The organism is Chryseobacterium sp. SIMBA_029 (assembly GCF_046535275.1).
Classification (GTDB): domain Bacteria; phylum Bacteroidota; class Bacteroidia; order Flavobacteriales; family Weeksellaceae; genus Chryseobacterium.
This window is the reverse complement of sequence record NZ_JAWRXA010000001.1, coordinates 288,358-346,028: the sequence shown is the minus strand read 5'-3', so window position 1 is coordinate 346,028 and position 57,671 is coordinate 288,358. Positions and strand designations below refer to the sequence as shown.

Sequence of the window (57,671 nt, the reverse complement as noted above, 5' to 3'; positions counted from 1 at the left end):
TATTTACATTCACGGCGGGTGGTTCATTGCCGGTAGTTTTGAAACCCATGATGCGGTGGTTCGGAAATTAGCCAATCAAACAGAATCGGTCATCATTTTTGTAGACTATCGACTTGCCCCGGAACATCCTTTTCCTGCAGGTCTGAATGACTGTATCGACATCGTCAAATGGACTACCGATCATGCTGAAGCTTTGGGAATTGACAGGGATCAAATCGGAATTATAGGCGACAGTGCAGGAGGAGCCCTTGCAACGAGTGTTTCAGCACAGGTAGGGGAACTGCTTAAATTTCAGGTACTAATCTATCCGGCCGCTGATAACCAACTCAATACGAAATCATGGGAAATCTATGAAACGGGGCCTGTTTTAAACAAGGAAGGTGGTATCCAGGCCTGGGAATGGTATCATCCGGAAGGGAAAAACAATCCGGATCCATTGGCCGTTCCGATTTTAATAAAAGATTTTAAAAATACACCGCCTACATTAGTTCTTATAGCAGAACATGATGCTTTAAAAGATGAAGGGGAAGAACTGGCACAGCATATGAAAGAAGCAGGTATTTCTGTGCAAACCAGTTTTTATAAAGATATGGTGCATGGTTTTATGCACATGGGCGCTGTTCTGAATGAAACAAAAACCGCTATAGACGAAATTGCAGTCTTTACCCATAAAAATTTAGAACAGTAAAAATGAAGAAATTTGCTTACATAGGATGTTTAGGGTTTATTGCCGTCATCACCACCGAATTTGGAGTTATTGGAATCCTGCCACAGATTGCTGAACATTATCAAATTAGCATTGATAAAGCAGGATATCTGTTAAGTGCTTTTGCCTTAATTATTGCACTTACAGGACCTTTTATGACCTTACTGACCTCAGGTTTTGACCGTAAAAAACTTATCTTGGCTGCCATTGCTGTATTTCTTGTTACAGGAGCCGTTTCCTCATTCTCACCACCTTTCTGGCTGCTGATGCTGGTGAGGATTTTACCTGCATTTTTACAGCCGGTTTATATTGCGACGGCCTTATCAGTTGCGATTTCCAAAGCAGATAAAAAACATGAAAATCAGCTTATGGGGATTGTGTTCAGTGGAGTAGCGATCGCGATGGTAACAACAGTGCCTTTTGCAACGTGGGTAGCCAGTATGTATACTTTTGAATACTCGTTCATTATCCAAGCCATTGTAAGTATTATTGCATTGGCTGCAATTTACATATCGCTTCCTTCTATGCCGGTAAAAGAAAAAAAATCATACGGAAGTCAGCTGAAAATATTGACGCAGCCTGTTTTTATAACCAGTACAGCCATGAATTTTTTCATGATCACCGCATGGTTTTCTACCTACAGCTATTTTGCAGATTACCTGAACAAGGCAAAAGGAATGGATGGGACCATGGTCAGTTATATGCTTTTCCTGTTCGGAATTGTTGGTGTTTTTGCAAACTGGATTGCCGGAAAAATGTTGAGCAAAAGTATTCCTAAAACAACTGCTTTTTTTCTCTCCGGAACATTAATCATGCCTGTTTTACTGTATATATCAGGTGATCATTTAATCAGTAATATGATTTGTATAGTCATCTGGGGATTTATGTATTCTCCAAGCTTCCTGAATGCTTCCACTTACATGATATCTTCGGTACCGGGTTCCATGGAATTTGCCAATAGCCTGGCCACTTCCTTCGGAAATCTGGGAGTTACATTAGGAACTACTTTAGGCGGCTGGATGATTGTCTCTCAGGGAGTGGCCTATAATCCGTGGATCGGATTTGTTTTCGGCCTGCTGGCTTTCCTGATGATGATCGTGAGAACAGTTTTGGAAAGAAGAGAAAAAATAATGCTTCCCTGTCAGCAATAAATTGTAATAACTCTTGTTACAATGGATGATATGCCTTAATTTTGATAAGATTAAAAAATCGATCAAGAATTAAAATTAAAAGAAAAAATGAAAATAGAGATCTGGTCTGATGTAATGTGCCCTTTTTGCTATATCGGAAAACATAATTTTGAGAAAGCCCTTGAAAAACTACCCTTTAAAAATGAAGTAGAAGTAGAGTGGAAAAGCTTTCAGCTGGACCCAACCCTGAATCCTTCCGAAGTAAAAACTACCATAGAATATTTTAAGGAAAAAAAGGGGATTCCCGAAGCTCAGGCGAGCCAGATGGTAAGCCAGGTAGCACAGATGGGACAAATGGCAGGAATTGATTTTAACTTTGAAAAAGCATTAATTACCAATACATTTCCAGCGCACAGATTGATTCATTTGGCGAAAAAACATAACCTTTCTTCAGAAGTCGAAGAAGCATTATTTGAAGCCCATTTCATTGACGGTGAAAATGTGGGATCTATTGATCTTTTGGTTTCTATTGCAGAAAAGCTGGGAATTGATAAAGAAGAAGCACAAAAAGTCTTAAGTTCTGATACGTTGGATCAAGAGGTTAATCAGGATATTGCTGATGCCCAAAACAATGGGATTACAGGCGTACCTTTTTTTGTACTGAACGGCAAATATGCAGTCTCAGGAGCACAGCCTGTGGAAACTTTTGTAAACGCCCTGCAACAGACGTACAATGAAACGGCAAGTCCATTTAAAGATCTTTCTGACGGCGGTGCTTCATGTGATGCCGATGGATGTAGCATTTAATCTATTGTATTGATGATAAAGATTAACGACGAACTTCAATACTCTGTTTCAGATACTCTTTTTGTATTTGCATTAGATTCGGAAGCAGGAAAAGTTTTTGATGATAAAAATAAACTGGTTACCGGTATTGGCAAAGTAAATGCCGCTATCGAACTGACAAAAGAAATTCATCTCAGAAGACCTCAGTTAATTGTCAATCTGGGTTCAGCAGGCAGCCAAAGTTTTCAGAAAGGCGAGGTAGTATGCTGTACAAAATTTATCCAACGCGACATGGATGTCAGAGGACTTGGATTCAGTTTGTATGAAACACCACTGTCCGGAATTCCTCCCGTTTTGGAATATGGCTACCAGATGCAAGGTTTACACGAAGGAATTTGTGGAAGCGGAGACAGTTTTGAAATGAATCACTCCGAAACAGAGTATACGATTGTAGATATGGAAGCCTATCCGCTGGCTTTAGTCGCAATGAAGGAAAATATTCCGTTTCTGTGTTTAAAATACATTTCAGACGATGCAGGAAGCGATGCCGCAGATGATTGGGCAGTACAGGTGCATTTAGCCTCCGAGGCTTTTAAGAAAATATTATTCTCATAATTTATCAACAAATCCTGAAGAAAAACTTCAGGATTTTATTTTCTATTTGTATTTTTACGTTTCTTCGTCCACACTATGAAAATTACTTTTTACCAGCCGGTTCATCCTATTCTTAAAAAATATATGGAAGGATATTATTTCATGGAAAAAGACGAAGTTCATGAACCGGTCCGATACCTCACATTTCCGGATAATTATTTTATTCTGTCGGCTTGTCAGGATGTAGTTATTACTCAGGATAAAGGCTGGCTGGAAATCCATAGGTCTTCTTCGGAAAATGTGGTGATTGACTTTGTTTCCCGATGTACCGTGCCTACTGAAATTTGTTATGTGCAGTCCGTTAATGAAATTACCGTTTATTATAAACCGTTAGGGATGTATCATTTTTTTGAAGCTGACAGCGCTGAAGATCTACGGCAGAAGATCCACCTTTCAGATTTTAAAGAAATCATGAAAGATATTCTAAAGGAAACTGAAAGGAAAAAACAGATTGAAATGCTGGAAAACTACTGGATTTCAAAATTCCAACAGAAAACATTAAAATTGCCATATACAATCCTTGAAGATTTTGAGTCTGAACTCAGTATTGAAGAAATTGCTGCCAAAAACAACATTACCAGGCAGTACCTCAATAAAATCTCGAAACGCTATTTAGGAAAACCGGCCTCCGAATTCAGGAAAATCCAGAGATTCCGTAACGTGCTGATTTCAAATAAAAAGTCCAGGAACCTCACAGAGCTTTCCTATGAACATCTTTTTTATAACCAGTCGCATCTTATTAAAGATTTTAGAGAGCTGACCAAAATAAGTCCCGGAAAGTTCTTTGAACATGTGGATACAGAACAGAATACGATCTGGCTGTTTATTTAAGTTTCCATTTTTACAATGTTCGTGGTTTTCATTGAAATACTTTTGTCTAAACATTATAACCTAATTTCAAATGAAAAAATTGTTAGTTGGAGCTTTCCTTTTCCATTCCTTATTTTCTTATGCACAGAGAAATAATGATGCAGCTATGTTTTCTGATATTACACAGAAAGTGAAGAACTACTATGTGGATCCGGGCGCTTACAAAAAGGTGGATTCTTTATTTCAAAGCGAATCTAAAAAAGAGTCCTTTACTCAGTTAAACAAAAAAGATTTAGCAGCATTTCTCACGCAAAAATTAAGAACGGTAACTGATGATAAGCACTTTTTCATAAAATATCTTGAAAACTATACCCCTGAAAAACCTATCAATGTAAAAGAACGTGAGCAATCAGATAATTTCCACAACAGCCTCTAAAATTTCGGTTTTGAACAAGTTCAGCGTTTGAAAGGAAACATCGGATATATTAATTTTAAAGGGTTTGCAACCGTTGAATCCAGCAAAAAAATATTAGCAGCCACGATGGATTTTGTGGCCAATACCAATTCTCTGATCATTGATCTTAGGGAAAACGGGGGCGGAGATAATGAGATGCTTCTTTTATTTTGCAGCTATTTTTTTGATCAAAAAACAGAATTGTATACGACCTATTTCAGACATACCAATCAAACAGTACATAACTGGACACAATCTAAAGTTTCCGGGCAGAAATATCTTCATAAAAAAATCTACATTCTTACCAGCGGAAAAACTTTTTCTGCAGGAGAAGCACTTGCTTACTTTTTGCAGCAGTATAAATTAGCTGAAATCATTGGCGAAAAAACAGGCGGTGCAGCGAATCCGGTAACAGATTTCATCATACAAAATCAATATTTACTGCTTGTTCCGGCAGGAAAAATAACAGCTTCTATCAGCGATAAAAACTGGAATCATACAGGAGTAATTCCTGATCAGGAAGTAAAAGCTGAAAATGCTTTACAAACAGCGCATGCCAGGGCTTTGAAAAATATTTTACAGACAAACACAAAAACAGAATTAACCATACCCGAAATAAAAAATCTTATTAATACATTAGAGCAATAAATGGATCAAATGTCATCAATCATCATTCATACAGCAGGAATAAAAGATCTTGAAACCATCCAAAATATTGGCAGGCAGACTTTCTCTGAAACTTTTTCAGAAAATAATTCTGAGGAAGCTATGAAAAAATACCTTGAAGAAAGCTTCAGCACAGAAAAAGTGCAGTCAGAATTAAATAATCCTGATTCTCATTTCTTTATTGCCTGGGAAGAAGATAATCCGGTTGGCTATTTAAAAGTAAATTCAGGAAAAGCGCAGACAGAGATGCAGGATAAAACCAGTCTTGAAATTGAACGTATTTATGTTAAAAAAAGCCATCATGGCAAAAAAGTAGGTCAGCTTTTGTATGATCAGGCACTGGAAACAGCACGCAGCTTACAAAAATATTATCTGTGGCTCGGTGTTTGGGAACATAATGAAAGAGCTTTGAATTTTTATAGAAAAAATGGATTTACAGAGTTCGACAAACATATATTTGTACTGGGTGACGATGAACAGACCGATCTGATGATGAAAAAAGTAGTAGATTAAAATAAAATAGAGTGAAAGAATTTTTAGAACAGATTAATCAATACTATCCGCTGTCAGATAAAACGGTGGCCGCACTTGCTGATATCTGCTCCACAGAAAAATACGATAAAAACACATTACTTTTGGAATCCGGGGCAATGGCGAGGTCGTATTATTTCATTAAATCCGGACTGGTGGGCTATTACACAACAGATGAACAGGGAAATACTATCTATAAAATTTTCTTTGAGGAAAACAGTTTTGTAGCTTCAACTTCGGCTATTATTAAAGCAGAACCCAGCGATTTTAATATCATTGCTTTGGAAAACTGCACCGTGATACAATATCCGGCTAGAGCATATAGAGATTTACTCCATCAATACCATGATCTCGCATTATTTCACATGCATTATTTAGAGAAAAACTGGGTCGTCAAAAAAGAACCCCTTGAAATATCTTTAAAATATGAAACGGCAAAACAGCGTTATCTGTTGTTACTTGAAAATACATCATTGTACAACCGGCTGAAACAGCACCATATCGCTTCCTATTTAGGAATTACACCCACCCAGCTGAGCCGTATAAAAAAAGAAATATAGTCACAAAAGCTTCAACATATGTTGAAGCTTTTATATTTTATCTGAGGTAAGTTTGTAGCAGCGAATTCAATTAATTATTAAACAGTTATCATATGAAAAAGGTAATGACCGTCGTATGGGTGTCAATAAGCTTTGCCCAGACTTTTGCTCAGAAAATAATCCATCAGGAAGTTTTCAGTGCAAAAATGAACAAGAAGATCAAAATAGTAATTATTACTCCCGATCTTAAACCCAATGTCACCTATCCATCAGTATACATTCTTCACGGGTATAGCGGAAATCCGGACAGAATCATCAAGCAGGATATTCCTGATCTCGTAAAGAAAGCACAGGAATACAAAACCATATACATTCTTCCGGATGGAAACTTTAATTCCTGGTATGTAGACAGTCCTGTAGTGAAAGATTCCCAGTATCAGACTTTTATAGGAAAAGAGCTGGTAGATTTTATAGACAAAAATTATCCCACGAAAGCAGAGAAAAAATCCCGCGGAATCTTAGGATGGAGTATGGGAGGCTATGGAGCTACCAATATCGGTACCTCTTACAATAAAACATTTGGCATTGTAGGAAGCTCTTGTGGTGCTTTGGATCTGACTTCTTTCGGAAAAGCATATACAGGATATCAGGTGGATAAAGTCCTTGGACCTATACAATCATTGCCTGCAGGGTTTATTACAGATAACAAAGTAAAAATCATGGCGGAAGCCGATCAGCATTATATTTTTGACTGTGGAACGGAAGATACTCAGATGATTGAGCAAAACAGGAAATTCCATAATAAGCTTACAAGCCTTAAGATTGAACATTTATATATCGAATCATTAGGTGAACATAATCCGGCTTATTGGAGCCAGTCATTATCCAATCAGCTCACACTTTTTGAAAAATATTTCAGATAAAAATAACTTTATATAAATAATAGTAAAGTATATAATTACAGATTATTATGATTTACTATTTATATTTAAATAGATGCAATAAATCCTTTCTAAACATTACGTTTAAAAAGGATTTATTATTAAAAAAAATCAACTATTTCAGATCTACTGGAAATTTTTAAAGTTTTTTCCCAGATGTTCTTCGATCACAAAAAATGGATCTTCCGTAAGTGTATGAGCCCTCATGTCCATTAAACTTACCTTGCTCATCATCCTGAGCATGATCCTTTTTTCACAATTGAGTTCAACACCATTTACATTTTTCACGCCGGCCCGGAATGCAGACCTTCCGTGAGCACATAAATGGTTGTTAACGAGGATAACATCCCCGGCCTGAGGAGTAAAATCTGAATAAATCAAGTGCTTGGCTTCCTGCCAAAACTTATTCAGGGCATGATGGGCCAGATCAGTCTGTTGTATGCTGGGATTGAATAATTGCTCCGCAGCATCGAAACGCATAAAAGGCAGCTTCTGATTCCCATACAGCACCGCATCCAGTGTTTCCGTTTCTTCCTCTTCATTTTGTAGATTCGCATCCTTGGGAATTTTAAAAATAGGATCGAATAAGGGCCTGAAATCCTCCCGTATCGACTCATGAGAGCGGATCGAGTAGAGAGTAGAAGGTACCTGCTCTTCATTACGGACATACATAAAACTCAGGAAATCTGCCTGATGTTTCAAAAACGCATCTTCCGTATGCACATACAAATCAGTTGCAGATCCTGATCCCGTTTGGGTTTCACGCATCTTGTCATCCGGAATGATTGCATGGATCAGACCTCCACCTTTACGCTGTGAGTAATACTGCACAGGTTTGGAGGGAAGTCCACCATGCAGCAGGGCACATGCAAACCCATATGCATTGAATTTCGAATAGTCCGCTGACTGCCAGTTTGCAGGTGTATTTCCTATTTTCTCCTGATCGATATCAAAAAGACCTTTGAAAATAAGTGCTCCATACTGATCCTTTGAAAAATCGCTGGAAAAATCGGCTAATTTCTTAAGAAGGCGATCCGGCAAGAAGTAGGAGGCAAGCTGATGGACCTGCGTTACAAATTCCCGGTTTTCGAAACTTCCGTATTTCTTTTCAAGATAATCTGCCGCTTCTCTGATCATCCTACGTTCATCATCTGTAATATTTATGGCTACGGGAAGCAATCTTTCTTCTGTCAGACTGCTTTCTTCTAAAATTTTTAGAGAATTCATTAAAAAAAATTTTGTGTTAAGATTAAAATATTATATTTGTTTTTAATTATTCTAAATAACAATAGCGTTGTCAAATTTATGAATTATTCATTAATGAACAAATAAAAAAACATGTTTTTTAAATTTTAACACATTGACTTATAACTATATAAGCAAAATGTTTAAGTATGAACTATGCGACTGAAAATTAATAAATCATCATTACAAATAAGATATGAACAACCAAAATATACCTCTCGAAGAGGTGATAAATGAAAGCTTGACTCACTTTTCGGGGAAATTTGAGAATATTTTCCATCAGGATAATTATGATCATTATAGATCGGCACTGAATGATACGCTGGATCTAGTAGGGAAGTTTCTTTATAGAAATAATAAGCCTTTCAGTGGTATAGAAGCCGTAAAAATGAAAAAAATGGTTCAGCATATTGATCTGAACCAGAAATTATCTTCTTATGAAGAGCTATTGAGCGAAGTAGATGATATTTATGTAAAACATGCGACTGCTTTTCACCTTCCTCAATATGTTGCCCATCTTAATTGCCCGATTGTCATTCCTGCACTGGCAGGAGAAATCCTTGTAAGTGCCATTAATTCTTCACAGGATACCTATGATCAGAGTGCGGGCGGAACTTTCATGGAAAGAAAACTGATTGACTGGACCGCTGAAAAAATCGGTTACACTACTGAAAGTGATGGTGTTTTTACTGCAGGAGGATCTCAAAGTAACTTAATGGGATTGGTGATGATGCGGGACTGTTTCTCTCAGAAAAATTTAAACCATAACATTAAACAAGACGGACTTCCCTCTGAAGCAGGTCGTTTCCGGATCTTTATTTCCGATAAGGCACATTTCAGCAATTCAAAAAATGCGTCCATTATGGGCTTGGGTGAAAAATCCATCGTTAAAGTGCCTACAGATGACCGTTTCCGGATGGACATCACCCTGCTTACCAAGTATATGAAAAGAGAAATCCTGATGGGAAATATTCCTATCGGAATCATTGCTACCGCAGGAACTACGGACTTTGGAAATGTTGATCCTTTGGAGGATATCGCCAATATAGCAGCTCAGCATAACATCTGGATGCATGTGGACGCCGCGTACGGCTGTGCTCTGCTATTAAGCGGAAAATACCGTCATCTGTTGAATGGCATTGAAAAAGCAGATTCTGTAACCATTGATTATCATAAATCATTCTTTCAGCCGATCAGCAGCAGTTCTTTTATTGTTAAAAATAAGAAGGAACTGCGAATTCTGAAACACCATGCAGATTATCTGAATCCTGAAGAAATGGATGAAGAAGAAATTCCTGCCCAGATCAATAAATCCATCATACAGAGCACCCGAAGGTTTGATGCCTTAAAACTTTGGTTCACCCTGCGAATGATGGGGAATGATGAGCTTGCTGAATATACCGACACCGTGATTGATCTGACAAAAGACGTGGCAGAGATCATTACAGACGATTTTGAGTTTGAACTCCTGTCTGATTCAGACCTGAGCGTGCTGGTATTCCGCTATTTGAGATCCAATATAGAAGATTTGAATGCATTGAATCAATACATAAAAATGAAACTGTTCTACAGCGGTGAAATTCTGGTCGCCAGTACCAAAGTGGACGGTAATTTCTATCTGAAGTTTACGTTCCTCAATCCAATTACAACCACAGAAGATATTCGTCAAATTTTAACTAAAATCAAACTACATGGAGAAGACTTTATTGCAGGTAAGCACCTCTAAACAGACGGCAGAAGAAATTACATTCCGTATTCTGCTGAATGGGCTTCTAAGGGAATTAGGAAACGGTAAATTTTATGAAGGCGTTCCCATTTATGACCTTCTTACTGCGCGGGCTCTTCAAAAAAGCAAGTATCCGCTTCATATAAAATTTGAGTGTGAAAAAAGTGAATTGCAGGTATTTGCTCCTGTTTCTTACCGGTCAGAAAGTGCTTTCCACGAATATGGATTTCCCATCTGGGCGGTTGACCGCAATAATGAAAAGGTTTTTGAACTGGAAATGGATCAGCTGATTGCCCTGATTTATAAAGAGTTTTCAAACCGCTTTAATGAAGAAGGATTCGATCGTTTTATCGAAAGAATCCACAGCAGTACCAAAAATCTGGAATTGACGATGGCTGTCTATTCAGAGAACGATGACCCATTAACCTATTCGTTTATAGAATCGGAACAGGAGCTTCCGGTGGGACACAATCTGCATCCTTTCACGAAATCGAGAATGGGATTTTCCAAAGCGGAACAGATCAATTTTGGTCCGGAATTTAAAAAAGGAATGCAGCTGGAGTATTTCCTGGTCAGCAAAGATCATGTAGAAGCCTATGCTGTATTGCAAGAATCGGCAAAGAAGGTTCTGCAAGATATGGTTTCTCTGCCGGAAGATTTTGAAAATACCTGGCTGAAAGATGGTGAACAGCTTTCTGATTTCTATCTGATTCCATGTCATCCTTGGGAAGCTCAGCATTTTTTATCGACTAAAGTATGTTCGGAAATGACCAGATACCGCACGTTGATTTACGTTGGGGCGTTGGGTGAAAAATTCTATTCAACCTCTTCGATAAGAACGGTGTACAACGAAAATTCCAACTGGATGCTGAAATTTTCAATGCATGTTCTTTTGACGGGCTCGGTAAGAATCAACAGTGAAAAAGATCTGAAAAGAGGGTATGCATCATCCATCTGGTGGAACCATGTAAGAGTTCCGTTTGAAAAAGAATTTGAGCAGTTCAAATTATTGCTGGAGCCGGCAACGGTGAGTGTTTATTTTAATGGAGAAACTGTTGATAGTCTTAACCTGCTGATTCGTGAAAATCCATTTCAACCCAAAGATAAAGTCCTGCTGCTGGCAAGGTTATGTCAGGACGAACCCGGGGATGAAAGTTTCATTCAGCGTTTCTTTACAGATGTTTCCGAAAAACGAGGAACAGGGCTGGAAGAGACCGTTACCAATTGGTTTGAAAAATATATTTCTTTATTACTTTCTCCCTTAAACCATCTTTTCAGCCGTTATGGAATGGCTCCTGAAGTTCATCAGCAGAATTTACTCATTGCATTGGATGATCAGCTGATGCCTGAAACTATTTTTGTAAGGGATGGCCAGGGTTATCTGATCCGGGAAAGTGCTAAAGAACAGTATCAGATCCTTTTACAAAATTATCCGGAAATTGGAACACTATTTATCAGAGACGAACGTCTTTTAGATATTATTTCCCATCATCTTCTGGTCAGCAATCTTTCCGCACTTATTGCATCGTTGGGTAAAACAGGATGGATAACCGAAAGAAAACTGATCAATATCCTATACAAAGAATTTGAAAAAATCCATCAGGAACATCCGTCAGAGCTTACAAAATATGCTGTGGAAAACCGCTATTGGGGAACAAAATCAAACCTGAAATCTGCGGTTCTTGATATGGATGGCGGAGCCAATGCAGCGGCGTTATCCTACGCAAAAGTTCCGAATCTTCTTCATAAATACTACTATTCGGATCAGTTAATTCAGCCGAAAGGAAATGATGTTTTCTTTAGCCGGTATTTCGCCAAAGAAGATGTAACCATTACTATTCGCCCTGTGAATGTGGATACCGATCTGGAAATGCTTCATGAATGGTTTAACCGGGAACATGCCATTAAGATCTGGCAAATGAACTGGCCGATTGAGGTTATTGAAGACTATTACCGCACAATGCTGCCGGGAAATGAGGCTCACAGCTATATTATCCTCAGCAATGGTGAACCTTCATGCAATATAGAAGTCTACTGGGTTTCAAGAGATATCGTGGGAGATTATTATGAAGTGCTGCCTACCGATTACGGAACGCATCAGTTTATTGCGCCTATTGATCCTAAGAAAAAATATGTATCACCTTCTACACAGTCTATGGTAGATTATGTATTTGCGCAGCCTGAAGTGGGCAAAATGGTAGGAGAGGGCTCGGTAGATTCTTTAGCTTCCATGATGAATAAAGCGCATGTTGGTTTTAAGATCGAAAAGGTCATTGAAATGCCTCATAAGAAAGCGAATCTTAATTTCTGCTACCGCGAATGGTACTGGGAAAAATTTCCTCAAAATAAAAACATAGAAACTTCAATAAAAACTCCTTCCAATGAATAAGGAACAGGTATATAATGTAATAGGCATCGGGATAGGACCTTTTAATTTGGGTCTTGCCGCTCTTTGTCATCCCATTTCTGAACTGAAAACGCTTTTTCTTGACCAGAGAGACGGTTTTGACTGGCATCCGGGATTAATGATCGATCATGTAACGTTACAGACTCCATTTTTATGTGACTGTGTATCGATGGCTGATCCTACGAATCCTTTAAGCCTTCTTAATTATCTTAAAGAAACCGACAGGCTGTACAAATTCTTTATCCGGGAAAGCTTTTTCATTCCTCGTAAAGAATATAACCGATACTGCCAGTGGGTCGCTGCCCAGATGCCTCAGTGCCAGTTTTCAACACAGGTAATTGATATTGAGTATATAGAGGGGATGTATATCATCACGGCCCAGCACACCAAAACAAAAGAGATCCTGATTTATAAAGCTGAAAGGCTGGTGCTGGGAACCGGAACACAAGCTCATATTCCCTCATTTATTCCAAAAGAAGATCCACGGATCATCCATACCGGAAATTATCTCTACCGAAAAGAAGAGCTTTTATCCAAAGGCAAAAAAATCGCCGTCATAGGTTCCGGACAGAGTGCTGCAGAAGTTTTTTATGATCTTTTACAAAACCGCAGTGAAGATACGGAGCTGGGCTGGTATTCCCGCCCGGACCGGTTTTTCCCTATGGAATATTCGAAACTGACTTTAGAACTGACTTCACCGGATTATGTGGAATATTTCTTCAACAGAACAGAAACGGCAAGAAAAGATATTTTGAGTAAGCAGCAGAGCCAGTTTAAAGGCATCAATTATGATCTGATCAATGATATTTATGATTTCATCTATGATCTGAATATTGATAATGCCGATCCGAGGCTCAGAATTATTCCCAACAGCCAATTGAATAGAGTAGACAACAGCAATCCGGCATCCATGAATCTTGAATTTATCCAACTGGAGCAGCAGGTACCTTATGAGCAGGAAGCTGATTACGTCATTCTGGGAACTGGATACCGTTATAATGAACCTTCATTTCTGAAGAATATCCAATCCAGGATTAAAAGAAATTCTACGGGCTTATATGGCGTCAATCGGAATTACACAATCGACCAGAACGGCAGTGAGATCTATGTACTGCATGCCGAGGTTCATACACACAGCTACATTTCTACCGATTTGGGAATGGCTGCTTACCGGAATGCCTACATCATCAATGATATCCTTGGAAGAGAGCATTATAAAATTGAAAAGAAGATCGCTTTCCAGGATTTTGATGTGGAGAAATATGCTTCATTACCAACCACCACACATTTTTAATTTACTATTATGAATAACACGTTAAACCATACCCCAATCAGCCAGAAAAACTGGAAACAGGCTAACAGAGATCTGATGGCCAAAACCATTGCAGAATTAATGCATGAAGAACTACTGAAACCTGTCATCGATTTTGAAGATGAAGAAGGCTATACCGTTTTCAGGCTTGAAACAGGAAAAGAAGGTATCGCCTACAGTTTCAGAGGTCAGAAAAGACTGATGGATTACTGGCATATTGACACCGAAAGCATTCAAAAACAGGAAAACGGAACAGCAGATTTTTCACTCGATGTTCCCGAATTCTTTGTAGAAATGCAATCTGTATTTGATCTGGATGCCCATACACTGGCCAGATATACTGAAGAATTGCTTCATACGTTGTATTGTGATGCCCTGATCCTTGAAAAAGGCATTATGCCTTCAAGAGATTTGGCAGGAGCAGGATATCAGGCAACTGAACATCAGATGAAAGGTCATCCATGGGTAATTGTGAACAAAAGCCGATTAGGTTTTTCTCCTACCGACCTGCAGGCTTTTTCTCCCGAGGCAGATCAGACCGTACAGGTATTATGGCTGGCAGCGCATGAAACAAGATCCAGCTTTCAGGCCTTGAATCACATTCATAAAGAAGAATTTTACCGCTCTGAAATAGGAAATGAATTGTATGAGCAGTTTAAGCAGCAACTTGCAGAGAAAGGTAAGTTAATTAATGAATATAACCTGATTCCTGTACATCCGTGGCAGTGGGAAAACAAGCTGATCATTCATTATGCGGGAGATATTGCCAACGGTCTTTTGATCCCTTTAGGACAGGGAAATGATGCGTACAGTCCGCAACAAAGCATCCGGACCTTATTCAACGTTAATCATCCTGAAAAGCGATATTTAAAAACAGCGGTTTCCATATTAAGTACCGGAAACATCCGTGGACTTTCTCCTAAACAAATGACGATTGCTCCATCCATTACCGATTGGGTAAAAGGACTGATACAAGATGATGCTTATCTTGCTTCAAAAGGAACCATATTTTTGGGAGAAGAAGCGGCTACCACCTATTTTCATCCACAATACGCGGCTATTCAGAGTGTTCCGTATCAATATAATGAGTTTTTGGGTGCTTTGTGGCGTGAAAGTGCAGATTCTTACTTAAAAGAAGGTGAAGAAATGGTTACCATGGCCTCTTTGCTGTATGTAGACAATCAAGGAGTTTCTCTGGTACAGGCTTTTGCTGAACAGGCAGGAATAAGCGTTACAGAATGGGTGACCCGTTATCTGGATGCCTATCTTACGCCGCTGCTCCATATTTATTATACCCATTCTTTATGTGTGACGCCACATGGAGAAAATATTATGCTGGTCCTTAAAAATGGAGTTCCACAAAGGATTGTCATCAAAGATTTTGTAGATGATATCGTATTGACCACAGAAGCCAGAGAGAAACTGCCGTCCCATTTGGCAGACGGACTGATTCAGTCTTCAAATAAAGACAATGTTCCTTTATTTATCCTGTTAGGAGTTTTTGATGCCTTCTTCAGGTACTTATCGGATGTTCTGCACAGCACTTCAGATTGTCAGGAAGACCAATTCTGGAACCTGGTTCATGACTGTATAGAAAGTTATAAAAATGATAATCCGCATCTGCAGGAAAGGTATGCGAAATACGATCTGTATGTTCCGACTTTCAAAAGATTTTACATCAACAGTCTGCGTCTGAAAAATAATGGATACAGTGAAAATAAAGCCTTTGCTATTCCAAAGAAAGACGGAGCATTGCCTAATCCGCTGTATCATGTATCTACAAAAAATATAAACTCAGTTGCTGCGATATGAAAAAGTTCTTACGGCTTCTCAGAGAAGGACCGTTATTTATCTACGGAGCACTGGCCGGAAAAAAGGTTGAACTGACTTCCGGAAGCATCAACCGTTCTATATTCAGCTTAGCCATTCCTATGGTGATGGAGCTGGTGATGGAGTCTGTTTTTGTAAGCGTTAATCTGCTGATCATCGCCAGACTGGGAGATCAAGTACTGGCACTCGTTGGGATTACGGATAACTATGTCAATTTTGCCTACGCCATTGCTGTAGGATTAGGAATTGCCGCAGCAACATTAACCGCCCGGAGAGCTGGTGAAAAAGACAGGGAAGGTATGGGACAAACGGCTCAGTACGTCATTGTACTGGCTTTTGTCTTCGCCTTGTTGATAGGAGGTCTGTCGTGTTATTTTGCCGCTGAGATTGTAGATTTCCTTGGGATTAAATCAGATATTGTAAGCACAGGTCTTCCATTTTCACGACTGGTATTTTTAAGTATCGGGCTGGTGATCATCCGTCTTTCGATCAACGGGCTTTTCAGAGGGGCAGGAGATGCTGATCTCGCAATGAAATCTCTCTGGATCTGCCATATTTCGAATATCCTGATGGCGGTAGTTCTTGTCTTTGGGCTCGGTCCGGTTCCTGCCTTTGGGTTGATGGGACTGGCGTATGCTACGGTAGCCTCACGATTGCTGGCGGTGATATATCAATTTTTTATTCTTCTTTCCAACAGGACAAGCATCTGGATATGGATTCCATTTACAGCAGACATTCCGTTGCTGAAGAAAATATTAAAAATAGCCTTTGGTGGATTGGTTCAGTACATTATTCCAACTTCCAGCTGGCTGATTATGGTAAAAATCATTGCTACTTTCGGGACTACGGCACTGGCAGGATATATTATTGCACAGCGCGTGGCATCCATTGCTACAATGCCTGCCTGGGGAATTGGAAATGCCGCCGGAGTGCTGACAGGACAAAATCTGGGAGCCGGAAATGTAGACCGTGCAGAAAAAACAGTTTGGCGTGCGGGAGGTATTAATATGACGTATCTGGTAGCGGTTGCTCTATTCTGGCAGCTGGCCGCAGAACCTATTGTCAAAATATTCACCCAAGAACCTGCTGTGGCAGCCTATGCCGTACAGTATATCCATGTGGTTTCCATGGCCTATCTGCTCCTTGGTTTTACCATGGTGATCAGCAGGGCACTGAATGCCGCCGGGAATATTATGCAGGTTACGCTGCTTTACATCATCATGTTTTACATCATTCAACTGCCGCTGGCTTATCTGCTGGGCGTCAGGTTTCAATGGGAATTAAAAGGAATATTTACTGCGATTGTGTCTTCGGAAATTGTACTTGCCGTACTTTTCTTACTGATCTTCAAAAACGGTAAATGGAAAACAATAAAAATTTAGAAATGAACACTACAGAAAAACTTTATGAAATTATAGCAGCAGCCATTGCTGTACAACCGGAAATCATCAGAGAGGATCTCGCTTACCAGGAAATTCCTGAATGGGATTCTATGTCTCACCTCTTAATTGTAGAAGCGGTGGAAACCCATTACCAGATAAAATTCGAATTTGATGACATATTTGATATGGGAACGATTGGGAAAATTCGTGAAAAAATAAAAAAATACGAAGCACTTATAGAAATTTAGACGCATGAAATTGTTAGAAAACATCATTGCCAACAGAAGCCTCTCCTTTGTAGAGGCTTCCAGTGGTAAAAGTGTTCCCGTAGGAACATTGTACCGTTCATTAGGCCTGAATCCTGTAGAAAAAGGGTTGATCTTTTTATACAACGATAATCAGGTATCCAGTATCGAAGTCCTGCTTAATTTTTATGGTACGCAACACACAATTGCCATCCTCGGACAGAAGCTTCATCCGGAATTTAAAATCCGCATGGAAAAAGAATACCGTCCGAAATATATTTATGATCCTGGACGAAGTGAAATTGAAGGCTACGAGACAAAAGATTTCTCAGAAACCATAAGCATTTTTGTGAAAGAAGAGTATCAGGATGAAGTTACCATTCATCCTGAGATAAAAATCCTGTTGAGCACTTCCGGAACTACAGGTATTCCAAAACTGGTGAAACTTTCGGATGATAACCTGTATCAGAATGCATTGAGCATTCTCCAGTATATGCCTATCCGGGAGACTGATGTGGTTCCTTTAAATGTGCCCATTAATTTTGTGTACGGATTATCTATTTTCACGACCAATTGTATGCGCGCCGGGAAAATAGTCTGTACCGATAAAGATATTATGCAGAAAGCCTTTTGGGAGGAGATGGAAACTTTCGAATACAGTACGCTGGGCGGAGTTCCTTATCTGTATGAAAATCTTAACCGACTTGGATTCTTCACAAAAGATAACAAAAGTTTACGCTATTTAACCCATACCGGAGGCGTAATCAATGAAGCACTCAGAAAAACAATCTTCTCTTACTGCCATCAGTTTGAAAAAGAATTCTTTGCCCAGTACGGACAGACAGAAGCGGGTGGAAGAATGGCCTATTTAACAACAGCCGGACTTCTGGAAGAGGAAACTTCTATCGGAACCCCTGTGCATGGCGGAAGCTTTACCATTGATGAAGACTCCGGTGAACTGCTCTTTTCACATCCCGGAATATCTGGTGGCTATGCCAATACGCTGAAAGATTTGGAAACTTATCAGCAGCCTGCCGTTTTACCGACAGGAGATACCGCCATAAAAGGACAAAACGGGCTTTACTATATTACAGGACGTATCAAACGAATCATGAAACTTTTCGGGATTCGTCTTAATCTGGATGAGGTAGAGTTTATCCTTAAAAATGCACTTAACGGAAACACGGTGGTCTGCCTGAATTCCAACGATAAAAAAATCATCGTTCTCTATGACAACAAAGACATTGATCCTCAAATAATTACTGAGACTATAAAAAATAAACTGCGTATTAACCCCCAATATGTACGTGCCGAGTATATTGAATCTTTTCCTCTATCACAAAACGGAAAAATAAACTATCCACTGTTACAAGAATTACAACATGAAAACATTTAGAACCCTTATATTACTTTTACTTTTTGTCTGCTTTCCACTTATTATCTCTGCCCAGCAGAATGAACGTGTTCACGGTAAAATAATGCTGTCTGAGAAAGTGCCTGTAAAAAATGCGCTTTTAAGACTCGTAAATACGCCATATCAGGCAAAAACCAATAATTTAGGAGAATATTATTTTGACAATGTGCCACCTGGAGAATATAGTCTTCAGGTGGTTTTAAATGATATTGAACTCACACGAGAAACCATTCGTATTGAGAAAGATGTCTATGAAATCCCGACTTTTTACACCAATGCAGAAAACAATGTCATCGAAGGAATTACGGTGTACGCCTTCAGCAGAAATAAATTTCTGGATAAGGACAGTATTTCGATTGCTAAAATGCCATTGAAAAATTTAGAAAATCCCCAGATGTATACCAGTATCAATCAGCAGATCCTGAAAGAACAGCTTGTATATGATGTTTCTGATGCCTTAAAAAATGTTCCCGGTATTGTAAAAATGCAGGGAAGTCCCGGAAGAGCCGGAGATGGAAGCTTTTATTATAATCTGAGAGGATTTCCTACCAGAGTTTCTATGGTAGATGGCGTTCCTGCCACCACTAACTCAGAAATTGATCCTGCCGATATTGAACGGATAGATGTCATCAAAGGACCTTCCGGTACCCTGTATGGTGGAGCAGTTACTTCTTTTGGAGGATTGATCAATGTAGTGACTAAAAAACCGAAAGACTATTTTGGCGGTGAGGTTTCTTACCTGCTGGGAAGTTATAATCTGAACCGTGTTACGGCTGATGTTTACGGACCTATTACCGATTCCCGGAAAACATTATTCCGTTTGAATGCGGCGTATCAGTATCAGAATGGATTCAGAGATTCAGAATTTAGAAAATCAATGTTTGTAGCTCCTACATTGAGCTATCAGGTGAATGACAAATTAAAGTTCAATTTGGGCGCCCAGATTTACACCTATGAAGGGACTAATACTCCCATCATCTTTTTGCCCAGAAATAGAAAATTCATTGCAACCACTCCGGATGAGCTTGGATTTGACTGGAAAAAGTCTTATTCCAATAATGATATGACTTTAAAATCTCCTTCTATCAATGTAAAAGCTGAGGTTAATTACAAGATTTCAGATCAATGGAATTCTCAGACTTTACTCTCAAGAAACTACAGAAAAACGGAAGGGTTGTATCAGTATCAGTTCATGAGAGGAGTTACAAGCGATGAACTTTTAGAGCGTAATGTACAGTGGCAGAATTCCGAAGGGGCATCTACCAGCGTTCAACAGAACTTTAACGGAGAATTTAAAATAGGAACCGTTAAAAATAAAGTTCTTGTCGGGTTAGATTATTTAAATCAATCTTTGAATAATAACCATTCTCCCATTACCGTATTTGACAATGTTGATGCGAAAAGCTTAGCCGGTTATGGAACGATCTCCAAAGATCTGGCATTGAAAAGAATTCAGGATTTTACCGAAGCTGCTATCAAAGCAGGTAAATTACCTTTGGTAAGAAATACCGCATCCAGCAATATATATGGAGCTTATATTTCTGATGCGGTGTATATTACAGACCGTTTGATTACTTTGGTAAGTTTACGTTTTGACCATTATGAAAGCAAAGGACAGCTTGATCTGAATACGAATATCAATACGGGAACATTCAATCAGAATGCATGGTCTCCCAAAGTAGGCTTATCGTATCAGATCTTTAAAGAACGTTTATCAGCATACGCCAATTACATGAATGGTTTCAGTAATACGGCTCCGGTTTCTCAGCCGCTTGCAGATTATAGTGGAGATTTCAAACCTCAAAGGTCTAACCAGTGGGAAGTAGGGGTAAAAGGAAATCTTTGGAGGAATAAAGTGAATTTCACGGTAGGATATTATGACATTTTAGTTGATAATATGTTAAGAGTAGATGCAGTGGTTCGTGACGGGAAAAACTATACTATTACGATCCAGGATGGAGAACAGAGAAGTAAAGGTATTGAAATTGAAACCATCCTGAACCCAATCCAAGGTCTGAATGTTATGGCTGGATATTCTTACAACGACAGTAAATTTGTAAAAGCTGCATCTACAGTAGATGGCCGTCGCCCGTCATCTGCAGGGCCTGCCAATGTATTTAATTCATGGATCAGTTATGTATTACCAATTAAAGGATTTCAGGGGTTAGGTCTGGGCTTTGGAGTGAACCGTGTGGGTGAGCAGATTACTGTAGATAATGCGACTACCGGAAAGTTTACATTCCCGGCGTATACGTTAATCAATGCTTCCCTATCTCTTGAAAAAGAAAGATACAGACTAGGTTTTAAAATGAATAATTTGGGCAATGCACAGTATTTTGCAGGACAGGGTGTTGTCGTAGCACAGATGCCCCGCAATTTTGTGGCTGAGGTAAGCCTTAAATTTTAAAAATGAAACTTAAATTCAGAAAAATTGCCTATCAATTACATCTATGGCTCGGATTAACGTCCGGGCTCATAGTGGTAATTATAGCGGTTACAGGATGTATTCTTGCTTTTGAAAAAGAATTAAAACATACCTTTTATCATGAAAAATATTTCGTTACCTCCATAAAAAAACAAAAACTGCCCTTATCCAATCTTAAAATGAAAGCAGAACTGGCTCTGCCTGATGGATTAAAGGTGAACAGAGTAGAAATCGCTGCTGACTACTCCCGAAGCTATGTATTCCGGTCGTTGAAAATGGACAATGGAGCATTAACGTATTGGGGATCATATATTTATTATTACAGAGTATATGTAGACCCTTACACCGGAAAAGTTCTTGAACTGGAAAATACAAAACAGGATTTTTTTGAGATTGTCATGGATCTTCACAGAAGATTGCTGCTGGGAGAAAAAATAGGCAAAGCAATTACAGGATATGTGACGCTTATATTTGCCATTATCCTTTGTTCCGGGCTGGTCATCTGGTATCCCCGCAAAATGAATAAGAATATGCTGAAAGGAATGTTTTTCATCAAAACATCAGCCAACTGGAAAAGGATTAATTATGATGTGCACAATGTCTTAGGATTTTATGCAGCCATTCCGTTGCTTCTTATTTCATATTCTGCCGTGATCTGGAATTTTGAAGACATAGACCAATGGGTAAAGAAAACACTGAATGGCAATACACCTACCGAGCAGAAAGCTAAAAGCGTAATCCCTTCCGGGGAATTATCAGCTTCAAAACATATTTTGGATATGATTGGGAGAAAAGTTGAACAACGCCTGCAAAATAAAGAATCAGCGTTAATCAGTTTTCCACGAACGGAAGAAGGCACTTATTATGCAGAGGTAACCTACGGTGATAAACAATACCAAAATGAACAGTATAATTTTGATCAGTACTCAGGGAAAATTATAAAATACCAATTCTATAAAGACAAGAATATAGGATATGGCACTGCATTAAGAGAACGTAATTATGACCTGCACACCGGAAGTATCTTCGGAACTACCGGAAGATTCATTTATCTTTTTGCAGGCATTATTGCGGCATCACTTCCAATTACCGGATGTATTATTTGGTGGAATAAAAAGAAGAAAAGTAAAACGCCTAAGAAAAAGAAAAAATAACAATTATTGATAATGAACGGATTGTCTTGTATCAGCATTTAAAAGCAAATACAAGAAATAAAATCTACGAAAAGTGTAAGGTCATCTTTACACTTTTCTTTTTTATACGAATATGTAAAATCTGAATTATTTTTTCTTCAAACTTCAATCAAAACAAATCAACTATTATTATAATAATACATAACTACTATTTAAGTTATTTTTATAATACATTAATTCGGCGGAAATTTGTAGCATCAAAATCATATGATAAAAAATAGAAACGATGAACAATCAAAATGAAATACAGGTTTCCCGTTCAAAACTTGAAAATACAACAACAAAGTCTAAAAGACTTCCTGCTGCACTTTGGGCATTAACGATCAGTGCTTTTGGGATCGGTACCACAGAATTTGTCATTGTAGGTTTGCTTCCTACCGTTGCCAGTGATTTGGGAATATCAATTCCATCTGCAGGACTTTTGGTGAGTCTGTACGCCATAGGCGTTGCTATAGGAGCACCGGTTTTAACGGCTTTAACAGGGAAAATACCAAGAAAAACATTACTAATAGCAATTATGATGTTATTTGTGATCGGAAATGGTCTGGCAACCATTGCTCCCGGGTTTATTACTTTAATTCTTGCAAGGATCTTAACCGGTTTTGCACACGGTGTTTATTTTTCCATAGGATCTACGATCGCAGCATCTTTAGTTCCGGAAGAAAAAAGAGCAACTGCCATATCCATTATGTTCTCCGGATTAACGGTGGCCATCGTTACGGGAGTTCCGCTGGGAACTTTTATCGGTCAGCACTTCGGATGGAGAGCAACGTTTATCGGAGTGGCTATTTTAGGAATCATCGGATTAATTGCAAGTATGATTCTTGTTCCAAAGAATTTACAAAAAGGAAAAACCGCATCCTTAAAACAACAGGTGAAAGTATTAGCCAACAAACGTCTGATCTTTGCTTTCTTAATGACAGCCATGGGATATGGAGGAACATTTGTGTTTTTTACATATTTATCACCCATTTTACAGGAAATTACAGGATTTAAAGAATCTGTGGTTACAATTATTCTCTTAGTCTATGGAATTGCCATCGCCTTAGGAAATCTGATTGGGGGTAAAGCTGCCAATAAAAATCCTCTTAAAGTATTGCTTTGGATGTTTGCAGCCCAGGGTTTGATATTACTGGCTTTTTATTTCACGGTAAGCAGTCCGGTACTGAGTATCATCACGCTTTTCTTCCTGGGAGCACTGTCTTTTGCTACCGTTCCCGGATTACAGCTTTTAGTGGTACAGATTGCGGAAAAAGAACTGCCGGGTACGGAAGACGTAGCTTCAGGAATTAATATTGCCGCCTTTAATATTGGTATTGCGATTGGTTCTTATACCGGAGGACTGGCTGTAACTTCTGCATTAGGATTGGGAAGTACACCCTGGATTGGTGCGTTGTTTTTACTGATCACCGTATTCATTACGCTTTACAGTATCCGCTTAAATAAAAACAAGTAAATTATATTTCAAAAATATTCAGAGACTGTTCAACAATTTGGACAGTCTTTTTTATGATCACATTTGTACGCTTTTGGAAAGAATTTCTATACTGTTTTTCATTTCTTCAGCAGTAAGGCTTCCGTATCCCAATCTCATGGCCGTAAGGTTTTTGTTTTGGTACAATAGGGTTTTAGGAATAAAAAGATTTTTTTTAGAACAGTCACGGCTGAGCTGCATCAGGTTCACCGGAATTTTCCATTCTGCCCAGATGGCAAGACCTCCGGAAGGTTTTTCAAAGCTGATGAAATCTCCTAAATGCTCATCCAGCAGTGAAGCGAAATAATCTCTTCTTTCCTGATATATTTTTAAAGATTTTTTAAGATACCGGTGAATTTCCCCTTCAGCAATCATCTCACCCAACACGTGTTCCATTAATACATCTCCCTGCCGGTCAATAATTCCCAGGTATTTCCTCATTTCAATCATCAGATTTTCCGGTGCAACAATAAATCCCGTCCGGAAACCTGGCGCCAGAGATTTTCCAAAAGAGCCAATATAAATAACCATTCCCTCCGTATCAGCACTTGCTAACGGCAGTATGGGACTCTTGTCATAATGAAAATCGTAATCATAATCGTCTTCCAGAATGATAAAGCCATACTCATGGGCAAGATGTAATAATTCCATTCTCCGTTGAGCACTTAAGGTTACCGTAGTAGGATAGTGGTGATGCGGAGTAAGATAAAGCATCCGTATCTTTTGTTTTTTACAGATCTCCCGTACCGAATTCACATCAATACCTTCGCTGTCAATAGGAACAGACACAATGTTAACGCCCGCTTTCTGAAAAATCATATTAACGGAAAAATAACTCAAAGCACCCACAAGCACCGTGTCTCCTTCGGAAAGAAGCAGCTTTGAAACAATATAGATGCTCATTTCCGTACTTCGGGTAATCAGCAGATTATTTTTTGAAATGGCCAGACCACGGGAAAGATTCAGGTAATTGGAAAGATTTTTCTTGAAAAACTCACTTCCGTCATGATTGTAATGTCCCAGTATTTTATGATGAGCCCTTCGCTTCAGTATAGAGCTGTATATTTTGGAATGCTGATCAATCTGCGTCAGCCTGATATCCGGAACCCCGTCGTTGAATGCATATTCACAATTCGAATATTCAAAAGGATTGTCTAAAATGTTAGAAGCTTTAAAAGAAAAACCTGCCGATTCAGGATAACTTTTAAGATTATATGGCTTTACATCGGCAATTTTTGTGGGTTTTTCTTCATTTTTACCCAAAACAAATGTCCCTTTATTCGGCCGGCTATCTACCCAGCCTTGGGCAAACAGCTCATCATATACAGAAACTACTGTATTTCTGTGAACTCCCAGCATCTGGCTCATTGCCCTGGTTCCCGGAAGTTTTGTACCAAAAGGAAGGTATCCCCGCTGTATAGCATTAATCAATTGATGAGTCACCTGCATATACATTGCAGTTTCAGAATTTCGATCAATTTTTATAAAACTCTTATAAGGAACTTCAACCGGACTATCCATAATATAAAAACTGGCACCATAGAACCATCCGGCAATATACTACTTTTGACTCAAATTAAAAATATATGGAATTTTACAACCTATTAGAGCGTATCGTCCTCAAAGATGAGGTACATGCCAAATGGCTGAATACTTTATCTTATATGGAAAATGCAGGAGCCAGGAAAATATCCCTTTGTGAACATCCTGTGAAAGTAAATCTCATCCAGTTGAAACATGCCGCAGAAGAACACCGTCATGCGTATTACCTTAAAAAACAAATTGGAAAACTGAATATAGATGGTTGTAAAACCTATGCAAATAATGAACTGCTGGCACCGCTTGCGACAAAGCAGTATCTCCATTCTTTAGACATAAAAGCATGTAAATATTTACAGAAAGCTTTTACCCTGACCAAAGAAGAATTGAAATATGCAGCCTATCTTTTTGTGACCTACGCAATTGAAGTACGGGCCGATGAGCTTTATCCTGTATATCAGGACATTCTTACCAAAGAATCTTCTAAAATCATGGTTAAATCTATCATTCTGGAAGAAGAAGGCCATCTTGAAGAAATGATCAGTCAGCTTGACGAATTTTCAGACGACTGGAAAATCCATGCTGAAAATATCCTGACTATTGAAAAAGAACTCCATGAAAACTGGCTCAATGCCATCATTGCAGAAGTATCACAGCTGAGCTATGCCTGATCGTTTTCAACATTTTCAACTGGCTTTAGAGCAAAGAACAGAAGCAGGAACGTTGAGAACGTTAAAGCCCAGACCAACAGGAATTGATTTTTATTCCAACGATTATTTAGGCCTGGCACGAAATGAAGAACTGCAAAATATACTCCTGAAAAAAGTTATGAAGCAGCCTGGCTTATTGTCCGGAAGTACAGGGTCAAGGCTCATCAGCGGAAACAGTCCTGAAGCAGAGGAGACAGAAGAGTATATTGCAACCACCCATCATTATCCGTCTGCATTACTTTTTCCATCAGGATACAACGCGAATCTGGCTTTATTTTCGACGCTGCCGACACGTCATGACACTTTGATAGTGGATGAACAGATTCACCGTTCGGTACATGATGCCTGTAGAATGTCTCATGCCCGGAAATTAAAATTCAGGCATAATGATGTCGGGAATCTGGAAGAAATCCTGAAAAAGCAATCCGGTCTGTGCTATATCGCTATAGAAAGCCTCTATTCTATGGAAGGAGACCTGGCGCCGATTAAAGAAATTACAGCCATTGCAGATCGATACGGAGCGGCATTGATTGTAGATGAAGCCCATGCTTTAGGCGTTTTCGGACATGGATTGGTTACTGAATATCAGCTGCAACATCAAGTACTCGCTACAGTGATTACGTATGGAAAAGCTTTCGGAGCCCATGGAGCAGCCATTCTTTCAAGTGAACTGATCAAAAAGTATCTGATCAATTTTGCATCCCCGTTTATCTACACCACTTCTGCTCAGGATATGCAGTGGACCGTCATAAAAGCCAGTTATGACTTTATTAAAAATCACCCGGGATTATCTGTACAACTGCAGGAAAACATCAATGTTTTCAGGAAACAGGGATTGTTAAGTCCTTCTTCCGAAAACAGTCCCATCCAGCCAATTGTAATTCCGGATAACGAACGGCTCAGAAAGACCCATCAAATACTTTTAGAAAAAGGAATGGCAACATATCCCATATACAGCCCAACCGTAAAAGCAGGAACAGAAAGACTGCGGATTTGTCTGCACAGCTTTAATACAGAAGAAGAGATTGTAAAGCTTGCAGAAATCCTGAAACAATGAGAAAATGAATTGAATAATTAAGAAATGAATATGAAGAAGAAACTCTTTATAACAGGCATTGGAACTGAAATCGGAAAAACAGTTTGTTCGGCAATCCTAACGAAATATTATAAAGCTGATTACTGGAAACCCGTACAATCAGGAGACCTGCATTATACCGACAGTATGAAAATTACAGATTGGTTAGGGGATGAGGTATACTGCCACCCGGAAACTTATCGCTTACAACTTGCTGCATCTCCTCATCAATCAGCAGCAGAAGAGGGAAAACTGATCTGTGTTGAAGATTTTCAGCTTCCAGAAACAGAAAAAAAACTCATCATAGAAGGTGCAGGAGGATTAATGGTGCCCCTTTCTGACACAGAATTTATGATCGATTTAATCAAAAAACTAAACGTTCCTGTAGCCCTGGTAGTCAAAAATTATTTAGGATGTATCAACCATACATTGTTATCAATTATGGTCTTAAAACAACGAAATATTCCTCTTGAATATTTGATTTTAAACGGATCTTTTCCAACCGACACAGAGCGCATCATCGTTAATTATACAGAACAAAAAACAAAAATAATCAGGTTTCCTGATCTGTCTGCAATCACAAAAGAAACTATTAAAATGCAGGCAGATAATTTATAAAATTGATAGAAATGGATACAAAAACAACCCTTAGAAATGACTGGACCAAAGAAGAAATAGAAGAAATTTACCATCAGCCCTTACTCGAACTGGTGTATAAAGCTTCAACCGTTCACCGTGAATGGCATGATCCTTCAGTAATACAAATGTCTACCTTATTATCGATCAAAACAGGTGGATGTACAGAAGACTGTTCATATTGCGGACAAGCCGCCCGATATCACACCAATATCAAAGTTCAGGCATTATTACCTACGGAAACAGTTATTGCGCATGCTCAAAAGGCCAAAGATAACGGTTCTTCCCGGTTCTGCATGGCTGCAGCATGGCGTGAAGTCCGAAACAACAGGGATTTTGACCGGGTTATAGACATGGTAAAAGGAGTCAATGAGCTTGGCCTTGAAGTGTGCTGTACTTTAGGAATGCTTACAGAGGAACAGGCTATACGTCTTCAGGAAGCGGGTCTATATGCTTACAATCATAACCTGGATACTTCAGAGCAGTATTATGAAGAGATTATTTCGACAAGAACATTTGATAACAGGATCAATACCATCAATAATGTAAGAAAAGCCGGAATGACCGTATGTTCAGGCGGAATTATCGGACTTGGAGAAACCCACAGAGACAGAATATCAATGCTGTTAACATTAGCTACCATGCCCAGACATCCGGAATCTGTTCCTATCAATGCATTAGCAAGAGTAGCCGGAACTCCGCTTGAAAACAACGAAAAAGTAGATACCTGGGAAATGGTGCGAATGATTGCCACTGCAAGAATCGTTATGCCTTCTTCCATGGTGAGATTAAGTGCCGGGCGAATCGAAATGTCCGAATCTGAGCAGGCCTGGTGCTTTATGGCAGGAGCTAATTCCATTTTTACAGGAGAAAGAGAAACCCTCCTTGTTACCCCTAATCCAGGCGTTTCGGAAGACATGCAGATGCTACAGACCTTAGGACTGAAACCGATGAAAAAGACTGAATCCATTAATTGCTAATATTTGGTTGATAGTTGATAGTTGATAGTTGATAGTTGATAGTTGATAGTTGATAGTTGATAGTTGAAAATTACAAATACCAATGTCCCACCATCATCATTTATTATAACTTTTCACACCAAACACCAAACACCAAACACCAAACACTAAAAACCATCAACAGAAATCCAACAACCAAAATGAAAAATTTAAAAGAAAGAGATAAAGCCGTCAACTGGCATCCTTACACCCAAATGAAGGCCGCAGATGATATCATTCCTATCGTTAAGGGGAAAGGAGTTTATCTTTATGATGCCGAGGGGAAAAAATATATTGATGCGGTGTCTTCATGGTGGGTCACTTTACACGGTCACGCCCATCCTTACATTGCACAACGTGTTTCGGAGCAGTTACAGACGTTGGAACAGGTTATTTTTGCAGGATTTACCCATGAACCGGCTGTACAGCTTTCAGAAAATCTGCTGCAGCTGCTCCCTGACAACCAGAAGAAGGTTTTCTATTCAGATAATGGTTCTACCGCAGTGGAAGTGGCATTGAAAATGTGCATCCAGTCAGCTTATAATCAAGGGAAAGAAAAAACAAAAATTCTGGCTTTTAAAGATGCGTACCATGGAGATACTTTCGGAGCGATGTCTGTGAGCGGAAGGAGTGTGTGGACAAAACCTTTTGGGGAAATGCTGTTTGAAGTTATTTTTATAGAGACTCCCAACCCCGAAAATCTTGAAAATGTAAAAGCTCAGATTAAAAAACATGCCCATGAAATTGCCTGTTTTATTTATGAACCCCTGATACAAGGTGCTGCAGGAATGTTGATCTACAATGCTGAAGATTTAGATGAACTCATGAAATGCTGTAAAGAACACAATATCCTAATGATTCAGGACGAAGTTTTTACAGGATTTGGAAGAACGGGAAAACTGTTCGCAGCTGATTATATTTCGGAGAAACCGGATATCATGTGCTTTTCAAAAGGACTCACAGGTGGAACTATGCCAATGGGAATCACAACTTGTGCAGACCACATTTACGATGCTTTTTTATCTGATGATAAATACAAAACCCTGTTTCATGGGCACTCATTTACGGCCAATCCTTTAGCCTGTACAGCTGCTTTGGCCAGTATGGAGCTTTTATTACAGGAAGAAACTCAGCTCAATATTAAACGAATTACAGATCAGCATTCTCAATTTGCGGAAAGGCTTAAAGAACATCCTCATGCAGAAAATGTACGCCAGATCGGGACGATTATCGCATGGGATTTTAAAAATGATGCTGAAACCTCTTATTTTAATGAAATAGGAAAAAAAATCTATCATGAATTTTTACAGCGCGGCATTATTATGCGCCCTTTGGGGAATGTGATGTACCTCGTTCCGCCGTATTGTATAACTTCAGACGAATTGGATTTTATTTATGACCAAATTCTGGAAGTTTTAGATGTTTTTCTCGCAGATCTAGCAAATTAAGCAGATTTTAAAAGAATGTTAAATAGCATATTGCTTATTGAAGTTTACAATAAAGTTTTTTTAAAGTTAAATGGAAATCCTTTATTAATCGGGATCAGTTGGCTTATTTTTTGAACTCCTGCTAGAAAATAATGGTCTATGCTTCTATCAACATTTCTATTAACCCTTAACTGGAAAGAATTATTAATGGGTCATGAAGAATGGTCATTTATTATTGAGATCATCTTGCGTACAGCCATTATGTTTTTAACCATTATTATCGGATTGAGAATTCTGGGGAAAAGAGGCGTAAAACAACTTTCCATTTTCGAATTGGTGGTTATCATAGGGTTGGGTTCGGCGGCAGGAGATCCCATGTTTAATAAAGATGTGGGGATTATTTCATCGATCATTGTTTTTGGAGTTATCATTCTTCTGTATAGCATTATCACGCATTTTATAGGAAAACATAAACGATTTGAGCAGCTGTTGGAAGGAAAATCAATCTGTCTTATTGAGAACGGTGAATTTGCTATCGATAATTTTAAAAAAGAAAACCTTGGAAGCGATGAATTTTTTGCAGAATTAAGGATAAAAGGAATCTCCCAGTTAGGACAGGTTGAAACTGCAATTGAAGAGATTTCAGGAGAGATCAGTGTTTTTTATTATGACGAAAAAGAGGTAAAATACGGTCTTCCCATCATGCCAGGTTCTCTGGATAAAATTTTAACAGTAATCGATAAAGAAGGGCATTATGCCTGTACATTCTGCGGACATACGGAAATCAAAACAACAGGAAATGCCGGAAGCTGTCCAAAATGTAAAAAAGACCATTGGGTAGTTGCCAGCGGCAAAAAAAGAGTGACATAAACTCTAAACTTTAAAAAGTCATTCAAACTAATAAAATAAAAAAAGTCTCGAAAGAGACTTTTTTGTTATCTGTACATTAATCTTCCACCGTTTTATTTCTGGCGGCTTTCATTCCAAAATAGAACATCAGGATAACCGCAATACTTAAAAAATAAAATGAGCTTTTCCAGGAATCATCCCAGTCATGCAGTTTTCCAAATACCGGCGGACCGAATGCTGCAATAAGATACCCCACAGACTGCGCCATTCCGGAAATCTTAATGGCATTGGCACTGTTTTTTGTTCGGGTAGAAAAAAATAATATCGATAAACTGAATGACAAACCGTTAGAAATACCGATAATCACAGCATTAAAATACACCCATTGAGCTCCCAGCCAGGCAAACATCATGGTGCTCGTAAACATTAAAGTACAGATAAAAACAATCATAATCCGCTGGTCTTTCATTTTACTGGCAATAATAGGACAGCAGAATGCAATCGGAATCATGGTAATCTGGATGAAAAATAAAACCCATCCCGGACTGTCACCTTTCATATTGAAATCTGTAAGCAGTGAAGGCAGCCATGTTACCAGGCAATAATAAAATAAAGACTGCAGCCCCATAAAAATACTGATATTCCAGGCCTGAGCAGATTTGAACATATTAAAATCCGAAACACTTACAGCAGTTTTCTTCTCATCAGTATTCTTTTTATTGAATATAATTTCCAGCATCAGAACTAATAATCCTAAACCGGCAATCACAAGCCAAATTCCCAAAGATCCACGCCATCCGAAACCCGTCCATTCCCCAATCCGGACACTAAATCCCGAAGCCAATGCTGCTGTAAGATTCATTGAAACGGCAAAAATACCCGTCATCATACCGATTTGTTTAGGAAAATTACTTTTAACATACCCTGGAGTAATTACATTTCCGATACAGATACCCAATCCGATAAATAATGAACCTGCAAACAACGTCCAAAGTGATCCCGTAATCCGAAGCAATAAACCGAAACTCAAAATAATAAGCGAATACATCAAAAAACGGCTGATCGTAAATTTATGAGAAAACCGGCTTACCAAAACCGAGCAAGTAGCAAACATAAACAACGGAATAGAAGTCAGCATACTCACTTGAAAATTATCAAGCTGTAAGGCATCCCTCACATCACTCAATACTGGAGCAACCGAAATAATCGGCGACCGTAGATTACTTGACACCAATATCACCACTAATATATTGAGTATCAACAAAACATAGGAGGATTTCTTTCTGGCTTCATTATTTATGATCATAATAAAAATATTTTGATACAAAATTAATACGGTAGTTTTGTTTAATTTTGCCAAAGTTTTAACCTAAAACGACATGGATACTGCCGATGTAATTATTATAGATGAAATCAACAAACCTTATTTAGTCTGGTTTGAAGAAAATTGGGTACATGATGACATACTTCATCATCATAAAAAAGGCCAGCTGGTCTATGTTGAAAGCGGATTTCAGTATATCACGATTGAAGAAAAAAAATATCTGCTGCCTCAAAATCATGCCGTCTGGATTCCGGCAGATGCTGTTCACAAAACAAACTCACACTCAGAAAAGATCAAGCTTATGATTATGTTTGCTGATATAGAAAGCGAAGATTCTTTTTACCATGAAGTGAATGTGTTTTCAGTGCCTCCGGTTTTAAAAGAAATGATAAAATACGCTGAAAAATGGTCCAAGAACACAACAGAAAATAAAGATGAAACCTTATTTCTCGGAGCCCTTTTCAATGAACTTCCGCATTTTGTGGCCCATTCTTTAAAACTTCACATCAGCCTTCCCAAAGACAAACGTCTCACCAAGGCTATGGATTATCTTCATGATTATTACAGCAAAGAGATCAAAATAGAAGATCTGAGCGACATTGCCCTGCTTTCTTTGCGTACCCTGGAACGGATTTTTAAAAAGGAAACAGGTTTAACATTAAGTAAATACCAACAGATGCTTCGCATTATCAAGAGTCTGGAACTGCTGAGCTCTGATCACCTTACGATTTCAGAAACTGCTTACGAAGTAGGGTACAAGAGTGTTCAGGCGTATACCCGGAGTTTTCAGTCTGTCATGAAGTTCAGGCCTACCGATTTTGTAAAAAATATCAAATAAACCTATTGTTAAAAACAAAAAATCCCCAGGTTACCCTGGAGATTTCTACATCGTTTTTATGTATTCTTAGAATGTAAATACACAGCCGCAAACGCTCATTTTGCCTTCAACAACTGTTGTCCATTGTCCGTTCCATTTGCCTCCGTAAGAAGCGCAGATAGCAGGACAAACTTCTTTAGCATCTTCAATGCTCCAAAGCGGTCCGGCAAGAACGTCCATAGTATATTCAGTACTTCCAGCAGGAGCTGTATCGTACTCAACTTCAATAACGCTCATTTCTCCTTCAACAATGGTAGACCACTGTCCTGTAAATTTTCCTAAATGGGCAGCAGCGATACGGCCACCTAATTTTTGTGCTTCATCGTTGCTCCAAAGCGGACCTGCAACGATATTAATTTTGAATTTTGACATGGTGTAAAAGTTTTATGTTGTTTAACATGACAAAGTTGTCACTAAAATGAGAAATAACATAGCGTATAAAATACCAAATTAACGATTCCGTATTTTTACCTAAAATCTACATAATTGGTTATAAATTGATTAAAACAAAAAATGCCCCCAAGAATGGGAGCATTAAAAAAACACAAATGATGAAAAAAAATTATTTCGATCCGCAAATATAAACAAAAAATGCAGTATTCAAAACATCATAATAACTAATATTATTTAAAATAATAATTGTTTATATCAATAACGTTTTATTCAATTAATACATCATTATTTTTTGATTTCTATAATTTTTATGCATTACATATAAAGTTGTTAAAAACGATTTTTATATATCAAACTAATACTTTAATATTATGATATTATCCTGATTCGGATATTAAGTTAATAAAATATCTTACCCGTTTCAATTTTTACAATTTTTTCTTTTTCCATTTTCTTTACCGTTCGGATCACTGTCTCTACGCTTAACCCTGTAAAAGCAGCGAGCTGCTGCCTTGTAAATGGAAATTGATAGGAATATGGGCCGTTGAAATCATTATAGGTTTTAAAACAGTCTATCAGACGTATGATCTTCGTTCTGGGATCTGTCACCGACATATTATTGAGCATAATATATCGGTAATGCATCCTTTCTGCCGTAAAAGTGTATAAATTCATTAGCAGTTCCGGAGATGAATTAATCATGTTCAGGAATTTATTTTTTTCAAGTCTTATCATCTTACAATCCGTCATTGCAATCGCATTGATTGGATAATCTTTATTTGAAAATATAAAAGTTTCTGCAAAGCAATGCCCGTCAAAAGGTACACTATGGATAATTTCCCGACCGTCTTCATGATAATTATTAATCTTGACCGTCCCTGTAATAATCTGAAAATAATATCGGGGCGAATCGCCTTCGCTAAAAATAGTTTCATCGACATCATAATGCATCAGTTCTCCACCTGATGAAAATAACAGCTCTTCACTGATTACTATAGACATAGGATATTAGTTTATTGATAAATATAAAACAATATGAATTTAAAATTTTCATATAAAAATAAGTATAAATAATTAATCATAACATTAAATAATCTATCATTAATAAACTCGTAATCTAAAATACTGAAATATAGCTGCCTGCCCTCTAAATCATCACTATTTTCTCTTTTCAGCAATTACATATATCACAAAATCCGAATATTTGAAAATTCATATACAGCCTATCGTTCACCATTTCTGAAAGTTTTGGAAGTACTCATCAGCATGATGTTTGCATCTGATAGACTAACCCAAATTTTAAATATAAAGATATGAAAACAGACATTTTAAAAGAAGAACACAAATTAGGATTAGGAGGAGTAGCCATCGGAACAGCTTTTGAAAACATTACAGATGAAGAAGCATATGATATTTTGCAAAAAGCATGGGATCTGGGAATTCGGTATTATGACACTTCACCATGGTATGGCCTTACCAAAAGCGAAAGAAGATTTGGCTCATTCTTACAAAATAAAGACCACGACGATTTTATATTTTCAACAAAAGTGGGAAGACTTTTTAAAGAAGTACCGGAATCTGAAGTACCGCCAACCATGTGGAAAAAACCATTAAATTACGATTTCAAACACGATTATACCGCAGATGCCATCAAAAAATCCATTGAAGACAGTTTACAGCGAACAGGACTGGATCATATTGATATCGTATACATTCATGACCTTTCCGAAGATCAGGTAGGCGACCGTTATCCCTACTTTTTGGAACAGGCTAAAAAAGGGGCATTTAAAGTACTTTCAGACCTGCGTGACCAGGGAGTGATAAAAGCCTGGGGAATGGGAGTAAATAAGATAGAGCCGATTTTAGACTGTATTGAAGCTGCCGATCCCGATATCTGTCTTTCGGCTACACAATATTCCATTTTAGAACATGAAGATGCAGTGGACCGCTTGCTTCCTGCTGTAAAAAAAGCAGGGGTGAAGCTGGTTTCAGGAGCGGGATATAATTCTGGGTTTTTGGCAGGCAGAGACCGGTATAACTATAAAGATGTGATTCCGAAAGGAATGACGGAAAAGCGTGATAAAATAGCCGAAATTGCCAGAAAATACGGAACAGATATTATGCATGCCGGGATTCATTTTGTCTTAGCCGCAGATGAATTTACAGCGATCATTCCCGGTGCCAGCAAGCCGGATCAGGTTCAGGACAATATCAATGGCCTGTACGCAGCCATTCCGGAAGAATTCTGGAGTGAATTAAAGGACGAAGGTTTAATTTATGAAAAGGCACAGATTCCGCATCAATAATCTGTAAAATAGATACTGAAATTCCCGGAGATGTCCGGGAATTTTTTATTTGAATACAATTTCTTATTTACTTCGGATGGGAAAAAGCCATTTTGATGGCAAGACAGGTAAGAACACTTCCCATCAGCCATTTTTGAGCTTTTAGCCATAAAGGATTTTTGTTGAAAAAAGAGGCAATTCCAGCTGCTGAAATGACAATCATAAAGTTAACAGACGAACTGATCAAAACCTGTAATGCGCCAAGCTCTAAACTTTGCATCCACACTGAACCATATTCCGGTTTAATAAACTGAGGAAATAGCGACAGATAAAAAAATGCGACTTTAGGATTCAGAACATTCGTTAAAAACCCAACCATAAAAAGTTTTTTACGGGAATCGTGCGGAGCATAAGCATTGACTTTAAATACATCTTTTCCTTTTGGTCTGAAAGCCTGGTAGGCAAGGAATAGTAAATACGCTGTTCCTGCAAACTTTAAGACGAGATACGCATACGGCACCGCAAAAAGTAGGGCTGTAATCCCAAAAGAAACCAATAAAATATGGAAAAAGAAACCGCATATAACGCCGGCAAGAGAAATTAATCCTGAAACTTTCCCCTGAGAAAGTGTTCTGGAAATTACATAAATCATATTGGGTCCGGGGCTGATTACGAGTAAAAAAGCCGCCAGGGCGAAAAATAAAAGCTCATTAATTGGAATCATAGATCGATTAAAATTACTGAGAATCAAATATCTGAAAAAAAACTGAAATATTACTTTTTATTTCTACTGCAATGCAAATTTTTATTAAAATCTCAAAGCTCATGTGCTATAGGTGGAATAATGCTAACATTTTACGTCAGGTATCTATATAAACAGCTTGTACAGGCTGTTTATTACATAAAATTAATGCTGTACATTTTTTACAGGAAAAAATTAAGCCTTATATTTGCAGCGTATGCTGAAATGGTTTTCGATATTATGCTCTATGATCTACGTACTTGCTACCACCAATATGGCGGAAGTGCTCAAGGTACCAGTATTCATCGAACATCTTATGGAATATGAAGGTACTTTTGCAGAGTTTATGGTTGAACATTATGACAATCATAAAGAAGACTCGGATTGGGATACCGATCAGAAACTTCCATTCATCAACCCGCCTGTCGTACTGATGATTCATGCACAGCTTCCACAGACTATTTTCACCATAGAAAAACCCAGGGAAATCATCATTTCCCAAAACAACAGTATCTATCAGGAAAAAGGCTTTTCCAGTCTCTTTCTCTCGAGGATTTTCCAACCGCCCCGGTTTTCTTAATTGATTTACATTAAAAATTAATGCTTTAGGTTTTACGCTTAAGGCAGTCAATTCTTGTTATCTATCAATTAATCTATTTTTTCATGTTAAATAAAATTATTGAGTTTTCTGTAAAGAATAAACTCATTATCGCCCTTTTCACTTTAGGGCTCATACTCCTTGGAGTGTATGAAACTACAAAACTTCCCATTGATGCTCAACCCGATATCACCAACAACCAGGTTCAGGTCATTACGGTTGCTCCGTCTTATGGTGCTGCAGATATTGAACGTCTCGTTACCTTTCCTATTGAACAGGCCACCAGCAATATCAGTGGAATTACAGAACTCCGAAGCTTTTCCCGTTTCGGATTATCCCTGGTAACCGTCGTTTTTGATGATGATACCGATGTATACTGGGCGCGCCAGCAGGTTCAGGAACGTCTTCAATTGGTGCAGGAAAACATACCGGAAGGGATCGGAAAGCCTGAACTGGGACCTATTTCTTCAGGATTGGGTGAAATTTTCCAATACGTTGTAAGAGCTAAGAAAGGTTACGAAAATGTATATGATGAAACCGAGCTTAGAACCATTCAGGATTGGGTGATCCGCCGTCAGTTAATGGGAACAAAAGGAGTTGCTGATGTGAGCAGTTTTGGTGGAAAATTAAAGCAATATGAAATTGCCATCAATCCTAATAAGCTACAGGCTTTCAACATCAACATCAATGATGTTTTTGATGCGCTGGAAAAGAATAACCAAAATACAGGAGGAGCTTATATTGAAAAGAAAGAAACGGTACTTTTCATCAGAAGTGAAGGACTTTTAGGAAGCACTGAAGATATCGGAAATATTCAGGTTTCCAATACAAAAGAAGGCATTCCTGTTCATATCAAAGATGTAGCTGATGTCAAAATCGGTTTTGCAACCCGATACGGTGCGATGACCTTTAATGACACCGGAGAAGTTTCCGGAGCAATTGTACTTATGCTGAAGAGTGAAAATGCTAATGAAGTGATCGGAAATATTAAGCAAAGGCTCGAAAAAATTCAGGAATCGCTTCCCGAAGGCGTTGTTATTGAACCGTTTTTAGATAGGGCCAAAATGGTGAACAATACCATCAGCACGGTAAAAACCAATTTAATGGAAGGAGCATTAATTGTTGTTTTCATTCTTGTGGTATTCTTAGGGAATTTCCGGGCAGGATTACTGGTTGCTTCTGTAATTCCATTATCAATGCTTTTTGCCATCATTATGATGAATATTTTCGGCGTAGGAGGAAACCTGATGAGTCTGGGCGCCCTTGATTTCGGACTTATCGTAGATGGAGCAGTCATCATTGTAGAAGCCGTCCTACACCAGCTTGCCCACAAAAAGCATTTTGGTAAAAACAATATGCTGAGTACAAAGGAAATGGACGGTCAGGTTTCAGATTCTGCTTCCAAAATGGTGAACAGTGCGGTTTTTGGGCAGATCATTATTCTAATCGTTTATCTTCCGATTTTTACCCTGCAGGGGATTGAAGGTAAAATGTTCAAACCGATGGCTCAGACCGTTGCATTCGCCTTAGTGGGAGCTTTTCTGCTTTCTCTGACATATATCCCCATGATGAGTTCCCTGGTATTGAGCAGAAAGAAAAAAGAAAAAGACAATATCTCGGATAAGGTAATGGCAAAAGTAGAAGCAGGACACCAAAAACTGCTGATCAAAGCACTTAAATACAGGAAATCTATTATCCTTGCGGTATTGACTCTTTTCATCGGTGCTGTTTTCACACTTTCAAGAATGGGTGGCGAGTTTATTCCTTCGCTGGAAGAAGGCGATTTTGCTGTTGAGATGAGGATCCTTCAGGGAAGCAACATCAATGAAACTAAAAAAGTAACCACACAGGCAGCCAATATTTTATTAAAAAAGTTTCCGGAAGTTCAAAAGGTAGTCACGAAAATCGGAAGTGCCGAAATACCTACTGAACCCATGCCAATGGATGCCGGGGATATGATCATCGTTTTAAAACCTAAAAAAGAATGGACTTCTGCAACGTCATTCCCTGAACTTTCAGCAAAAATGAGCGAAGCTTTAAAAGTAATTCCGGGATTAACCACCGGATTCCAGTTTCCTGTTCAGATGCGTTTCAATGAGCTGATGACCGGGGCAAGACAGGACGTAGTCTGTAAAATTTACGGGGAAGATCTTGACAGCCTTGCATCATATGCTAAAAAATTAGGAGCCATTATTACAACCGTAAAAGGAGCGCAGGATCTATATCTCGAACCTGTTGTAGGAGCACCGCAGGTAGTCATTGATTACAACCGTCCGGCACTTTCACGGTACAATATTTCTGTAAAAGATATCAATAGGGTGATCAATATGGCTTTTGCGGGCCAAACAGCCGGAGCTTTATATGAAGGGGAAAGAAAATTTGATGTGGTGGTCCGTATGGATAATGAGCATAAAAAAGACCTCACCAGCATTCAGAATCTATTGGTTCCGACCTCTACCGGAGAGCAGATCCCATTACACCAGTTAGCTTCTATAGAACTGAAAAGCAGCCCGAACCAGATCCAGAGAGAAGATACCAAACGAAGAATTGTGGTAGGTTTTAATGTTCGGGGAAGAGATGTCCAGACGATTGTGGAAGAACTTCAGCAGAAAGCGGATAAAAACTTAAAATTATCATCAGGATATACCATTTCTTACGGCGGTGCTTTTGAAAATTTAAATGAAGCGAAAGCCAGATTAGGAATTGCTGTTCCTATTTCATTAGTGATGATTTTCCTCTTACTTTTCTTTGCGTTCGGTTCTGTAAAACATAGTCTTCTGATTTACACGGCTATTCCGTTATCCGCGATTGGCGGGGTGTATTTCCTTGCATTAAGGGGAATGCCTTTCAGCATCAGTGCAGGAGTAGGATTCATCGCCTTGTTTGGCGTTGCTGTACTGAACGGAATTGTATTAATCTCAGAATTTAACAGGCTTAAAAACAACGGAATAAAAAATACCAGCAGAATTGTAATGATGGGAACCAGAATACGTCTTCGTCCTGTCCTGATGACCGCTTTTGTGGCCTCATTAGGATTTTTACCGATGGCTTTGAGCAGCGGTGCAGGAGCGGAAGTGCAGAGACCTCTGGCAACAGTCGTGATCGGAGGGTTGATGCTCGCTACCTTCTTAACCCTCTTTGTCCTACCGATTCTTTATGTCTTATTTGAACGAATATCTAATAAAAAAATGAAATTTTCTAAAAAAAACCAGCATCAAAAACTGACCATACTCCTGTTTCTTATTTCTTTCGGAAGCTTTCAGGCTCAGGAAACGATTACCCTTGAACAGGCATTGGAAAAGGCCTACCAACAGAATGGAACCCTAAAAAACTCAAAGCTTGTTTCAGAATATCAGGAAAAATTAAAATCCAGCTACCTGGACATTCCGCAACTTGAAGTTACAGGCGGATTTGGACAGATTCAAGGGGAAGAAACTGATAATTCCATTTCGGTTTCCCAACGTTTCAATTTTCCAACTGTTTATTCTAAAAAGAAACAGATGCTTGATGCCGAATGGACGGCGGGTGTAATTAATCAAAAATTAACAAAAACCCAACTGACCAAAGAGGTTTCCGAGGTATTTTATCGGATCATTACCCTTCAGGAAAAGAAAAAAGTACTCGAATATATTGAAAGGCTTTATAATGGTTTTGCAGAAAAAGCAGGTTTACGATTAAAAAAGGGTGAGGCAAATATTTTAGAGGAATCTACCGCTGAGATTCAAAAAGAACAGGCCATAATCCAGCTGAATAGGCTTGAAAATAGTCTTGATATTGCAAAATTACAGTTCCAGTTATTACTTCAGTCCGAACAACCCTATCAGCCTGTGGCAGACCACCCCATAATGAAAGTGAATGTACAGGTTTCAGAAAATGATATCCAACAACATCCGGAACTGCAGTTCCTGAACCAGCAGATCAAAGTGAAGGAAGCCGAAGCAAAACTGGAGAAAAGCAAACTTCTTCCGGATCTTCTGATAGGTTATACCAATCAAAGTATGAAGCATATCAATAACAACCGTTTTAATTCAGTTCAGCTGGGAGTGGGAATTCCTTTGTTTACAAAAGGACAGAGGGCTTTGGCAGAAGCTGCAAAATCTAAAATCAGACTCTCTGAGAATGATTATCAAAGAAAAGAAATTGAGCTTAAAAACAGAATGAAGCAGCAGATAAATAATTATACAAACCAGCTTACAATTGTAGAAAATTACGAAAAGAAACAGCTTCCAAAATCAGAGACAATTCTTTTGGCTGCTCAGAAACAAATGGAAGCGGGAGAAATAGATTTTCTGAACTGGGTAATCCTCACCAATCAGGCTGTAAAAATAAAGGTTGATTATATCGAAACCCTGGAAAACCTGAATCAGATCGGAACAGAACTTAATTTCTTAATTTCAAAATAAAAGCAAAATGTATTTCAAAAAAATATCAATATACAGTCTTATCACCATAGCCGTTTTGTCTTCATGCTCAGGAAAAAAAGAAGAAGAAAAGACCGTTTATGAGAATACAAAATCCTCCAAGAATGATCAGAATACAGTTCACTTATCAGAACAGCAGCTCAATACGGCAGGACTTACCACTACAACTCTTCAGAATAAAAATATGCTAAAGCTGGTAAGGCTGAACGGTAAGGTGAATATTGCCCCTTCACACATCAGTCTGCTGTCCAGTATTATGGGTGGGCATATCAAATCCATTAATGTTATCAACGGAAGTCATTTCTCTAAAGGACAGGTATTGGCTGTCGTAGAAGATCCGCAGTTCATTCAGCTTCAGCAGGATTATCTGGTGACAAAAGCACAACTTGAATCTGCCCGTCTCAACCTTAACCGGCAAAAAGATCTGAATACCAGCAAGGCAAGTAGTGATAAAACATTGCAGACCGCACAGGCAGATTATTCTACTTTGAATGCCACCCTTAAAGGCCTGGAAGAGAAATTAAGAATTATCGGAATTAATGCAAAAGGCCTGAATTCAAGAAGTATTAGAAGCCGCATTAATATTTATGCCCCTTTTAGTGGTTTTGTGAGTAAAATTTCGGTGAGTAACGGGCAATACATCAATCCGTCCGATACGTTGTTTGAACTCATCAATCCTTCCGGATTATTACTGGAATTAAAAGTTTTTGAAAATGATGTCAACGATCTTAAAATAGGACAGGAGATTGCAGTGTACACCAATCAGAATCCCGATAAAAAATCCAATGCAAAAATCATCAGCATTGTTCCGAACATTGAAAACGGAGGTTCATCCATTGCTATTGCAAAACTTTCTGCACCCAATTCTGAATATATCATGGGAATGTATATGAACGCAGAAGTAAGCATCAACAGCAGATATACACTGGGGTTACCTAATGAAGCAGTAGTTTCTTTCGAAAATAAAAATTATGTTTTTGAAGATATGGGAAAGCACACTTATAAAATGATTCCTATAACTACTGGTATTTCTGATGATCAGTTTACGGAGATTACAAAAGCAGATTTCTTAAAGAATAAAAAAATCGTTGATAAAGGAGCTTATAGCCTTCTGATGATGCTTAAAAATAAAGCAGAATAATATTTCTGTTACTGACACTCAAAAAAGCCGCTCAAAATCTTTGAGCGGCTTTTTTATTTTAGAATTTCAGAGATAATTTTATAGTTCTTCAAAAACTGAACAAATACAGAAACCTCTTCCAATATATGATTATGGTCATAAAATAGGGGATTCATTTTTATCTATTTTTGATTCACGCCAAAATAGAAAGTACATGAAAAATATCATCTTATCAATTCTCAGTTTGGGATTCATCGTCCTGAGCTGTACGAAAAAAGAGAGGGTAATTGAAAAGACCAATACGAATACCATAATTACCGATTCTACGACGACCGATGTTCCTGCCAGCTCAGACACCATGAAAATTTCACATAGTGACAGTACGTCACACCACCTAGATTCAGTGAAAAGTAGCAGATAATCAATTTTATCTGTAGTTTATCAATCCGTTTTCAACACACAATGAAATCGGATTGATATTTATATGCAGCGCAGAATAAATGCTTTAACAACGAAATAAATAATCAATATTTTAAAACTCTTATGACTTCAGTCATAGGATATACAGTTATATATTTATAACTTCGATTAAAGTAATTTTAAAAAATATTTAACAAAACTCATAAAACAATTTACATTTAATAAAATATGTTAAATATTATTGCTTTTTTTAAAACAGTAGAAAAGAGATAATAAAAGCCTGTCAGTTCTACTAATAACATGATTATATAACTGTATTCAGCCTAAAATAAAATATTGATCCTCAAAGATCATTACAACCTGTTTCTAAATGAGATAGGTAATCTATATAAAAAATATAACACCCAAATATTAAGATACCACTATGAAAAATAGCAAACTACCACCCAATGAAAAAGTAAACCAGCTTCAGGATCATACTACCGATAATAATGATCAGAAACTGACGACCAATCAGGGACTAAAAATTAATAATAATCAGGATTCCTTAAAGGCAGAAGAAAGAGGACCAAGCTTATTGGAGGATTTTATCCTGAGAGAAAAAATCACGCATTTTGACCACGAGAGAATCCCTGAAAGAATTGTCCACGCCCGTGGTTCAGGAGCTCATGGCGTTTTTAAAATGACCAAAAGTCTTGAAAAATATACGAAAGCCAAATTCTTACAGGAAGTCGGAAAAGAAACTCCGGTCTTTGTACGGTTTTCTACTGTGGCAGGAAGTGCCGGAAGTACAGATCTGGCCCGTGATGTAAGAGGTTTCGCGATCAAATTTTATACTGAAGAAGGCAATTATGATTTGGTAGGCAACAATATTCCTGTATTCTTTATCCAGGATGCCATGAAATTCCCGGATCTTATTCATGCAGTAAAACCGGAACCCGATAACGCAATTCCACAGGCTGCTTCAGCCCATGATACATTTTGGGATTTTATTTCCTTGATGCCGGAAAGCATGCACATGATTATGTGGGCCATGAGCGACAGAGCGATTCCAAGAAGTTTGAGAATGATGGAAGGATTTGGGGTCCATACCTTTAAATTCATCAACTGTGAAGGAACGGTACATTTTGTTAAATTCCATTTCAAACCCAAATTAGGAGTCCATTCTGTAGCCTGGGATGAAGCGACTAAAATATCAGGAAAAGATTCAGACTTCCATCGAAGAGACCTTTGGGAAGCTATTGAAAACGGAGCTTTCCCGGAATGGGAATTCGGGGTACAGCTGATTCCGGAAGAAGATGAGCACAAATTTGATTTTGATCTGCTGGATCCTACCAAACTGATTCCTGAAGAAGAAGTTCCTGTAGAAATAGTGGGAACTTTAACTCTTAACAGAAATCCAGATAATTTCTTCGCAGAAACGGAACAGATTGCTTTCCATCCCGGACATCTCGTTCCCGGTATTGATTTTACCAATGATCCGCTATTACAGGGAAGATTATTTTCTTATACTGATACTCAACTTTCAAGGCTCGGATCTCCCAATTTCCATGAAATTCCAATCAACAGATCGATCAATACAGTTCACAACAACCAGCGTGATGGGCATATGCGTCAGCAAATTGTAAAAGGAAAGGTAAGCTATGAACCCAATTCTATCGGCGGAGGGTGTCCGTTTCAGGCCATGATGAAAGATGGAGGTTTCAGTACTCATAACGAAAGAGTAGACGGGCAGAAAATCCGTGCGAGAAGCCAGAGTTTTGTGGATCATTATTCACAGGCAAAACTGTTTTACAATAGCCAGTCCGGTCCTGAAAAACAGCATCTTCAGAATGCTCTTATTTTTGAACTTTCCAAAGTAACTATTCTGGCGATCCGTGAAAGAGTAGTGGGACAGCTTGCTTTTATCAATAAAGATCTTGCTGCTGCTGTTGCGAAAAAAGTAGGTGTAAAAGTAACTCACCTGGACCAGCCTAACGGAAGTATTCCGGCAGATGCAGATCCAAAAACGTTACAAAGCCCTGAAAAAGAACCAGCTACCAAAAGTTCTGAAGCATTAAGCATGGCCAATACCGTGAAAAATACCATCGAAAGCCGTGTAATTGGTTTTATCATGGAAAATGGGGTAAAAGCAGCTGATGTTAAAGCGCTTCAATCCAAACTGGAAGGAAAAGGTGCAACCGTGCAAATTATTGCGGGAAGTCTGGCCCCTGTAACCGCAGATGACGGAACTGTTTTTGAACCTAAACATTCTCTGACGAGTACAGCAAGTGTTTGTTTTGATGCGTTATATATCTGCAGCGGAAAAAAATCAACCGCACAGCTTATGAATGAAGATAACCTTCCGGGAACTTTATTATTCGTTAATGAAGCTTACAAACACTGTAAGGCTCTTTATTTTGGAGAAGAAACAGAGGCTATTTTTAATGCAAGTAATATTAAAAATAAAAAACATGATGATCCCGGAATCATTATTGCTGATCATAAGGATGCAGACGATGCATTTGTCAAAGCGATTGCAGGCCATAGAGTATGGGAATTAGAAAAAGAAAGAAATAATCCGGCGTAAATACGTTGAAAAATCTGGTTTAAAGATTAGAAATATAATGTGAAAAGGTGGTTTCGGTATTAGCAGATGCATCTGCAAAAAATGCTCAATGAGAATTTTTTAAATATCGAAACCTCCTTTATCTATAAAAAAGTAATGAAGAATTTTTCCCCCTTCATTATAGCTTATAAAATATATCAGAACTAAAAAATCCTATTTAATATGTGTTATCATGAAACTTCAACAGAATTTATTAGATTATATCAGCCATTCGTTATTAGCAACGAATGAAACGATTTCAGTAGCAGAAAGTGTAACTTCCGGACTTCTCCAGTTTTCATTTTCTCAGATGCAGAATGCTTCCTTATTTTATAAAGGGGGAATGACGACTTATACCGTTGATGAAAAAGTAAAAGTTTTGAATATCGACAGAAAAGAAGCCGAAGAATGTGATGGCGTTTCGCAAACCATTGCAGATAAAATGGCATTAAGTATTGCCAAACTGTTTTCTACAGACTGGTCTATAGCCGTTACCGGATTTGTAACCCCAATTCGAAGCTCTGGATATAACCTATTCTCCTTTTTCTCTATCGGATATAAAAATGAAGTGATTCTTTCCAAAAAAATTGAGCTGCATCATAAAACACAAGCAGAGAATGCTCAGTGGTATTATGCAGAATTTATACTGGGCTGCTTTAAAAGTGAACTCAATCAGGTATCAATTTTAAAATAAACAGCAACAACCTCATACTAACTCATTAAACAGTCAGTAATGGCAATTTCGAAAAATAGTTTTTTATATAAAAATGGACTGAGCATTGTGATTGTCAGTTTGTTTTTCATATTCCTTTTTTGCCAGCTGATCACCGGATGGCATGTGAAAAATGATGAACTGGCCGAGCACCAGCTTCCGCCATTAACTCTCTACCGCTATTTTCTGAGTCCTCATTTTATGCAGGCTACTTTTGAAAACTGGGAAAGTGAATTCCTGCAAATGGGAATGTATGTGCTGCTCACCGTTATTTTAAGGCAAAAAGGATCTGCCGAATCGAAAGCTATCGGTGAAAAAGAAGAGGTCGACAAAGAACCTGTTCCGCATGAAAAAGCACCGTGGCCGGTAAAAAAAGGCGGCTTTATTTTATCTGTCTATAAACATTCACTTTCTATTTCATTAGGAATTTTATTTGTATTGAGTTTTATTTTTCATTTTATAGGCAGTCTGAATAATTACAATGAGGAACAGATCGATAAAAAATTAGCGGTTATTACATGGAAAGAATATATCGTCGACTCTCAGTTTTGGTTTGAGTCTTTCCAGAACTGGCAAAGCGAATTTCTGGCTGTGGCCTCTTTAGTTATCCTTTCTATCTGGCTTCGTGAGAAAGGATCTCCGCAGTCTAAACCTGTAGATACTCCTCATGATGAAAATTAAATAGTAAGAGCATGAAACCTAAACACATTCCCGGAGTTCCGGAACAGGAAAAGGGCGGTTTCCATGATACGGAAAGCCGGAAAATTTGTAATGATACAGAAACAGCCATTCAAAAATTTGCTGTTTTAAAAAGACGTTTTCTTTCTGTACATCAATGGAAAAAATACTGCGGAAAAGGTTTTGCAGATTTCAGACTGTATGATGGATCAGGGAAAGCTGTTGAGCGAAATCCCCAACCGGGTGATTTTATAAGAATTGATATCCCGGGTCCCGGTAATGTGGAAGCAAAAGGATTTGACTGGGTAGAAATTACAGAAATTGATGATCAGACGCTGACGGGAACTAAGTCCGAAAGCTTAATGATTACCTGCCGCCCTTCGAAGATTCCAGGTATAAATGGAAACGGGCATATCGCTCATTTTTACACTCCTGAAGCAACTTCTACTTTCATCATTTCCAGAAATGGAAATGCTATTCAGGCAGGGATTTACGGCAGAAATGAATCTCCTAATTTTAATGCTTCTTTTTTCGATATAATTCGTAATTCATTCATTGCTGCCGGCGGAATGATCGGTTTTTCTAAAATCCAATGGAAAAAACTTACTGATGGATTCTTAGATTTTTAATCTATAAAAAAGCACCAAAACTTTCGGCTCGTTATGCGTGTAGTCATAATTTTCATATAATTAATTCACTAATTTAGAAGTAGTGAATTCGTCACTGTTTATGATCTCAGTAGTTTTCAAACTACACTATATAGCAATTAATTATTATGGAAAAGAAATTTTTTGACAAATTCGCAGACAAAGCGGTTTGTTTCACAGGAAGTGCGGGCGCATTTATAGCAGCAAGTGTTCTGGTACTGATTTGGGCGGTTACAGGTCCTGTTTTTAAGTTTTCTGAAACATGGCAGATGGTTATCAATACCGGAACTACCATCGTTACTTTTTTAATGGTATTTCTTATCCAGAAAGCCCAGAACAAGGATTCTAAAGCTATTCAGATAAAACTAAATGAATTAATCGCTGCCCATGAACAGGCGAGCAACACCATTGTAGACATCGAAGATCTTACTGAAGACGAACTTGATGAGCTTCATAAAGTGTATGAAAGATTAGGAAAGTTTCCCAGAAAGAAAAGAGAAAGAGAAGCAGAAACGAAAACTAATCAATCAACCTTGCTTCAAGAAGAAGAAGAACCTGTCGCTAATCTTCGATACAAATAGACTAAAAGCTAGTGGTACAATGAGTACGGAACGCTGAATTAAAATAGCCAAATGTTTTATAGCAATGAAGTTTTATCTTCTTCCGTATTCTTTTCTTTTTTAAACCATTGGAAAAAATACAGGTTCCAAAGTATCATTTCATATCCATATACGGTATCTTCAACAGGAATGGTGAGAATTCGTATTCCGAGAAATTTCCCCGGGGTATAATTGACTATCGGAGATTCAAGTCCTGTTCCGGTTAAAATTCCGTTTACAGCAAGAAATCCAGGCATCAAAAGAAAATAAATAAACAAAGCCTTACCAATCCACCGTACTTTTAAAATAAAATATAAGATAAACAGGCTTAATCCCGTCGTAAGGAAAGTCATGAAAGTATAAATTAAAGGAGAAAACCACAAGGCAAGAAAAAAAGAAGCGAGTATAGAAATCACGACAAATATCTTTTCAGGGAGCGGCTTCCAATCCAGTTTAAAAAACTGATCCAGGCAATAATAAGTAAAAACACAGGAAAAGGGAATGCAGATAAAAAATAAGATTTCTTCAATAGGTAATCCCAAAAGCCGTATTCCGATAAGATAATGGTCATTAAACCACCATACCCCAATTTTTGTAAACCACGAATCCCAGACAACAAAAAATACGGCAACGATCAGGGAAGCTCCTAAAAATGCCTTGAAATGTCTGTTAAATTTGATTTTCGGGTGAAATGAAAAGATAAAACAGATGATTACCGTAAAAAAGTTAATCAGGAGGTAGGTATATTGCTGCATCATCTAAGCCTTGTTTTTATTAAAATACATTCTGAAATATTTCATAGGAACCCACAGAAATCCAAAACATTCTCCTCTTTCTTTTCCCATATGCTTATGATGCTGCTTATGAGCACGTCTTATGGCCAGCAGATAAGGATTTTGGGTATCTCTAAGGAGTTTAAACCGCTGGTGGATGAAAATATCATGTACGAAAAAATAAGCCATTCCATACAACGTAATTCCAATAGAAATATAAAAGTAGATATTAAAATTATGAATGGTTCCGTAATACATCAGCGCAATAGTTGGAACCGCAAAAATGGCGAAAAAATAATCGTTTCGTTCCATATGTCCTTCATTGCTGTGGTCATGATGATCCCTGTGAAGCGTCCACAGAAAACCATGCATGATGTATTTATGAATGCACCAGGTCATTCCTTCCATCACGAAAAAAGTAACTAAAACCGTTAAAAAATTCATATGTTTTATTTTTTCTGATTAAATAATTTCTCCAATACTGCATTACGGTATTCGAAAATATGTTCAAGCTTTTTCTTTACAAATAACCCGTGAGCTATTTCTCCCAGGAATCCCATTGGAAGCTCATAATCAATGGTGTCTTTCATCAGAACGCCCTTTTCATTCGGGATAAATTCATGAAAATGATTCCATAATTTATACGGTCCTTTATTCTGGAAATCGGTAAAACTTTTTTGAAAAGAAACCTGTTTAATTTCCGTCTGCCATTTCATTTTTATTCCCAATAACGGCGAAACATAGTAATCGATGATCATTCCTTTATAGATTTCATCATCTTCCAGTTTTGTACGGACAATAAAATTCATATCCTTTGGCGTAATCTCTGAAAGATTGTTGGCAGAAGAAAAGAATTTCCATGCCGTTTCCAGATTACAATATAGTTGCTGCTCGCGTTTAAGCTGATGTACCATTTTAATTTTTTTTGAATTTTACTTACTGTAATCAGTTTACAGATAAGATATTTTGTACTGCAGATAGCTGCTCATCATCAATGAAAACTTTCTGCCGTTGGAAATCCGGATCCGTTGATTGATGATCTTTTTAGCCGGAGTTCTTTTAATTTTTCCAAACAAAGAAATATAGTATTTGTAGGCCAGATATACTCCAAATCTTGAAGAATTAGGCAGTTTTTTAATACCTTCAAGCGCTTCCTGAAATTCTTCATAGATCTCTTTTTCAATCTGTTCTTTAATCGTATTGTTAAAATAAGAAATGTCTACATTGGGAAAATAGGTACGTCCCAGGATTTGATAATCATCCTTCATATCCCGGAGAAAATTAACTTTCTGGAAAGCAGAACCCAATTTCATAGCAGAAGGCTTTAAACTTTGGTACTGTTCCTTATTTCCATCCACAAAGATCTGTAAACACATCAAACCGACCACTTCAGCAGATCCTAAAATATATTCTTTATAAAGATCAGAATCATAATCAATTTTCTGCAAATCCATTTGCATGCTGTTCAAAAACTGATTGACCAATTGTATATCAATCTCATATTTGTGAATGGTCTCCTGAAAAGCTTGTAAAATAGGATTTAAAGAGATTTTTTCATCCAATGCCTGAACCGTCTGTTCCCGAAATCTCATTAACAGGGTTTTTCTGTCATATCCATGAAAGCTGTCTACAATTTCGTCGGCGAGTCGTACATACCCATAGATGGCATAGATTGAATTTCTGATCTTTGGTGACAAAGCCAAAATCCCCAATGAAAAGCTGGTGCTGTACTGCTTTGTCGTCTGTTTACTTATCTTATAAGAAAGATCGTCAAATAGTTTTTTCATACAAATACATTTTATTTATTGGCTTCGTTGGCTGCAATTTTCCCCGAAATAATAGACGGTGGAACTCCTGGTCCAGGAACCGTTAATTGTCCGGTATAAAATAGGTTGCTGATTTTTTTATTCTTTAATGAAGGTTTTAAAACGGCTGTCTGGCTCAGCGTATTGGCTAATCCGTAGGCATTACCTTCATAGGCGTTGTAATCTTCCTTAAAATCTTTAATACAGTAACTTTTCTTATAATCAATCTTCGATATAAGATCAGAAGTACCGGTATGCTTTTCAAGCCTGCCGATCATTTCCTGGAAATAATGCTCCCTGATTTCCTCCTGATCCTCAATTCCGGTAGCTACAGGCATTAAAAGGAAAATATTTTCACAATTTTGCGGAGCCAGATCGGGATCTGTTTTTGAAGGACAGCAAACATAAAATAAAGGCTGTGTAGGCCATTTTTTATCTTCATAAATTTCATGAGTATGAAGATCCAGATTATTTTCAAAGAACAATGTATGATGCTTTAGATTAGGAACTTTTTCCTTAAACCCCAGATAATAAATAAGGCAGGAAGGTGCAAAAGTGCGCGTTTTCCAGTAATCTTCAGTATAATTTCTATATTCCTCCGAAAGCATATGTTTCTCCGTATGATGATAGTCTGAGGAAGCAATAACTGTATCAAATTCAATTTCAGTATCATTCACCACAATGGAGGTTGCTTTTTTATTTTTAATCACAATCTGGTCTACCGGAGCATTGCAATGGAATTGAGCACCCTGGTCTTTTGCCACTGCTGCCATCGCATCAATAACCTTCGAAAATCCACCCATCGGATACCAGGTTCCCAGCTTATAGCCGCCATAGTTCATCAGGCTGTATAAAGCAGGAATATCTTTAGGTGCAGCTCCCAGAAAAATTACCGGAAATTCCATCAGCATAATAAGCTTCGGATGTGAAAAATATTTCCGTACAAAACGATGAAAGTTCGATAACAGATCAAGTTTTAATGCAGATTTTGCAATGGTAGGAGATATAAATTCCATCCAGGAATGACAGGGCTTATTCACAAAATCTTTCATGCCGACTTCATATTTATATCGGGCATCTTCCATAAAATCATCCAGCCTTTTTCCTGCTCCGGTTTCTGTTGCTTCAAAGAGGTTTTTCATAGCCTCGTAATTTTGAGGAACAGCCATGATTCCATCTGAAAAAACCATTTCAAACTGTGGATCAAGAGAAACAAGCTCATAAAAATCGGATGTTCTTCTGCCAAAATCCTCAAAAAAAGATTCAATAATATCAGGCATCCAATACCAACTTGGGCCCATATCGAATACATAACCATTTTCCGTAGTAAATTTCCGAGCTCTTCCGCCTAAGCTGCTGTTTTTCTCAAACACATGCACTTCATGACCTTGCTGAGAAGAGTAGGCCGCCGCTGATAATCCCGAAAAACCGGATCCTATAATGGCTATTTTCTTTTTCATGAATTAGTTTTTCTGAAATGAATATTCTTTATATACGGTTTCTATAAGATCTTTGGTTTCAATATGTCTCGAAAAAATAGGCGAGTGGAAATGATCCAGCTTATTCAGGATACGGATGAGATCCATCTTTTCGGAATGGGTAAGGTTACCGGAAACAATATGGGTGGCCTGGCGAATCTTATTCATCTGAGCTTCCAATGCTGATTTTCCCGGTTCTGTAATTTCAATAACCTTGGTTCTTTTATCAACCGTTGAATCTGTCTGTTGCACCCAGCCCTGTTTGATCAGCCTGTTGATGATCAGAATTCCTACCGGTTTGTCATGTATATTTTTCTTGATCAACTCCATTTTAGTCATTCCCCCAAATGCTTTGAGATTGATCAGGTAAATAAAATCTTCCTGAGTGGTAAAATCAGAATCCGCAATAGCAGACTTGGAGTAGGTTTTTGCATACCGGTTAAGGCGTACCAAAGAGGTGGCAATCACGCTTTCCGGAGTTCTTCCGTTTTCTTTTCCTTCCCATTCTGCTTCTTCATTGATGTGCACAGAATCGGTTTCCTGATCAGCAATCCATGTTGTAAACCCTTTCAACGTAGAAGGATAAGCTTCATTCTTATTTTCAGAATCAAAATTTTCCAGAAGATTGATAACTTCTTTTAATAGAGTAAAGTTCATGACTGCTTTTTTAATTGTATACAAATATACTAATTATTAAATATAAAGTATATTAAAATACAAATATTATTCATTGCTACTTTTTAAAATATACTGTTTTGGTATATTTTAGTAGGTTATGGTATAAAATATTCTATTAAAACTGATTTTTAACATATTTTCGACATTAAATAAGGTATTTAATGCATAATTACTATTTAAAAGATAATTTTATTACAAGTAAAACTCCGTAAACAAGATTTTTAATTAATAAAAATGACAAATAAACCTTTACACAATTTCCACATTCCGGTAATGGGGCTGGCCTATACGATAGACAGCCCGATCCGTGTCGCCCAATATGGCATTTCCTCCGTTATTTCTATTATAGATGATGAGATTATAGAAAGGATGAAAGACTTTTATGCTAAAAAATTTAATTTAGATTATTTAGGAATCAGCACAAAAACTGAAGATTACAGGGCCAAAAGAATTACTGATTACCTGGATATGATGGATGATATCGTCAATGAGAAATTCGAAGCATTCAAACAGGAAATCACAAAGAATAAGGAAACCCTGAAAAACTTCATCGGAATACTTCCCAATACTTCTGATCTCAAAAACGGGCTCCAGAATATCCTTGCCCAGAAAGACAACTGGGGAACGGCGATAAAAAGCTTTATCGAAGATAATTTACAGCCCGGAAGTATCGATGTGAACATTATGACGAAAGTAGACAAAGACAATTTCAGAAAGAATGAACAGCTTCCTGTGATGTATAATGATGCTCATGCTTCATTGCGTGGTTTCGCCAACAGTAAATTGTCTTCTTCAATGGTTCTTTCTGCAGGAATGAACCCGCGTTTATACAGCTATATCGAAGAATTTGATGATTTTTTTCCTGACTCCAATGGGGTTTTAAAAAAGAAAATCATTCTTAAAGTGAGTGATTTCCGCTCCGCTATGATACAGGGAAATTTTCTGGCTAAAAAAGGACTTTGGATTTCTGAATATCGGATAGAATCCGGATTAAACTGCGGCGGACATGCCTTCGCGACAGAAGGAATGCTGCTGGGACCAATCATGGAGGAGTTCAAACAGAAAAAAAATGACCTCATACAGTCTGCGCATGTTTTAATGATCAATGCTTTAGAGCAAAAGGGGAGACCAGCTGTTGCTGAACCTCTGGAAATGAAAATTACCGTTCAGGGCGGAGTAGGAACCGCTGAGGAACATGATTTCTTGTTGGAAAACTACCATGTGGACAGTGTAGGCTGGGGTTCCCCTTTTCTATTGGTTCCCGAAGCCACTTCCGTAGATACCGAAACCCGAAAACTGCTTTTACAGTCGAAACAGGAGGACTTTTATCTGAGTAATATTTCGCCCCTGGGAGTTCCTTTTAATTCAGTACGGGGCACTTCCAACGAAATATTGAAACAGCAAAAGGCAGCCCATCAAAAATTCGGAAGTTCCTGCCCTAAAAAACTATTAGCATTAAGCAAAGAATTTTCTCCAAAAGGGACATGTACGGCCTCCAAAAAATACCAGGATATCAAATTAAAGGAGCTGAAGGAAGACAATACTATAACACCAGAACAATATGAAAAAAGAAAGGCAGCAATCACAGAGAAAGCATGTTTATGCATAGGTCTTGTGAATGCAGCTTATATGGAACAGGATTTACCGATTAAAGGAGAGAAACAAGGCGTAGTGATCTGTCCGGGACCTAATCTGGCATTTTTTGACAAGGAAGTCTCCCTGTCTGAAATGGTAAATCATATTTATGGAAATACCAATATTCTTGCTGATCATGAACGACCGAATATGTTCATCAACGAATTGAAAATGTATATTGATTATCTGAAAAAAGAAATCGCTGATTCATTCATTCCAATCACCCCATCACAAGCAAAAAAATGGAATGCATTCAAAAAAAACCTGTTGGAAGGCATAGAATATTACCATAATCTGTTTACCGCTTCTTCCTTTTTTAAAGTGGGTTTGAAAACGATCAGGATGCAGTTAGATCATTATCAACTAGAATTATCGGCTGTTGAAATTCCGCAGGCTGACAAATAGAATTTTTAATTGATGAATAACCTCTGTACCGGAGGTTATTTTTTTGCAATAATAACTGATGCTAAATTCTATATCCTTGATTTACATACATTGTTCAGGATTTTGCATACAGGAAATTCATGATTTCTGACCAATTTTGAAGTATTAAAAATCAACAATATAAAAATGAAAACAACTGCATTGGGAAATCAGGGCCTTATCGTTCCAAATCTGGGATTAGGCTGTATGGGAATGACAGGTTTTGAAGCCGGTGATATGTATGGGAAAGCAGACGAACAAGAAGCGATCGCTACCATTCACAGGTCTTTTGAGCTGGGCGGAATTTTTTTGGATACGGCAGACCTGTACGGACCATTAAAAAACGAACAGCTTATTGCAAAAGCAATGGGTAACAACCGTAGTCAATACATTGTAGCAACCAAATTCGGTTGGGAAATTGATGACAACAATGCGGTAACCTGGGCTATTAACGGCAGCAAAGAATATGTAAAAAAAGCGGTTGAACGGTCATTGAAAAATTTAAAAACAGATTATATTGACCTGTATTATATGCACCGCCTTGATAAAAATACGCCAATCGAAGAAACAGTAGGAGCCATGGCAGAACTGGTAAAGGAAGGGAAAATACGGTACATAGGATTATCAGAGGTTTCTTCTGAAACAGTAAAAAGAGCCAACGCTGTGCATCCCATTACTGCTGTACAAAGTGAATATTCATTATTTGAGCGCAGTGCAGAAGAACGGGGAGTGCTGCAAACACTCCGCGAACTGGAAATCGGTTTTGTGGCCTATTCTCCTTTGGGCCGTGGCTTTTTATCCGGGCAGATCCGTTCCCTGGACGATTTACCCGAGAATGATTTCCGAAGAGGAATTCCGAGATTTCAGGAAGCTTATTTTCATAAGAATATTGAATTGGTAGAGGCCATCGAAGCGATGGCAAAAGAAAAAGAAGTAACCTCTTCTCAATTGGCCCTGGCCTGGATCATCATTAAAGGGATTATTCCTATACCGGGTACGAAACGCAGAAAGTATCTTGAACAGAATATTGAGGCCGGAACTATTCAGCTCAGTGAAGCCGATCTTGTAAAGCTGGAAAATATTGTGCCTTTAGGAACAGATACTGGTGCTCCTTATGATGAATTCAGCATGGGGCTGTTAGATTAATCTTTAAATTTGTAATATGAATGCCATCACATCTGTTTCTGCTTTTCACCGCCTGCTCTCGCTGCCGGAACCCCGGCATCCGCTGGTAAGCGTTATCAACCTGTCGCAAACCATTTTTCTGGAAGATGATATCTGGAAGGGTTTTGTAAACAGATTTTACTGTGTCGCCCTAAAAAAGGATGCAAAGGGTAAGATACGATATGGCCAGCAGCATTACGATTATGATAAAGGAGTGCTTAGTTTTACCGCCCCCAATCAGGTGCAGTATCTGGATCTTCACAATATGGAATGTGGATCCGGATATCTTCTGATTTTCCATCCTGATTTTTTATTGAAACATCCACTGGCAAATACGATCTCAGGATACGGATTTTTCTCTTATGCCGTGAATGAAGCGCTGCATTTATCTGCGGAAGAAGAGGAAGATCTCATTGAAATTCTTCAGAAAATAGATAAGGAGTGCCAGCATATCGACCGGCATACGCAGGAAATTATTTTATCACATATTGATCTTTTACTTAACTACTCCAACCGTTTTTACGAGCGGCAGTTCATTACCCGTAAAAACAGCAATCATCAGCTTCTGACAAAATTTGAGCGTTTCCTGAATGATTATTTCGATAGTGAGCAGCCATCGGAAAAGGGACTTTTAACGGTTCAGCATATAGCTGCTGCTATGAACCTTTCACCCAATTATCTCAGCGATTTATTGCGCATTCATACGGGACAGAATACGCAGCAGCACATCCATGAAAAGTTGATCTCTAAAGCCAAGGAAAAATTGTCAGCCACCAGTTTATCCGTAAGTGAAATTGCCTACGAACTGGGTTTTGAACATTCACAGTCTTTCAGTACGCTTTTTAAAAAGAAAACCAATATGGCTCCGTTGGAATTCCGGGCTGTTTTTAGTGGATAAGAAAGCTTTCTATAACAATATAATAAATGCCATCATAGGTAAACTTCTGTTAAAAAAAGAAAAGCAATCTCACGATAGAGGTTGCTTTTTTTATTCACTTATACTATTAATATTATCTTAAATAAAGAGATCTTCAGTATCGGTGAACATATTTTTCCCTAAATTTACAATAGAGTACAAGAGGTATTCTTTCCTAATTTCATGATGATGCTTATCTAAGCATCCTAATCATACGATCAAAAAAGAACTTTTATTTATGGAAAAAAGAAGGATAAAAAACACCGATTTATCAATTGCGCCAATCAATTTT

Annotated in this window: 53 protein-coding genes (2 of these 53 only partly in view); 41 read left to right on the top strand and 12 right to left on the bottom strand. The window is 38.1% G+C overall.

Features of this window, described 5'->3' with window-relative positions; all coding sequences use genetic code 11:
* The 10 genes from SB679_RS01655 to SB679_RS01610 all read left to right on the top strand — a co-directional run.
* A protein-coding gene (locus SB679_RS01655; protein WP_410700503.1) for an alpha/beta hydrolase crosses the window boundary here: on the top strand, positions 1-688 show its 3' portion. Its footprint begins 239 nt before the window's first position; 688 of the gene's 927 nt are visible here — the last part of the coding sequence; the start codon falls outside the window, past its left edge; it ends in the stop codon at positions 686-688.
* A 2-nt stretch (positions 689-690) separates the two neighbouring features.
* Positions 691-1,857 carry an MFS transporter gene (locus SB679_RS01650; protein ID WP_410700502.1) on the top strand — a complete coding sequence of 389 codons (1,167 nt, stop codon included), beginning with the start codon at positions 691-693 and terminating at the stop codon, positions 1,855-1,857.
* An 87-nt stretch (positions 1,858-1,944) separates the two neighbouring features.
* Positions 1,945-2,643 (top strand): DsbA family oxidoreductase, encoded by a 699-nt coding sequence (locus SB679_RS01645; RefSeq protein WP_410700501.1) that lies wholly within the window; start codon positions 1,945-1,947, stop codon positions 2,641-2,643.
* A 12-nt stretch (positions 2,644-2,655) separates the two neighbouring features.
* Positions 2,656-3,237 carry a nucleosidase gene (locus SB679_RS01640; RefSeq protein WP_410700500.1) on the top strand — a complete coding sequence of 194 codons (582 nt, stop codon included), beginning with the start codon at positions 2,656-2,658 and terminating at the stop codon, positions 3,235-3,237.
* A gap of 75 nt (positions 3,238-3,312) precedes the next feature.
* Positions 3,313-4,107, top strand: a complete 795-nt coding sequence (locus SB679_RS01635; RefSeq protein ID WP_410700499.1) for a helix-turn-helix domain-containing protein — start codon at positions 3,313-3,315, stop codon at positions 4,105-4,107.
* 70 nt (positions 4,108-4,177) lie between these two features.
* Positions 4,178-4,522 (top strand): hypothetical protein, encoded by a 345-nt coding sequence (locus SB679_RS01630; protein WP_410700498.1) that lies wholly within the window; start codon positions 4,178-4,180, stop codon positions 4,520-4,522.
* 27 nt (positions 4,523-4,549) lie between these two features.
* Positions 4,550-5,188 carry a S41 family peptidase gene (locus SB679_RS01625; protein WP_410700497.1) on the top strand — a complete coding sequence of 213 codons (639 nt, stop codon included), beginning with the start codon at positions 4,550-4,552 and terminating at the stop codon, positions 5,186-5,188.
* A gap of 9 nt (positions 5,189-5,197) precedes the next feature.
* The gene (locus SB679_RS01620; protein WP_410700496.1) at positions 5,198-5,719 is read left to right on the top strand and encodes a GNAT family N-acetyltransferase; all 522 of its coding nucleotides are present in this window, start codon (positions 5,198-5,200) and stop codon (positions 5,717-5,719) included.
* Positions 5,720-5,730: 11 nt separating this feature from the next.
* Positions 5,731-6,297, top strand: a complete 567-nt coding sequence (locus SB679_RS01615) for a Crp/Fnr family transcriptional regulator (RefSeq protein WP_410700495.1) — start codon at positions 5,731-5,733, stop codon at positions 6,295-6,297.
* A 92-nt stretch (positions 6,298-6,389) separates the two neighbouring features.
* The gene (locus SB679_RS01610) at positions 6,390-7,199 is read left to right on the top strand and encodes an alpha/beta hydrolase (RefSeq protein ID WP_410700494.1); all 810 of its coding nucleotides are present in this window, start codon (positions 6,390-6,392) and stop codon (positions 7,197-7,199) included.
* 144 nt (positions 7,200-7,343) lie between these two features.
* Here SB679_RS01610 and SB679_RS01605 read toward each other — a convergent pair whose 3' ends face one another.
* Positions 7,344-8,444, bottom strand: coding sequence for a TauD/TfdA family dioxygenase (locus SB679_RS01605; RefSeq protein WP_410700493.1), 1,101 nt, complete (start codon positions 8,442-8,444; stop codon positions 7,344-7,346).
* A gap of 214 nt (positions 8,445-8,658) precedes the next feature.
* Here SB679_RS01605 and SB679_RS01600 point away from each other — a divergent pair, with 214 nt between their 5' ends.
* The 10 genes from SB679_RS01600 (at position 8,659) to SB679_RS01555 (ending at position 23,852) form a co-directional block, all read left to right on the top strand.
* Positions 8,659-10,188 (top strand): pyridoxal phosphate-dependent decarboxylase family protein, encoded by a 1,530-nt coding sequence (locus SB679_RS01600; RefSeq protein WP_410700492.1) that lies wholly within the window; start codon positions 8,659-8,661, stop codon positions 10,186-10,188.
* Positions 10,154-12,577: a GNAT family N-acetyltransferase gene (locus tag SB679_RS01595; protein ID WP_410700491.1), complete on the top strand. Its 2,424-nt coding sequence runs from the start codon at positions 10,154-10,156 to the stop codon at positions 12,575-12,577. The genes SB679_RS01600 and SB679_RS01595 overlap by 35 nt, the downstream gene beginning before the upstream one ends.
* Entirely contained in the window at positions 12,570-13,889 is a 1,320-nt protein-coding gene (locus SB679_RS01590; protein WP_410700490.1) for a lysine N(6)-hydroxylase/L-ornithine N(5)-oxygenase family protein, read from the top strand. The genes SB679_RS01595 and SB679_RS01590 overlap by 8 nt, the downstream gene beginning before the upstream one ends.
* Before the next feature lie 9 nt (positions 13,890-13,898).
* Complete coding sequence (locus tag SB679_RS01585) at positions 13,899-15,719, top strand: IucA/IucC family protein (RefSeq protein WP_410700489.1); 1,821 nt, start codon at positions 13,899-13,901, stop codon at positions 15,717-15,719.
* Positions 15,716-17,119, top strand: a complete 1,404-nt coding sequence (locus tag SB679_RS01580) for an MATE family efflux transporter (RefSeq protein WP_410700488.1) — start codon at positions 15,716-15,718, stop codon at positions 17,117-17,119. Before SB679_RS01585 ends, SB679_RS01580 begins: the two co-directional genes overlap by 4 nt.
* The gene (locus SB679_RS01575; RefSeq protein ID WP_410700487.1) at positions 17,098-17,367 is read left to right on the top strand and encodes an acyl carrier protein; all 270 of its coding nucleotides are present in this window, start codon (positions 17,098-17,100) and stop codon (positions 17,365-17,367) included. Before SB679_RS01580 ends, SB679_RS01575 begins: the two co-directional genes overlap by 22 nt.
* A 4-nt stretch (positions 17,368-17,371) precedes the next feature.
* Positions 17,372-18,760, top strand: coding sequence for an AMP-binding protein (locus SB679_RS01570; protein WP_410700486.1), 1,389 nt, complete (start codon positions 17,372-17,374; stop codon positions 18,758-18,760).
* Positions 18,747-21,185, top strand: coding sequence for a TonB-dependent siderophore receptor (locus SB679_RS01565; protein ID WP_410700485.1), 2,439 nt, complete (start codon positions 18,747-18,749; stop codon positions 21,183-21,185). The genes SB679_RS01570 and SB679_RS01565 overlap by 14 nt, the downstream gene beginning before the upstream one ends.
* Positions 21,186-21,187: 2 nt before the next feature.
* Positions 21,188-22,357, top strand: a complete 1,170-nt coding sequence (locus SB679_RS01560; protein WP_410700484.1) for a PepSY-associated TM helix domain-containing protein — start codon at positions 21,188-21,190, stop codon at positions 22,355-22,357.
* 265 nt (positions 22,358-22,622) lie between these two features.
* Entirely contained in the window at positions 22,623-23,852 is a 1,230-nt protein-coding gene (locus SB679_RS01555; RefSeq protein ID WP_410700483.1) for an MFS transporter, read from the top strand.
* Between the two features lie 57 nt (positions 23,853-23,909).
* Here the strand turns inward: SB679_RS01555 and SB679_RS01550 are convergent, their stop codons facing one another.
* A complete protein-coding gene (locus SB679_RS01550) occupies positions 23,910-25,391 on the bottom strand; it encodes a PLP-dependent aminotransferase family protein (RefSeq protein ID WP_410700482.1) in 1,482 nt (493 codons plus the stop codon).
* A 65-nt stretch (positions 25,392-25,456) separates the two neighbouring features.
* Here SB679_RS01550 and SB679_RS01545 point away from each other — a divergent pair, with 65 nt between their 5' ends.
* The 6 genes from SB679_RS01545 to SB679_RS01520 all read left to right on the top strand — a co-directional run bounded on the left by SB679_RS01545 (position 25,457) and on the right by SB679_RS01520 (position 31,125).
* On the top strand, positions 25,457-26,080 hold the full coding sequence (locus SB679_RS01545; RefSeq protein WP_410700481.1) for a hypothetical protein: 624 nt from the start codon (positions 25,457-25,459) through the stop codon (positions 26,078-26,080).
* Positions 26,073-27,176, top strand: a complete 1,104-nt coding sequence (locus tag SB679_RS01540; protein WP_410700480.1) for an aminotransferase class I/II-fold pyridoxal phosphate-dependent enzyme — start codon at positions 26,073-26,075, stop codon at positions 27,174-27,176. The genes SB679_RS01545 and SB679_RS01540 overlap by 8 nt, the downstream gene beginning before the upstream one ends.
* A gap of 30 nt (positions 27,177-27,206) precedes the next feature.
* Positions 27,207-27,812, top strand: a complete 606-nt coding sequence (gene bioD, locus SB679_RS01535) for a dethiobiotin synthase (protein WP_410700479.1) — start codon at positions 27,207-27,209, stop codon at positions 27,810-27,812.
* 11 nt (positions 27,813-27,823) lie between these two features.
* Positions 27,824-28,810: a biotin synthase BioB gene (gene bioB, locus SB679_RS01530; protein WP_410700478.1), complete on the top strand. Its 987-nt coding sequence runs from the start codon at positions 27,824-27,826 to the stop codon at positions 28,808-28,810.
* A 179-nt stretch (positions 28,811-28,989) separates the two neighbouring features.
* Positions 28,990-30,276: an adenosylmethionine--8-amino-7-oxononanoate transaminase gene (gene bioA / locus SB679_RS01525; protein WP_410700477.1), complete on the top strand. Its 1,287-nt coding sequence runs from the start codon at positions 28,990-28,992 to the stop codon at positions 30,274-30,276.
* Between the two features lie 138 nt (positions 30,277-30,414).
* Positions 30,415-31,125 (top strand): YetF domain-containing protein, encoded by a 711-nt coding sequence (locus tag SB679_RS01520; protein WP_410700476.1) that lies wholly within the window; start codon positions 30,415-30,417, stop codon positions 31,123-31,125.
* A 76-nt stretch (positions 31,126-31,201) separates the two neighbouring features.
* Here SB679_RS01520 and SB679_RS01515 read toward each other — a convergent pair whose 3' ends face one another.
* Entirely contained in the window at positions 31,202-32,410 is a 1,209-nt protein-coding gene (locus SB679_RS01515) for a CynX/NimT family MFS transporter (RefSeq protein WP_410700475.1), read from the bottom strand.
* A 73-nt stretch (positions 32,411-32,483) separates the two neighbouring features.
* Here SB679_RS01515 and SB679_RS01510 point away from each other — a divergent pair, with 73 nt between their 5' ends.
* Positions 32,484-33,266, top strand: coding sequence for an AraC family transcriptional regulator (locus SB679_RS01510; RefSeq protein ID WP_410700474.1), 783 nt, complete (start codon positions 32,484-32,486; stop codon positions 33,264-33,266).
* 66 nt (positions 33,267-33,332) lie between these two features.
* On the opposite strand, the gene SB679_RS01505 is transcribed toward SB679_RS01510, so the two are convergent.
* Together SB679_RS01505 and SB679_RS01500 are read right to left on the bottom strand one after the other, a co-directional pair.
* Positions 33,333-33,677 (bottom strand): mannan-binding protein, encoded by a 345-nt coding sequence (locus SB679_RS01505; RefSeq protein WP_410700473.1) that lies wholly within the window; start codon positions 33,675-33,677, stop codon positions 33,333-33,335.
* 420 nt (positions 33,678-34,097) lie between these two features.
* Entirely contained in the window at positions 34,098-34,700 is a 603-nt protein-coding gene (locus SB679_RS01500) for a Crp/Fnr family transcriptional regulator (protein WP_410700472.1), read from the bottom strand.
* Between the two features lie 311 nt (positions 34,701-35,011).
* On the opposite strand from SB679_RS01500, the gene SB679_RS01495 reads away from it, so the two are divergent.
* Positions 35,012-36,004 carry an aldo/keto reductase gene (locus SB679_RS01495; RefSeq protein WP_410700471.1) on the top strand — a complete coding sequence of 331 codons (993 nt, stop codon included), beginning with the start codon at positions 35,012-35,014 and terminating at the stop codon, positions 36,002-36,004.
* A 67-nt stretch (positions 36,005-36,071) separates the two neighbouring features.
* On the opposite strand, the gene SB679_RS01490 is transcribed toward SB679_RS01495, so the two are convergent.
* Positions 36,072-36,707 (bottom strand): LysE family translocator, encoded by a 636-nt coding sequence (locus SB679_RS01490; RefSeq protein WP_410700470.1) that lies wholly within the window; start codon positions 36,705-36,707, stop codon positions 36,072-36,074.
* Positions 36,708-36,972: 265 nt separating this feature from the next.
* On the opposite strand from SB679_RS01490, the gene SB679_RS01485 reads away from it, so the two are divergent.
* The 9 genes from SB679_RS01485 to SB679_RS01445 all read left to right on the top strand — a co-directional run bounded on the left by SB679_RS01485 (position 36,973) and on the right by SB679_RS01445 (position 48,489).
* Complete coding sequence (locus tag SB679_RS01485) at positions 36,973-37,305, top strand: hypothetical protein (RefSeq protein WP_410700469.1); 333 nt, start codon at positions 36,973-36,975, stop codon at positions 37,303-37,305.
* Positions 37,306-37,388: 83 nt separating this feature from the next.
* Positions 37,389-41,726: a CusA/CzcA family heavy metal efflux RND transporter gene (locus SB679_RS01480; RefSeq protein ID WP_410700468.1), complete on the top strand. Its 4,338-nt coding sequence runs from the start codon at positions 37,389-37,391 to the stop codon at positions 41,724-41,726.
* Between the two features lie 7 nt (positions 41,727-41,733).
* A complete protein-coding gene (locus SB679_RS01475; protein WP_410700467.1) occupies positions 41,734-42,885 on the top strand; it encodes an efflux RND transporter periplasmic adaptor subunit in 1,152 nt (383 codons plus the stop codon).
* Between the two features lie 193 nt (positions 42,886-43,078).
* On the top strand, positions 43,079-43,285 hold the full coding sequence (locus SB679_RS01470) for a hypothetical protein (RefSeq protein WP_410700466.1): 207 nt from the start codon (positions 43,079-43,081) through the stop codon (positions 43,283-43,285).
* Positions 43,286-43,708: 423 nt separating this feature from the next.
* Positions 43,709-45,853 carry a catalase gene (locus tag SB679_RS01465; RefSeq protein ID WP_410700465.1) on the top strand — a complete coding sequence of 715 codons (2,145 nt, stop codon included), beginning with the start codon at positions 43,709-43,711 and terminating at the stop codon, positions 45,851-45,853.
* A 211-nt stretch (positions 45,854-46,064) separates the two neighbouring features.
* Positions 46,065-46,565, top strand: coding sequence for a CinA family protein (locus SB679_RS01460; RefSeq protein ID WP_410700464.1), 501 nt, complete (start codon positions 46,065-46,067; stop codon positions 46,563-46,565).
* A 39-nt stretch (positions 46,566-46,604) separates the two neighbouring features.
* Positions 46,605-47,264: a DUF6766 family protein gene (locus tag SB679_RS01455; RefSeq protein ID WP_410700463.1), complete on the top strand. Its 660-nt coding sequence runs from the start codon at positions 46,605-46,607 to the stop codon at positions 47,262-47,264.
* 11 nt (positions 47,265-47,275) lie between these two features.
* The gene (locus tag SB679_RS01450) at positions 47,276-47,890 is read left to right on the top strand and encodes a hypothetical protein (protein ID WP_410700462.1); all 615 of its coding nucleotides are present in this window, start codon (positions 47,276-47,278) and stop codon (positions 47,888-47,890) included.
* 146 nt (positions 47,891-48,036) lie between these two features.
* Positions 48,037-48,489: a low affinity iron permease family protein gene (locus SB679_RS01445; RefSeq protein ID WP_410700461.1), complete on the top strand. Its 453-nt coding sequence runs from the start codon at positions 48,037-48,039 to the stop codon at positions 48,487-48,489.
* A gap of 56 nt (positions 48,490-48,545) precedes the next feature.
* Here SB679_RS01445 and SB679_RS01440 read toward each other — a convergent pair whose 3' ends face one another.
* The 6 genes from SB679_RS01440 to SB679_RS01415 are packed head-to-tail and all read right to left on the bottom strand — an operon-like array spanning position 48,546 to position 53,220.
* Positions 48,546-49,265 (bottom strand): lycopene cyclase domain-containing protein, encoded by a 720-nt coding sequence (locus tag SB679_RS01440; RefSeq protein WP_410700460.1) that lies wholly within the window; start codon positions 49,263-49,265, stop codon positions 48,546-48,548.
* Entirely contained in the window at positions 49,266-49,724 is a 459-nt protein-coding gene (locus SB679_RS01435) for a beta-carotene hydroxylase (RefSeq protein ID WP_410700459.1), read from the bottom strand. It lies immediately after the preceding gene.
* Between the two features lie 5 nt (positions 49,725-49,729).
* On the bottom strand, positions 49,730-50,194 hold the full coding sequence (locus SB679_RS01430; protein ID WP_410700458.1) for an SRPBCC family protein: 465 nt from the start codon (positions 50,192-50,194) through the stop codon (positions 49,730-49,732).
* A gap of 36 nt (positions 50,195-50,230) precedes the next feature.
* A complete protein-coding gene (locus SB679_RS01425) occupies positions 50,231-51,067 on the bottom strand; it encodes a phytoene/squalene synthase family protein (protein ID WP_410700457.1) in 837 nt (278 codons plus the stop codon).
* Positions 51,068-51,078: 11 nt separating this feature from the next.
* Entirely contained in the window at positions 51,079-52,545 is a 1,467-nt protein-coding gene (locus SB679_RS01420) for a phytoene desaturase family protein (protein ID WP_410700456.1), read from the bottom strand.
* 3 nt (positions 52,546-52,548) lie between these two features.
* A complete protein-coding gene (locus SB679_RS01415) occupies positions 52,549-53,220 on the bottom strand; it encodes a MarR family winged helix-turn-helix transcriptional regulator (RefSeq protein ID WP_410700455.1) in 672 nt (223 codons plus the stop codon).
* Positions 53,221-53,475: 255 nt separating this feature from the next.
* On the opposite strand from SB679_RS01415, the gene SB679_RS01410 reads away from it, so the two are divergent.
* The 4 genes from SB679_RS01410 to SB679_RS01395 form a co-directional block, all read left to right on the top strand.
* Positions 53,476-55,281, top strand: coding sequence for a hypothetical protein (locus tag SB679_RS01410; RefSeq protein ID WP_410700454.1), 1,806 nt, complete (start codon positions 53,476-53,478; stop codon positions 55,279-55,281).
* A gap of 165 nt (positions 55,282-55,446) precedes the next feature.
* The gene (locus SB679_RS01405; RefSeq protein WP_410700453.1) at positions 55,447-56,445 is read left to right on the top strand and encodes an aldo/keto reductase; all 999 of its coding nucleotides are present in this window, start codon (positions 55,447-55,449) and stop codon (positions 56,443-56,445) included.
* A gap of 16 nt (positions 56,446-56,461) precedes the next feature.
* Entirely contained in the window at positions 56,462-57,361 is a 900-nt protein-coding gene (locus tag SB679_RS01400; protein ID WP_410700452.1) for a helix-turn-helix domain-containing protein, read from the top strand.
* Between the two features lie 256 nt (positions 57,362-57,617).
* Positions 57,618-57,671, top strand: partial view of an aldo/keto reductase gene (locus tag SB679_RS01395; RefSeq protein ID WP_410700451.1) — the 5' portion only. It continues 891 nt past the right edge of the window; the window shows 54 of its 945 coding nt (coding positions 1-54); its start codon is at positions 57,618-57,620; the stop codon falls past the right edge of the window.

What these genes read in the sequence shown, in the direction of transcription:
- SB679_RS01560 (WP_410700484.1), top strand. Translation starts at nt 21,188, where the DNA reads ATGAAACTTAAATTCAGAAAAATTGCCTATCAATTACATCTATGGCTC.
- bioA (WP_410700477.1), top strand. Translation starts at nt 28,990, where the DNA reads ATGAAAAATTTAAAAGAAAGAGATAAAGCCGTCAACTGGCATCCTTAC.
- SB679_RS01405 (WP_410700453.1), top strand. Translation starts at nt 55,447, where the DNA reads ATGAAAACAACTGCATTGGGAAATCAGGGCCTTATCGTTCCAAATCTG.
- SB679_RS01430 (WP_410700458.1), bottom strand. Translation starts at nt 50,194, where the DNA reads ATGGTACATCAGCTTAAACGCGAGCAGCAACTATATTGTAATCTGGAA.
- SB679_RS01470 (WP_410700466.1), top strand. Translation starts at nt 43,079, where the DNA reads ATGAAAAATATCATCTTATCAATTCTCAGTTTGGGATTCATCGTCCTG.
- SB679_RS01590 (WP_410700490.1), top strand. Translation starts at nt 12,570, where the DNA reads ATGAATAAGGAACAGGTATATAATGTAATAGGCATCGGGATAGGACCT.
- SB679_RS01565 (WP_410700485.1), top strand. Translation starts at nt 18,747, where the DNA reads ATGAAAACATTTAGAACCCTTATATTACTTTTACTTTTTGTCTGCTTT.
- SB679_RS01580 (WP_410700488.1), top strand. Translation starts at nt 15,716, where the DNA reads ATGAAAAAGTTCTTACGGCTTCTCAGAGAAGGACCGTTATTTATCTAC.
- bioB (WP_410700478.1), top strand. Translation starts at nt 27,824, where the DNA reads ATGGATACAAAAACAACCCTTAGAAATGACTGGACCAAAGAAGAAATA.
- SB679_RS01640 (WP_410700500.1), top strand. Translation starts at nt 2,656, where the DNA reads ATGATAAAGATTAACGACGAACTTCAATACTCTGTTTCAGATACTCTT.
- SB679_RS01585 (WP_410700489.1), top strand. Translation starts at nt 13,899, where the DNA reads ATGAATAACACGTTAAACCATACCCCAATCAGCCAGAAAAACTGGAAA.
- SB679_RS01575 (WP_410700487.1), top strand. Translation starts at nt 17,098, where the DNA reads ATGGAAAACAATAAAAATTTAGAAATGAACACTACAGAAAAACTTTAT.
- SB679_RS01605 (WP_410700493.1), bottom strand. Translation starts at nt 8,444, where the DNA reads ATGAATTCTCTAAAAATTTTAGAAGAAAGCAGTCTGACAGAAGAAAGA.
- SB679_RS01440 (WP_410700460.1), bottom strand. Translation starts at nt 49,265, where the DNA reads ATGATGCAGCAATATACCTACCTCCTGATTAACTTTTTTACGGTAATC.
- SB679_RS01450 (WP_410700462.1), top strand. Translation starts at nt 47,276, where the DNA reads ATGAAACCTAAACACATTCCCGGAGTTCCGGAACAGGAAAAGGGCGGT.
- SB679_RS01570 (WP_410700486.1), top strand. Translation starts at nt 17,372, where the DNA reads ATGAAATTGTTAGAAAACATCATTGCCAACAGAAGCCTCTCCTTTGTA.
- SB679_RS01485 (WP_410700469.1), top strand. Translation starts at nt 36,973, where the DNA reads ATGATCTACGTACTTGCTACCACCAATATGGCGGAAGTGCTCAAGGTA.
- SB679_RS01630 (WP_410700498.1), top strand. Translation starts at nt 4,178, where the DNA reads ATGAAAAAATTGTTAGTTGGAGCTTTCCTTTTCCATTCCTTATTTTCT.
- SB679_RS01455 (WP_410700463.1), top strand. Translation starts at nt 46,605, where the DNA reads ATGGCAATTTCGAAAAATAGTTTTTTATATAAAAATGGACTGAGCATT.
- SB679_RS01475 (WP_410700467.1), top strand. Translation starts at nt 41,734, where the DNA reads ATGTATTTCAAAAAAATATCAATATACAGTCTTATCACCATAGCCGTT.
- SB679_RS01645 (WP_410700501.1), top strand. Translation starts at nt 1,945, where the DNA reads ATGAAAATAGAGATCTGGTCTGATGTAATGTGCCCTTTTTGCTATATC.
- bioD (WP_410700479.1), top strand. Translation starts at nt 27,207, where the DNA reads ATGAAGAAGAAACTCTTTATAACAGGCATTGGAACTGAAATCGGAAAA.
- SB679_RS01520 (WP_410700476.1), top strand. Translation starts at nt 30,415, where the DNA reads ATGCTTCTATCAACATTTCTATTAACCCTTAACTGGAAAGAATTATTA.
- SB679_RS01415 (WP_410700455.1), bottom strand. Translation starts at nt 53,220, where the DNA reads ATGAACTTTACTCTATTAAAAGAAGTTATCAATCTTCTGGAAAATTTT.
- SB679_RS01505 (WP_410700473.1), bottom strand. Translation starts at nt 33,677, where the DNA reads ATGTCAAAATTCAAAATTAATATCGTTGCAGGTCCGCTTTGGAGCAAC.
- SB679_RS01600 (WP_410700492.1), top strand. Translation starts at nt 8,659, where the DNA reads ATGAACAACCAAAATATACCTCTCGAAGAGGTGATAAATGAAAGCTTG.
- SB679_RS01545 (WP_410700481.1), top strand. Translation starts at nt 25,457, where the DNA reads ATGGAATTTTACAACCTATTAGAGCGTATCGTCCTCAAAGATGAGGTA.
- SB679_RS01620 (WP_410700496.1), top strand. Translation starts at nt 5,198, where the DNA reads ATGTCATCAATCATCATTCATACAGCAGGAATAAAAGATCTTGAAACC.
- SB679_RS01400 (WP_410700452.1), top strand. Translation starts at nt 56,462, where the DNA reads ATGAATGCCATCACATCTGTTTCTGCTTTTCACCGCCTGCTCTCGCTG.
- SB679_RS01515 (WP_410700475.1), bottom strand. Translation starts at nt 32,410, where the DNA reads ATGATCATAAATAATGAAGCCAGAAAGAAATCCTCCTATGTTTTGTTG.
- SB679_RS01650 (WP_410700502.1), top strand. Translation starts at nt 691, where the DNA reads ATGAAGAAATTTGCTTACATAGGATGTTTAGGGTTTATTGCCGTCATC.
- SB679_RS01425 (WP_410700457.1), bottom strand. Translation starts at nt 51,067, where the DNA reads ATGAAAAAACTATTTGACGATCTTTCTTATAAGATAAGTAAACAGACG.
- SB679_RS01500 (WP_410700472.1), bottom strand. Translation starts at nt 34,700, where the DNA reads ATGTCTATAGTAATCAGTGAAGAGCTGTTATTTTCATCAGGTGGAGAA.
- SB679_RS01480 (WP_410700468.1), top strand. Translation starts at nt 37,389, where the DNA reads ATGTTAAATAAAATTATTGAGTTTTCTGTAAAGAATAAACTCATTATC.
- SB679_RS01550 (WP_410700482.1), bottom strand. Translation starts at nt 25,391, where the DNA reads ATGGATAGTCCGGTTGAAGTTCCTTATAAGAGTTTTATAAAAATTGAT.
- SB679_RS01465 (WP_410700465.1), top strand. Translation starts at nt 43,709, where the DNA reads ATGAAAAATAGCAAACTACCACCCAATGAAAAAGTAAACCAGCTTCAG.
- SB679_RS01595 (WP_410700491.1), top strand. Translation starts at nt 10,154, where the DNA reads ATGGAGAAGACTTTATTGCAGGTAAGCACCTCTAAACAGACGGCAGAA.
- SB679_RS01445 (WP_410700461.1), top strand. Translation starts at nt 48,037, where the DNA reads ATGGAAAAGAAATTTTTTGACAAATTCGCAGACAAAGCGGTTTGTTTC.
- SB679_RS01610 (WP_410700494.1), top strand. Translation starts at nt 6,390, where the DNA reads ATGAAAAAGGTAATGACCGTCGTATGGGTGTCAATAAGCTTTGCCCAG.
- SB679_RS01555 (WP_410700483.1), top strand. Translation starts at nt 22,623, where the DNA reads ATGAACAATCAAAATGAAATACAGGTTTCCCGTTCAAAACTTGAAAAT.
- SB679_RS01495 (WP_410700471.1), top strand. Translation starts at nt 35,012, where the DNA reads ATGAAAACAGACATTTTAAAAGAAGAACACAAATTAGGATTAGGAGGA.
- SB679_RS01435 (WP_410700459.1), bottom strand. Translation starts at nt 49,724, where the DNA reads ATGAATTTTTTAACGGTTTTAGTTACTTTTTTCGTGATGGAAGGAATG.
- SB679_RS01490 (WP_410700470.1), bottom strand. Translation starts at nt 36,707, where the DNA reads ATGATTCCAATTAATGAGCTTTTATTTTTCGCCCTGGCGGCTTTTTTA.
- SB679_RS01635 (WP_410700499.1), top strand. Translation starts at nt 3,313, where the DNA reads ATGAAAATTACTTTTTACCAGCCGGTTCATCCTATTCTTAAAAAATAT.
- SB679_RS01410 (WP_410700454.1), top strand. Translation starts at nt 53,476, where the DNA reads ATGACAAATAAACCTTTACACAATTTCCACATTCCGGTAATGGGGCTG.
- SB679_RS01540 (WP_410700480.1), top strand. Translation starts at nt 26,073, where the DNA reads ATGCCTGATCGTTTTCAACATTTTCAACTGGCTTTAGAGCAAAGAACA.
- SB679_RS01510 (WP_410700474.1), top strand. Translation starts at nt 32,484, where the DNA reads ATGGATACTGCCGATGTAATTATTATAGATGAAATCAACAAACCTTAT.
- SB679_RS01460 (WP_410700464.1), top strand. Translation starts at nt 46,065, where the DNA reads ATGAAACTTCAACAGAATTTATTAGATTATATCAGCCATTCGTTATTA.
- SB679_RS01420 (WP_410700456.1), bottom strand. Translation starts at nt 52,545, where the DNA reads ATGAAAAAGAAAATAGCCATTATAGGATCCGGTTTTTCGGGATTATCA.